This is a genomic window from Erythrobacter rubeus (assembly GCF_014705715.1).
GTDB lineage: Bacteria > Pseudomonadota > Alphaproteobacteria > Sphingomonadales > Sphingomonadaceae > Erythrobacter > Erythrobacter rubeus.
This window is the reverse complement of the sequence record NZ_JACXLC010000001.1, coordinates 1,909,525-1,967,195: the sequence shown is the minus strand read 5'-3', so window position 1 is coordinate 1,967,195 and position 57,671 is coordinate 1,909,525. Positions and strand designations below refer to the sequence as shown.

The 57,671-nt window shown below is 62.2% G+C and carries 51 protein-coding genes and 1 riboswitch (2 of these 52 only partly in view); of the genes, 37 read left to right on the top strand and 14 right to left on the bottom strand.

Annotation, left to right across the window (positions count from 1 at the left end):
* Positions 1-1,481, top strand: the 3' portion of a protein-coding gene (locus IB285_RS09710) for a BamA/TamA family outer membrane protein (protein ID WP_234033112.1). The gene continues 742 nt to the left of window position 1, outside the view; the window shows 1,481 of its 2,223 coding nt (coding positions 743-2,223); the start codon falls outside the window, past its left edge; its stop codon occupies positions 1,479-1,481.
* Positions 1,481-5,692, top strand: a complete 4,212-nt coding sequence (locus IB285_RS09705; RefSeq protein WP_234033111.1) for a translocation/assembly module TamB domain-containing protein — start codon at positions 1,481-1,483, stop codon at positions 5,690-5,692. Before IB285_RS09710 ends, IB285_RS09705 begins: the two co-directional genes overlap by 1 nt.
* 4 nt (positions 5,693-5,696) lie before the next feature.
* On the opposite strand, the gene IB285_RS09700 is transcribed toward IB285_RS09705, so the two are convergent.
* The 3 genes from IB285_RS09700 to IB285_RS09690 all read right to left on the bottom strand — a co-directional run bounded on the left by IB285_RS09700 (position 5,697) and on the right by IB285_RS09690 (position 8,056).
* A complete protein-coding gene (locus IB285_RS09700) occupies positions 5,697-6,284 on the bottom strand; it encodes a fasciclin domain-containing protein (RefSeq protein ID WP_190787982.1) in 588 nt (195 codons plus the stop codon).
* Between the two features lie 13 nt (positions 6,285-6,297).
* The gene (locus IB285_RS09695; RefSeq protein ID WP_190787981.1) at positions 6,298-7,311 is read right to left on the bottom strand and encodes a hypothetical protein; all 1,014 of its coding nucleotides are present in this window, start codon (positions 7,309-7,311) and stop codon (positions 6,298-6,300) included.
* Positions 7,312-7,387: 76 nt separating this feature from the next.
* A complete protein-coding gene (locus IB285_RS09690; RefSeq protein WP_190787980.1) occupies positions 7,388-8,056 on the bottom strand; it encodes a lysozyme in 669 nt (222 codons plus the stop codon).
* A gap of 431 nt (positions 8,057-8,487) precedes the next feature.
* Between IB285_RS09690 and IB285_RS09685 the strand changes: the two genes are divergently transcribed.
* Entirely contained in the window at positions 8,488-10,341 is a 1,854-nt protein-coding gene (locus tag IB285_RS09685; protein ID WP_190787979.1) for a DUF1800 domain-containing protein, read from the top strand.
* Positions 10,342-10,351: 10 nt separating this feature from the next.
* The gene (locus IB285_RS09680; protein ID WP_190787978.1) at positions 10,352-11,788 is read left to right on the top strand and encodes a DUF1501 domain-containing protein; all 1,437 of its coding nucleotides are present in this window, start codon (positions 10,352-10,354) and stop codon (positions 11,786-11,788) included.
* 95 nt (positions 11,789-11,883) lie between these two features.
* Here the strand turns inward: IB285_RS09680 and glnA are convergent, their stop codons facing one another.
* The 5 genes from glnA to IB285_RS09655 all read right to left on the bottom strand — a co-directional run bounded on the left by glnA (position 11,884) and on the right by IB285_RS09655 (position 16,776).
* Entirely contained in the window at positions 11,884-13,293 is a 1,410-nt protein-coding gene (gene glnA, locus IB285_RS09675) for a type I glutamate--ammonia ligase (RefSeq protein ID WP_190787977.1), read from the bottom strand.
* 82 nt (positions 13,294-13,375) lie between these two features.
* Positions 13,376-13,714: a P-II family nitrogen regulator gene (locus IB285_RS09670; protein ID WP_190787976.1), complete on the bottom strand. Its 339-nt coding sequence runs from the start codon at positions 13,712-13,714 to the stop codon at positions 13,376-13,378.
* 214 nt (positions 13,715-13,928) lie between these two features.
* On the bottom strand, positions 13,929-14,864 hold the full coding sequence (argC, locus tag IB285_RS09665) for an N-acetyl-gamma-glutamyl-phosphate reductase (protein WP_190787975.1): 936 nt from the start codon (positions 14,862-14,864) through the stop codon (positions 13,929-13,931).
* Positions 14,865-14,895: 31 nt separating this feature from the next.
* Positions 14,896-15,249 (bottom strand): hypothetical protein, encoded by a 354-nt coding sequence (locus IB285_RS09660; RefSeq protein WP_190787974.1) that lies wholly within the window; start codon positions 15,247-15,249, stop codon positions 14,896-14,898.
* Between the two features lie 129 nt (positions 15,250-15,378).
* A complete protein-coding gene (locus tag IB285_RS09655) occupies positions 15,379-16,776 on the bottom strand; it encodes a leucyl aminopeptidase family protein (protein WP_190787973.1) in 1,398 nt (465 codons plus the stop codon).
* A 62-nt stretch (positions 16,777-16,838) separates the two neighbouring features.
* On the opposite strand from IB285_RS09655, the gene IB285_RS09650 reads away from it, so the two are divergent.
* Genes IB285_RS09650 through IB285_RS09640 form a run of 3 tightly spaced genes read left to right on the top strand, consistent with a single transcriptional unit; the run spans position 16,839 to position 19,100 of the window.
* The gene (locus tag IB285_RS09650; RefSeq protein ID WP_190787972.1) at positions 16,839-17,615 is read left to right on the top strand and encodes a DUF4163 domain-containing protein; all 777 of its coding nucleotides are present in this window, start codon (positions 16,839-16,841) and stop codon (positions 17,613-17,615) included.
* Positions 17,616-17,665: 50 nt separating this feature from the next.
* Positions 17,666-18,496 (top strand): type I methionyl aminopeptidase, encoded by an 831-nt coding sequence (gene map / locus IB285_RS09645; RefSeq protein ID WP_190787971.1) that lies wholly within the window; start codon positions 17,666-17,668, stop codon positions 18,494-18,496.
* A 34-nt stretch (positions 18,497-18,530) separates the two neighbouring features.
* On the top strand, positions 18,531-19,100 hold the full coding sequence (locus IB285_RS09640) for a CDP-alcohol phosphatidyltransferase family protein (protein ID WP_190787970.1): 570 nt from the start codon (positions 18,531-18,533) through the stop codon (positions 19,098-19,100).
* Here IB285_RS09640 and IB285_RS09635 read toward each other — a convergent pair.
* Genes IB285_RS09635 through ccmA form a run of 3 tightly spaced genes read right to left on the bottom strand, consistent with a single transcriptional unit; the run spans position 19,097 to position 21,031 of the window.
* Positions 19,097-19,759 (bottom strand): hypothetical protein, encoded by a 663-nt coding sequence (locus IB285_RS09635; RefSeq protein WP_234033110.1) that lies wholly within the window; start codon positions 19,757-19,759, stop codon positions 19,097-19,099. The two genes, IB285_RS09640 and IB285_RS09635, sit on opposite strands and share 4 nt — an antisense overlap.
* A 13-nt stretch (positions 19,760-19,772) precedes the next feature.
* A complete protein-coding gene (locus tag IB285_RS09630) occupies positions 19,773-20,423 on the bottom strand; it encodes a heme exporter protein CcmB (RefSeq protein WP_190787969.1) in 651 nt (216 codons plus the stop codon).
* Positions 20,420-21,031, bottom strand: coding sequence for a heme ABC exporter ATP-binding protein CcmA (ccmA, locus tag IB285_RS09625; protein WP_190787968.1), 612 nt, complete (start codon positions 21,029-21,031; stop codon positions 20,420-20,422). The genes IB285_RS09630 and ccmA overlap by 4 nt, the downstream gene beginning before the upstream one ends.
* A 60-nt stretch (positions 21,032-21,091) precedes the next feature.
* Between ccmA and IB285_RS09620 the strand changes: the two genes are divergently transcribed.
* Positions 21,092-21,397, top strand: a complete 306-nt coding sequence (locus tag IB285_RS09620; protein WP_190787967.1) for a 4a-hydroxytetrahydrobiopterin dehydratase — start codon at positions 21,092-21,094, stop codon at positions 21,395-21,397.
* Here IB285_RS09620 and IB285_RS09615 read toward each other — a convergent pair whose 3' ends face one another.
* The 3 genes from IB285_RS09615 to IB285_RS09605 form a co-directional block, all read right to left on the bottom strand.
* Positions 21,398-22,213: an SDR family oxidoreductase gene (locus IB285_RS09615; RefSeq protein ID WP_190787966.1), complete on the bottom strand. Its 816-nt coding sequence runs from the start codon at positions 22,211-22,213 to the stop codon at positions 21,398-21,400. It abuts the gene before it with no gap.
* Positions 22,214-22,289: 76 nt separating this feature from the next.
* Positions 22,290-24,251 (bottom strand): S9 family peptidase, encoded by a 1,962-nt coding sequence (locus IB285_RS09610; protein ID WP_190787965.1) that lies wholly within the window; start codon positions 24,249-24,251, stop codon positions 22,290-22,292.
* A gap of 222 nt (positions 24,252-24,473) precedes the next feature.
* Positions 24,474-25,091: a DNA-3-methyladenine glycosylase family protein gene (locus IB285_RS09605; RefSeq protein ID WP_190787964.1), complete on the bottom strand. Its 618-nt coding sequence runs from the start codon at positions 25,089-25,091 to the stop codon at positions 24,474-24,476.
* A gap of 110 nt (positions 25,092-25,201) precedes the next feature.
* Here IB285_RS09605 and IB285_RS09600 point away from each other — a divergent pair, with 110 nt between their 5' ends.
* The 29 genes from IB285_RS09600 to IB285_RS09460 form a co-directional block, all read left to right on the top strand.
* Positions 25,202-25,519, top strand: coding sequence for a 2Fe-2S iron-sulfur cluster-binding protein (locus IB285_RS09600; RefSeq protein WP_190787963.1), 318 nt, complete (start codon positions 25,202-25,204; stop codon positions 25,517-25,519).
* Between the two features lie 41 nt (positions 25,520-25,560).
* Positions 25,561-26,583, top strand: a complete 1,023-nt coding sequence (locus IB285_RS09595; protein WP_190787962.1) for a cysteine synthase A — start codon at positions 25,561-25,563, stop codon at positions 26,581-26,583.
* Between the two features lie 12 nt (positions 26,584-26,595).
* Positions 26,596-26,991 (top strand): hypothetical protein, encoded by a 396-nt coding sequence (locus IB285_RS09590; RefSeq protein ID WP_234033109.1) that lies wholly within the window; start codon positions 26,596-26,598, stop codon positions 26,989-26,991.
* Positions 26,992-27,017: 26 nt separating this feature from the next.
* Positions 27,018-27,836: a hypothetical protein gene (locus IB285_RS09585; RefSeq protein WP_234033108.1), complete on the top strand. Its 819-nt coding sequence runs from the start codon at positions 27,018-27,020 to the stop codon at positions 27,834-27,836.
* A gap of 367 nt (positions 27,837-28,203) precedes the next feature.
* On the top strand, positions 28,204-28,719 hold the full coding sequence (locus IB285_RS09580) for a division/cell wall cluster transcriptional repressor MraZ (RefSeq protein ID WP_190787960.1): 516 nt from the start codon (positions 28,204-28,206) through the stop codon (positions 28,717-28,719).
* On the top strand, positions 28,716-29,654 hold the full coding sequence (gene rsmH, locus IB285_RS09575; protein ID WP_190787959.1) for a 16S rRNA (cytosine(1402)-N(4))-methyltransferase RsmH: 939 nt from the start codon (positions 28,716-28,718) through the stop codon (positions 29,652-29,654). Before IB285_RS09580 ends, rsmH begins: the two co-directional genes overlap by 4 nt.
* The gene (locus IB285_RS09570; RefSeq protein ID WP_190787958.1) at positions 29,651-30,217 is read left to right on the top strand and encodes a hypothetical protein; all 567 of its coding nucleotides are present in this window, start codon (positions 29,651-29,653) and stop codon (positions 30,215-30,217) included. The genes rsmH and IB285_RS09570 overlap by 4 nt, the downstream gene beginning before the upstream one ends.
* Positions 30,214-32,010, top strand: coding sequence for a peptidoglycan D,D-transpeptidase FtsI family protein (locus IB285_RS09565; RefSeq protein ID WP_190787957.1), 1,797 nt, complete (start codon positions 30,214-30,216; stop codon positions 32,008-32,010). Before IB285_RS09570 ends, IB285_RS09565 begins: the two co-directional genes overlap by 4 nt.
* Positions 32,007-33,506 carry a UDP-N-acetylmuramoyl-L-alanyl-D-glutamate--2,6-diaminopimelate ligase gene (locus IB285_RS09560; RefSeq protein WP_190787956.1) on the top strand — a complete coding sequence of 500 codons (1,500 nt, stop codon included), beginning with the start codon at positions 32,007-32,009 and terminating at the stop codon, positions 33,504-33,506. Before IB285_RS09565 ends, IB285_RS09560 begins: the two co-directional genes overlap by 4 nt.
* A complete protein-coding gene (locus tag IB285_RS09555; protein ID WP_190787955.1) occupies positions 33,503-34,963 on the top strand; it encodes a UDP-N-acetylmuramoyl-tripeptide--D-alanyl-D-alanine ligase in 1,461 nt (486 codons plus the stop codon). The genes IB285_RS09560 and IB285_RS09555 overlap by 4 nt, the downstream gene beginning before the upstream one ends.
* An 18-nt stretch (positions 34,964-34,981) precedes the next feature.
* Positions 34,982-36,052, top strand: a complete 1,071-nt coding sequence (gene mraY, locus IB285_RS09550; RefSeq protein WP_190787954.1) for a phospho-N-acetylmuramoyl-pentapeptide-transferase — start codon at positions 34,982-34,984, stop codon at positions 36,050-36,052.
* A 10-nt stretch (positions 36,053-36,062) separates the two neighbouring features.
* Positions 36,063-37,448, top strand: coding sequence for a UDP-N-acetylmuramoyl-L-alanine--D-glutamate ligase (murD, locus tag IB285_RS09545; protein WP_190787953.1), 1,386 nt, complete (start codon positions 36,063-36,065; stop codon positions 37,446-37,448).
* Positions 37,445-38,689, top strand: a complete 1,245-nt coding sequence (locus tag IB285_RS09540) for an FtsW/RodA/SpoVE family cell cycle protein (RefSeq protein WP_190787952.1) — start codon at positions 37,445-37,447, stop codon at positions 38,687-38,689. The genes murD and IB285_RS09540 overlap by 4 nt, the downstream gene beginning before the upstream one ends.
* A complete protein-coding gene (murG, locus tag IB285_RS09535; RefSeq protein ID WP_190787951.1) occupies positions 38,686-39,909 on the top strand; it encodes an undecaprenyldiphospho-muramoylpentapeptide beta-N-acetylglucosaminyltransferase in 1,224 nt (407 codons plus the stop codon). Before IB285_RS09540 ends, murG begins: the two co-directional genes overlap by 4 nt.
* Positions 39,906-41,342 carry a UDP-N-acetylmuramate--L-alanine ligase gene (gene murC, locus IB285_RS09530; RefSeq protein WP_190787950.1) on the top strand — a complete coding sequence of 479 codons (1,437 nt, stop codon included), beginning with the start codon at positions 39,906-39,908 and terminating at the stop codon, positions 41,340-41,342. Before murG ends, murC begins: the two co-directional genes overlap by 4 nt.
* Positions 41,339-42,313, top strand: a complete 975-nt coding sequence (gene murB / locus IB285_RS09525; protein WP_190787949.1) for a UDP-N-acetylmuramate dehydrogenase — start codon at positions 41,339-41,341, stop codon at positions 42,311-42,313. The genes murC and murB overlap by 4 nt, the downstream gene beginning before the upstream one ends.
* Positions 42,310-43,281, top strand: coding sequence for a D-alanine--D-alanine ligase (locus IB285_RS09520; protein WP_407925606.1), 972 nt, complete (start codon positions 42,310-42,312; stop codon positions 43,279-43,281). Before murB ends, IB285_RS09520 begins: the two co-directional genes overlap by 4 nt.
* Positions 43,274-44,185, top strand: coding sequence for a cell division protein FtsQ/DivIB (locus tag IB285_RS09515; RefSeq protein WP_190787947.1), 912 nt, complete (start codon positions 43,274-43,276; stop codon positions 44,183-44,185). Before IB285_RS09520 ends, IB285_RS09515 begins: the two co-directional genes overlap by 8 nt.
* Positions 44,185-45,528, top strand: a complete 1,344-nt coding sequence (ftsA, locus tag IB285_RS09510; protein WP_190787946.1) for a cell division protein FtsA — start codon at positions 44,185-44,187, stop codon at positions 45,526-45,528. Before IB285_RS09515 ends, ftsA begins: the two co-directional genes overlap by 1 nt.
* Before the next feature lie 179 nt (positions 45,529-45,707).
* Positions 45,708-47,459 (top strand): cell division protein FtsZ, encoded by a 1,752-nt coding sequence (gene ftsZ, locus IB285_RS09505; protein ID WP_190787945.1) that lies wholly within the window; start codon positions 45,708-45,710, stop codon positions 47,457-47,459.
* A 190-nt stretch (positions 47,460-47,649) separates the two neighbouring features.
* Positions 47,650-48,918, top strand: a complete 1,269-nt coding sequence (locus tag IB285_RS09500) for an SPOR domain-containing protein (RefSeq protein WP_234033107.1) — start codon at positions 47,650-47,652, stop codon at positions 48,916-48,918.
* A gap of 144 nt (positions 48,919-49,062) precedes the next feature.
* Entirely contained in the window at positions 49,063-49,569 is a 507-nt protein-coding gene (locus IB285_RS09495) for a type III secretion system chaperone family protein (protein ID WP_190787943.1), read from the top strand.
* 32 nt (positions 49,570-49,601) lie between these two features.
* On the top strand, positions 49,602-50,414 hold the full coding sequence (locus tag IB285_RS09490) for a pyrroline-5-carboxylate reductase family protein (protein ID WP_190787942.1): 813 nt from the start codon (positions 49,602-49,604) through the stop codon (positions 50,412-50,414).
* Positions 50,415-50,558: 144 nt separating this feature from the next.
* Positions 50,559-51,308, top strand: a complete 750-nt coding sequence (locus tag IB285_RS09485) for a Bax inhibitor-1/YccA family protein (RefSeq protein ID WP_190787941.1) — start codon at positions 50,559-50,561, stop codon at positions 51,306-51,308.
* 293 nt (positions 51,309-51,601) lie between these two features.
* The gene (locus tag IB285_RS09480; RefSeq protein WP_234033106.1) at positions 51,602-52,480 is read left to right on the top strand and encodes a hypothetical protein; all 879 of its coding nucleotides are present in this window, start codon (positions 51,602-51,604) and stop codon (positions 52,478-52,480) included.
* Between the two features lie 61 nt (positions 52,481-52,541).
* Positions 52,542-52,746: riboswitch (cobalamin riboswitch) on the top strand.
* A gap of 129 nt (positions 52,747-52,875) precedes the next feature.
* Positions 52,876-54,783, top strand: a complete 1,908-nt coding sequence (locus IB285_RS09475) for a TonB-dependent receptor plug domain-containing protein (protein WP_234033105.1) — start codon at positions 52,876-52,878, stop codon at positions 54,781-54,783.
* A 62-nt stretch (positions 54,784-54,845) separates the two neighbouring features.
* On the top strand, positions 54,846-55,904 hold the full coding sequence (obgE, locus tag IB285_RS09470; protein ID WP_190787939.1) for a GTPase ObgE: 1,059 nt from the start codon (positions 54,846-54,848) through the stop codon (positions 55,902-55,904).
* Positions 55,882-57,030: a glutamate 5-kinase gene (proB, locus tag IB285_RS09465; protein WP_407925605.1), complete on the top strand. Its 1,149-nt coding sequence runs from the start codon at positions 55,882-55,884 to the stop codon at positions 57,028-57,030. The genes obgE and proB overlap by 23 nt, the downstream gene beginning before the upstream one ends.
* A protein-coding gene (locus IB285_RS09460; protein WP_190787938.1) for an NAD-dependent epimerase/dehydratase family protein crosses the window boundary here: on the top strand, positions 57,027-57,671 show its 5' portion. 267 nt of this gene lie beyond the right edge of the window; only the first 645 of its 912 coding nucleotides appear in the window; the start codon lies at positions 57,027-57,029; its stop codon lies off the right edge, out of view. Before proB ends, IB285_RS09460 begins: the two co-directional genes overlap by 4 nt.

Genomic DNA, 57,671 nt, shown 5'->3' with positions numbered 1-57,671 from the left:
AGCGGTATTCCTTTGGCGAGATTGATCTCGGCGATCTTTACGATGCGCCTGATAGCGAAGAGCTGCGGGCGAGCTTCGGGATCGAAACGGGCGATCCCCTGCAATCGGACAGGATCATCGAAGAAGAGCAGGATTTGCGTGTCGCTCTTGGTGAAAGCGGATATCCGTTCGCCGAGGTCGATGCCCCGTCGCTGCTGATCGATCATGCGAGGAGCGAAGGCGATCTGTCGCTTCCTGTCGAGCCGGGCGGCAAATACGTCTTCGGCGGCGTGCAGAGCTCCGATCCGGACTTCCTCTCGGGGCGGCATCTATCGCGCATTGCCCGGTTCGAGGACGGCGACGTCTATCAGGCAACCCTTCAGGCCGATTTGCGCCGCGCTGTCATCGCGACCGGCCTTGTGACCAGCGTCGCCGTGACGCCGCGCGAGATCGAGCCGCCGCAGGATGGCGAGCCCGGACAGGTGGCCATGGATGTCGAGTTCGAACGCGCGCCCGCACGGACGATAGCGGGAGCCGTCGGGTTCGGTACGGAAGACGGCGTGAAGGTCGAGGCGAGCTGGGAGCATCGCAATCTGTTTCCGCCCGAAGGTGCGCTGAGACTGCGCGGTATTCTGGGGACGCGGGAACAGCTCGCCAGCGTAACCTACAAGAAGAACAACTTTCGTGATCGCGATCAGGTGCTGACCATCGATACCTATGCGAGCGATATCGAAACCGAAGCGGTCGAGGCGCGCACCATTGCGCTGCGCGGAACCTTCGAGCGGGTTTCCAATCTGCTGTTTCAGAAGCCGCTGAGCTGGCAGGCCGGCGCCGAGATACTCTACACGGATGAGCGCAATAGTGTCGAAGATGGCGAGCCGGGCCCGCGCCAGGTCTACACAATCGGCAGCGTGTTCGGCAGCGCGACCCTAGATGCGAGCGACGATCTGCTCGACCCGACCAGCGGATACCGGATTACCGGCTTTGCAGCGCCTGAGGTTTCGCGGTCTCTTGGAGAAACGACCTATTACGTGCGGACCCAGGCCGACGCGAGCTATTACCAAGAGGTCGGCACAACCGTGCTCGCGGGCAGGGTTCGCGCTGCGGCGATCGTGGGTGCAGAGGCTTTTGAAATCGCGCCATCGCGCAGGCTCTATGCCGGCGGCGGCGGTTCCGTGCGCGGCTATGCCTTTCAGGCTATCGGGCCGAGGGACGAGTTCGGCGAAGCGCTTGGTGGCGGTTCGGTGGTCGAATTGTCGCTTGAGGCGCGCATTCAGACGGGTTTTCTCGACGGCGCGATTGAAGTCGTTCCCTTTATCGATGCCGGTTCTGTTGCGCGCAGCTCCCGGCCGGATTTCAGCGTAATCCAGTACGGCGCAGGTGTCGGCATCCGCTACAAAACCACCTTCGGACCGATCCGGGTCGATGTCGGCGCGCCGCTCAACCCGACCGAATTCGATGCGCCGGTGGTCGTCTATGTCAGTCTGGGGCAGGCGTTTTGATGGCGGAAGATGACGTCATGAGCCCCGAAGAGGCCGACACGCCTGTCCGCAAGCGGAAGCGCCGCTGGGCCAAGCGTGCGGGCTGGGCCATGGCCATTGTGCTGCTGCCGCTGGTGCTCATTGCCCTCTTCCTGAGCTCGCCCATCGGCAAACGCTTCGTGACCGAACAGATAGCTCAGGTCGCGCCGGCATCGGGCCTTCGGTTTCAGGTTGGGCGGATTGAAGGCGACATATACGGACAGGCGGTCCTGCACGATGTCATCTTCAGCGATCCCAATGGAGAATTCCTGACCATCCCGGAAGTGGTTCTCGATTGGCACCCGCTCACATTCCTCTGGAGCGGGATCGATGTGCGCGAACTGACCGCGCGGCGCGGCAGGCTGGAGCGGCTTCCCGAGCTCCTGCCCGGCGATCCGGACGCCCCGTTACTTCCCGATTTCGATATCCGCGTCGATGAGCTTGTCATCGACAACTTCGTGCTCGCGCCGGGCATCGCCGGGGATCAGGCCCATACGGTCGATTTGAGCGGCAGGGTCGACATCCGTTCCGGGCGGGCGCTTGTGCAAGCCGATGGGCGCGTCGGTCCGGAAGATCGCCTCGCGCTGCTGCTCGACGCGGAGCCGGACGGTGACCAGTTCGATATCTCGCTCGATTACCATGCCGCGGCGGACGGACCGATCGCGCTGATCGCCGGTCTCGACGCGGCCTATGACGCGCAGATAGAGGGCGACGGCACCTGGTCGCAGTGGATCGGCTATGCCTTGGTGACCCGTCAGCGCAGGGATGCCGAACAAGAGCGGATTGCGGCGCTCAGGCTGACCAACAATGCTGGCACCTACAGCGCTCTGGGCCAGATCAACGCCCCGGTCGAAGGCGGCAGGATAGTCGATCGCGCGCTCGGCGATGCGGTGTCGCTCGCATTGGTAGGCACTCTGGAAGAGAGTATCTTTGATGGGCGGATTGCAGCGATCACATCGGCTCTGGATGTTCGCGGCAGTGGGGGCGTCGATCTCGCCGGCAATCGCTTCGACGATTTCGAAGCGCGCACTGTGCTACGCGATCCCGAACTGCTTGGCGAAGCATTTGCCCTTCAGGCTGCGCAGCTTTCGGCGACAATCGATGGTCCCTTTCGCGACCTTAGAATCGCGCACGAGCTTTCTGCCGAGCAATTCGCGCTGGGTACAACAGTTATCGATGGGCTTTACCAATCGAGCACAGCAACTTTTGATGGCGAACGGTTCTTGCTGCCGCTCGACGCGCGCGTTGAGCGGATTACGAGCGGCATCGAGCTGGTCGATCCCAGGCTGACGGACGGCACTCTTACCGGCACCCTGACCTTTGCCGGCACCCAGCTGAACGCGGACAACGCGCGTATCACCTTCCCGGGGCTGAACGCTGTTCTCGCGCTGAGGGGCAACACCGCGCAGGGGATCTATGCTGTGGCCGGGCCCGTAAGAGCGAGTGATCTGGTGCTCGACAGCATCGGCACAATCGACGCCACAGCCGATCTTGTGGCGCGTTTCGGCGCTGTCCCTTGGAGTGTGCGCGCAAATCTCAGTGGCGAGCTGGGCAGCGTTTCCAATGCGAGCGTGGCGAGCATCGCAGGGGAGACGCTGTCATTCGACGGTGCATTCGGGGTGGCAGCCGACCAGCCGATAGTCCTGCGCGACGTCTCTCTCGAAAGCGAACGATTGACCGCGCAATTCGACACCCGGGTCGCCAGCGGTTTGACGTCGATCGAGGGTGGCGGAAGCCATGTGCAATACGGCCCCTTTACCGTGGATGCCGAGATCGGCGGAGAGGGTCCGCGCGCGAATCTGGTGCTGGCAGACCCGCTGCCCGCCGCGGGCCTGCGCGATGTGAATCTCGCGATCGCGCCGAGCGAAAACGGTTTCGCCATCGACACATCGGGAGAGTCGCTGCTCGGTCCGTTCGACGGCTCGCTGGGCCTCGTCCTTCCTGCCGATGCGCCCACACGCATCGCGGTCAATCGCATGCGAATTTACCGGACCAATGTGACGGGCGCACTGACGCTGCGCGATGCGGGAATAGCAGGCGAGCTGGCCCTGGCGGGCGGCGGTCTCGATGGCACTTTATCGCTCTCACCTGCTGCCAATGGCGCTCAGAGTTTCGACGTCGATGTGGAAGCGCGGCAGGCGCAGTTCGGCGGAGAGACGCCGATCGGCCTCGCTTTCGCGGATATTGATGCGTCCGGGACCTTCCGCGAAGGCAGCAACCAGATCAGCGCCAATATCGAAGGCTCCGGGCTGGAATACGGCGCGCTGAGTATCGCCAATTTCGCCGCGACCGCCTCGATCGATAACGGGGTCGGCGACGTGGTCGCATCGATCGCCGGACGGCGAAGCGATGGCTTTGCGCTCAAGCTGGACGGCGATATCGCGCCTGAACGCATCGCGCTGTACGCGCGGGGCGAATATGGCGGGCGCGAGATCACCATGCCGAGGCGCGCGGTGCTTACTGCACAGGAAGATGGCGGATGGCGGCTCGCTCCGACCCAGATCGGTTTTGCACGCGGTTTCGCAATTCTCGAAGGGCAGCTTGGCGGGAACGAAACCGAGCTGAGCGCCAAACTGGCGCAAATGCCGCTCCGGCTCGCCGATCTTGCTGGTGCCGACCTGGGGCTCGGCGGACGGCTGTCTGGCATCCTGACATGGAATCAGAGCGCCGGGGCTCCTCCAACGGCAAATGCGCGCGTGCGTATCGATGATTTCACGCGGTCGGGTCTTCTCCTGTCATCGACGCCGATCGACGTTCTCGCCGTCGCCGATCTGACCGCTCAGCGTCTCACTCTGGGAGCGCGTTTGCGTGTGGATGATGATCCGCTGGGAAGGCTGGATGCTCGCATTACGGGCCTCAGCGGCGATAACGGCCTCGCCGACCGGCTGATGCGCGGAAGGCTGAATGCCGATTTCGCCTATGACGGAAGTGCCACCGCGCTTTGGCGCCTCGCTGCGATAGAAACCTTCGACCTGACCGGCCCGATCACCGTTAACGCAAGCGCGACCGGGACGCTCGCAAACCCGCGGATCACCGGAGCACTGGCGAGCGACGACCTGCGCCTGCAGAGCGCGATTTCGGGAACCGATATCGAGGATGTGACGGTGCGGGGACGCTTTGCCGGCTCGCGGCTCGTGCTTTCGCGCTTCGCAGGGACCACACGTGGCGGCGGCACCGTGAGCGGCAGCGGTACCGTTGATCTTGGCTCTATGGGCGCCGGTCGCGGTCCGCAGATCGATTTGCGCGCCGCTGCGAGCGATGCGAGATTGCTGGCGGCGAACGGTCTGGATGCGACGATCACCGGACCGTTGCGGATCGTTTCGAATGGGTCCGGCGGAACCATTGCAGGCCGTGTCTCGATCGACCGGGCGACCTGGAAGCTGGGAATCGCGGCTGAAGACATGTCCCTGCCGCAGATCGAAACGCGGGAGGTCAACCGGCCAGATGGCCTTGGCGCTCAGACCAGAACGGCATCCGCCTCGTGGCGTTACCTCATCAATGCGTCGGCGCCGAGCCGTGTGTCGGTCGACGGCTTGGGTCTGGAAAGCGAATGGGGCGTCGACATTGCCTTGCGGGGAACAGTGGATGACCCGCGCTTGGGCGGCGAGGCGCGGCTTGTGCGCGGCGACTACACCTTTGCCGGGACACGCTTCGACCTGACCGAAGGCCGCATCGCGTTCGATGCCAATGTCCCGATCGATCCGCGGCTGAATATCGAAGCGGAGACCAGCGCCAACGGCACCAATGTCACGGTATCGATCACCGGCAACGCGCAGACGCCCGAAATCGCTTTTTCCTCCGAGCCCTCGCTGCCGGAGGAGGAAATCCTCGCGCAGCTGCTCTTTGGAGGATCGGTCACCTCACTTTCCGCGACCGATGCCGTCCAGCTGGGCGCTGCGCTCGCATCGCTGAGAGGCGGAGGCGGCGGCATCGACCCAATCGGCAATCTGAGGCGTTCAATCGGGCTCGATCAGCTCCGCATCGTCAGCGCCGACCCCGCGCTTGGCCGGCAGACCGGCGTGGCGCTGGGCAAGAACCTGGGTCGCCGTGTCTATGTCGAGATCGTAACCGACGGACGAGGCTACAGCGCAACATCGGTGGAGTACCGTGTAACGCGCTGGTTGGCTCTCCTCGGCACAGTGTCCACGATCGGCCGCGACAGCGTGCTGGCAGAGATCAGCCGGGACTACTGACCGACTAGCCGCCGTCTGCGCCGAGCAACGCTTCAGGGTCAACGAGCACTCCGTCGATCGGAATGACAACGCCGTTCTGTCCGACAACCGGATCGCCTGCGATATTCGCGCTCTGCCCGGCACCGTTGCTGACCACTATCGTCTCACCATCGAGTGAAAGGGTGAGGGCACCCGATCCAAAGGTCGCCATGCTCACCTCGCCGCCATTCTCTTCGATGGCGGTCCGGATCGCGTCAGGGGTTAGCGCACCGGGGACCATGTGGTCGCGCAATACGGCGGCGACGATCGCGCCCCGTTCCTCGTTTTCGAGGGTTTCCTGCGCGTTCTCGCCGAGCCTCTCGAACGCCGCATCGGTCGGTGCCATGATCGTATAGCTTGCTTCGCCTTCGAGCACGCCGCTGAGGCCGGTCCGCTCGAACGCGTCTGCCGCTATCGAAATCGTGCCGACGTCGCCGACGATTTCAGCGAGCGCATCGCCGGAGCGATCAGTCACGCCGTTCGCAGTTTCGATGTCGTCGGTCTCGCTGCCGCACGCTGCTAGCATTAGCGCGATACCGGCAAGCAGAGCAGTTTTCCTTGTCTGTTGAGCCATTTGTATTTTCCCCTCAGATCGCGAGGTCGATTGCCGCGGCGACCAAGGCCGTTTCCGGATCGATTTCGTAGATGTAGCCATCAGCGTATCGGTACCGTGCGCCCGGGCGGTCGTAATAGCGATCGCGATAGGCATAGGGCACGTTGTAAACGTCGTAGCCACGCGGCATGGGCTGACCGACGACGATATCATCGCCTGTGAGCAGCGCCGCTACCGACGTGATTGCCGCCGTTTCCGGATTGACCCGGTAAATGACATTGTCGGCATAGCGATAGCCGCGCGGGTCATCGAAACCGTAGTAATCCTCGTAATAGCGCGGCAGGCGGCGTGCCTCGTAAGTGCTGGGCCAGATGTTGCCGATGCCAAGCGCTCCTGCGAGAAGCGGGACGAACCCGGCGAGCCCATCTGCCCGGTATCTCAGCAGATAGCCGTCGTTGTAGAAGAAACGTCCGCCATCGCCGCCGAACAGGCCGAAGAAGCCCGGATCGTAACGGCGGAAGCGCTGGCGGGCCTGACCAGGCGGAAGGCAGCCATTGCGCTTCTTCGCAAGGCCGGGCGGGCAGCCGCCGATAAGACGCGTCCGGGTGCCGAATGTGTCGCGCGGCAGGGCAGGTGCGAACCCGATATCGATGTCGATCCCGTTGCCGCCACCGCGACCTTGATTGCCGCGATTTCCGTTGCCGCGTACGACAGCGGAACCAATGCCATTCCCGTTACCGCGCACGATTCCGGGGCCGCCGCCGCGATTCCCGCCGCCCCGATTGACCTGACGCGGGGGACCTCCGCGATTTCCTGCATTGCGGTTGCCATTTCCCCCGCCGCCTTGCGCCTGGATCGGCGGGCCACCGCGATTCCCGGCATTGCCGCGACCGCGACCATTGCCGCCGCCGTTGCCGGGATTGCCTCTCTCGGCAGCCGATGGCGGCCCGCCATTGCCCTTACCCTTGCCGTTTCCCTGTCCCTGCGCAAGTGCTGCAGGACTGGCGATAAGCGCGATTGCTGCTGCGCTCGCGAGCCATCTCATCATGCAAATTTCTCCTTGGAAGAGACAACTACGGCGGCGAAGGCAGGTTCCGTCCCGACGACACCTCAGCGTCGCGAGCTCAGTCAGCCCGCCTATACAGCGCCGCCTCTTCTGAGCGGCGCCTGACGAGCCCTTTCAGAACGCGGCCCCCGGCCATGTTCCAGCGAGCGAACTCCGCTGCTGCCCCTTCGTAGTCGCTGGCCACGTGCCGCCGCGTGAGCGTGGCGCGGGCAATTGCGCCTGTATTGTAGTGGAAGCTGACCATGGCGTCGAACTGGTTCTGCGTCGTCGGAGCATCGCCTATCGCGCGCGCCACACCCTGGGCGTAGCGTTTCAGGTCGTTCTCAAGCCGCGTGTCGCATTGGTCCTGTGACCAGACGGTTCCCGCGGCGATGCGGCCTCCGGTGCCGTCCGGCCCTGTTGCTCCCCATCCGATGGTCCATGGGTCGCCGCCTGTTCCAGGGTCCGGATAGGCTTCGATCAGGCCGTCCGGGCGCAACCGCGCGCACCCCTCGAACCGCTTTATGAGCGCAGTGCCCCTTGGCCCGATTGCGGGGGGGCTTTCATCGAGACATGGACCGCATGTTACACGGTCCTGGACCGAACTATCGCGCTCGGTATCCGGTTCGCTTCCATGGAGCGCATCCAAGGCACCGTCGATTGCCTTCACTTCGGATTGACGGAAACCGCGCCGCAATATCGCGCGAATGGTGTCGAACAGGATTTTTCGGGAATTGGTTGCAGGCATAAACTGGCCTCCTTGAATTCATGGGAGACCGGGCAATTAGACATAAAATGTCTGAGTAGGAAAATAGTCTTCCAACCAACCGCACTGCCGATTTGGCACATACGCCGCATTGCTCCAGGCGATCTCGTCTCAGGGTGCAGCGCGCATGATAAATCTGAGTATGTTTACCGTTATCTTACGCTTCTATCGAAACGAATTGTTCCTGTTAGCTACCGTGCAAACCCCCGACTCAGGTCACCTTTTTCACGATGCAGTCTGCCGCCGAGCGGGTGCATATCTCAACCTGCGTGATACCCCACGCAAGTCGGTGAGCGGGGTGATCCATTCGAATTAACTACGGTTCGAAGGGCCAGCTTAAGCATTGTCGGCGAGTTTGGAGGGCGGCGGATATCTAATCCGTCGTCGGGGTCACTTGGCGGGAAAAATTAGCTTTGAGCACAACTATCGATCGTGCGTCTGAGGACGCCTGCGTTGCTGATCGACAGGCCGAAAAGGCCGCCGACAGCGGGGATGCGTCGGCATCGGTTCCTTTCCAGAAAAGCGCTGCGGTAGCAGGGCTCGCAATCGCCACCGCTGCGTGCGGCGGTGGTGGTAGCGGCGGCGGATCGAGCGGCAGTCCCACGGTCACGAGCGGCACGCCCCCACCATCCCCCCCACCGCCCGTGATACGGCGCCCTGAAAACGACACGCAGGCCGCTCGCTTCCTCCTGCAATCCTCATTTGCGGTAAGCCCGGGCGCGATCGATCAGGTGACCAGTGAAGGCTATGAGCCATGGCTGGATCGGCAGATGGCGAGTTCGAATTCACAAAGCGCGCAGGAATTCTTTTCCAGCCGCAGTTTCGATCAGGTGAATGACGAACGCCATTACAACTCGGCCCAGACCGGCGACGGGATGATCTGGTCGCAGCTCATGATCGGGGGCAGCAGCGTGCGGAAACGGGCGGCGCTGGCCCTTTCCGAGTTCTTCGTGGTCTCCTTGAATTCGGTCAATATGACATGGCGGTCGCCTGCCATTGGGGAATACTGGGATATTTTGAATCGGCACGCCTTCGGTAATTACCGGGACCTGATCGAAGACATCTCTTTGAACCCGGCCATGGGCGTATTTCTCAACACGCGCGGGAACCGAAAGGCGGATCCACGCACCGGCCGAGTCCCGGACGAAAACTACGGCCGCGAAATCATGCAGTTGTTTTCGATCGGCCTTTACGAACTCAACCCGGATGGAACGCAGCGCCTGTCTGGCGGTGAACCGATTGAGACTTACGATAACGAAGACGTGACCGGCATTGCCAAGGTCTTCACCGGATACGATTACGATTTTACCGACATCGGATTTACGGTGGAGGTGGGTGGTACCCGCGAAATCCCGGACGCTCGATATACGCGTCAGCCGATGACAGCGGATTCGACCCGTTGGCGATATCCGCGGGACGAATCATTTCACTCGGACGAAGAGAAACAGTTTCTGGGCCTGACGATCCCCGCCGGGACGAGTGCGTCGGAAAGCCTGGCAATGGCTCTCGATCATCTTTTCGAACATCCAAACGTTGGACCATTCTTCGGAAAGCAAATGATCCAGAGGCTGGTTACCAGCAACCCCAGTCCGGGTTATGTCGAGCGCGTCGCGGCGGCGTTCGACGATAATGGCAGCGGGACGCGAGGCGATCTGCAAGCAGTGTTCAAAGCCGTCTTGCTGGATGACGAAGCGCTCGATCCGGCCAACGTGTCGGCAGCCGGTTTCGGTAAATTGCGGGAGCCGATGCTCCGCTTCGTCCAGCTGGGCCGGACTTTCGGCGTCCGCTCAATCACGGGCGACTGGGAAGTCGGCAATTTCTCGGACGCCTCGAACCAGCTTGGGCAATCGCCCCTGCGATCACCGTCGGTGTTCAATTTCTTCAGACCGACCTATTTCCCGACCGGTTCTCAGGCGGCGGACAATGGGCTTCTCGCGCCCGAATTTCAGCTCGTCAACGAGACCTCCGTCGCCGGCTACGTGAATTTCATGGAGCGCGCGATCGAGATGCGCGGTTATCGTTTTCGCGACCTCGAGCTCGATTACTCGGAAGAGGTCGCCATTGCCGATGACAGCCTGCAATTGCTGGACCGGCTCGATCTGCTGCTTACGGCGAACCAGCTGTCGCAGGAGGTCCGCGATGTCATCCAGGCGGCGATGGACGATGTGGTTCTCGATGAAACCAGCACGGACGAAGACAGACTTCGCAGGGTCCATATCGGCGTATTGCTGACAATGGCCTCCACCGATTACCTCATTCAGAAATAAGGGCGCAAAAATGTATATCGGCAAAGATATCGAATTGTCTCGCCGTGCGTTCATGCGCCGGTCCAGTCAGCTGGCAGCCATGGGCGGCGCCTCGGCTTACGCACTGGGTCTCGCAGGGATCGGTGAGGCTGCGGCTTTTTCTACGGACGGCGACTACAAGGCGCTGGTTTGCGTGTTCCTTTATGGCGGCAACGATCATGGGAACACGCTGATCCCATTCGACCCCGTAAACTACGCGCTCTATTCGAACATCCGCGGCGGTGGCGGTTCGGAAGCGGGTGGCGGTATTGCGCTGGCACGCGACAGCTTGGCCTCGACCATGTTGATGACCCCGGACGATCAGACGCTGACGGACGATATCACCTACTCGCTTGCTCCCACGATGCCGCTGCTGAAGTCGCGCTACGACGAAGGGGTGATGGCGCCGCTGCTCAATGTCGGCCCGCTGGAGGCCCCACTGACACGGGCGCAGTATGATGATCGCAGTGTGCCGCGGCCGGCGAAGCTGTTTTCGCATAACGACCAGCAATCGACGTGGCAAAGCTCTCAGCCGGAAGGGTCGCGTACCGGATGGGGCGGGCGCATGGGTGATCTCGCCCAATCTTCGAACACCAATATGATGTTCACAGCGATTAACGCGACGGGGAACGCGGTTTTTCTGAGCGGTGAGCAAGCAGTTCCCTATCAGGTCTCGGCCAACGGGGCGACGCTGTTCCGACCACTGCGGAATGGGCGTCTGTTTCGCTCCGAGGCGGCTGCCGGAGCGCTTGAGACGGTCCTGCGGACCGGAACCGGCAACGTGCTCGCCGCCGATCATGCCTTGGTCAACGATCGCTCGATCCAGTACGGCACCTTCGTCAACGACGCAATTTCGTCGACAACGCTCACGACCGATTTCGGCGAGGACAACTCGCTTGCCGGGCAGTTGCGCGCTGTCGCTTCCTTGATCGCGGCGCGCGGATCGCTGGGCGTGACGCGCCAAGTCTTCATGGTATCGATCGGCGGTTTCGATAACCACGATGGGCTGATTGGACAGCATGAGGGACGGCTGGCGCAGGTGGATTTCGCGCTCGATGCCTTTTACCGGGCCACAATCGAACTGGGCGTCGCCGACAAGGTCACGACCTTCACCGCATCCGATTTCGGCCGGACGCTCGCTTCGAATGGCGATGGCTCCGATCACGGCTGGGGAAGCTTTCACTTCATCATGGGCGGGGACGTCAATGGCGGACGGTTCTATGGCCGCGCGCCGCAAATCTCGGTGGAGACGGACGACCAGGTCGGGCGGGGGCGCCTGCTTCCCACGACCTCGGTCGACGAATACTCCGCGACCTTGGCGCGCTGGTTCGGCGTCTCGGATTCGGAATTGCCGATCATCTCGCCCAATATTGGCCGCTTCGCCGCGCCGAACCTCGGCTTTATGAAAGAGAGAACCCCCGCGCCGTGATGCCGACGTAGCGGGAGGGAAAATCGATCATGCCATATGAAAAGGGCCGCCCGGATTGCTCCGGACGGCCCTTTTTTTGTGCGTAAGCGTAGCGATCAGGCGCTGTAATACATGTCGAACTCGACCGGGCTCGGCGTGGTTTCGAGGCGCATGACCTCTTCCCACTTGAGCTCGGAATAAGCGACGATCTGATCCTGCGAGAAGACATCGCCTTTGAGCAGGAATTCGTGATCGTCCTCGAGCGCTTCAAGTGCTTCGCGCAAGCTGCCGCACACGGTCGGCACATCGGCAAGCTCGGCCGGAGGCAGATCGTAGAGGTTCTTGTCCATCGCATCGCCCGGGTGGATCTTGTTCTCGATCCCGTCGAGGCCCGCCATCAGCAGCGCCGAGAAAGCGAGGTATGGGTTGGCCAGAGCATCGGGGAAGCGGAATTCGACGCGCTTCGCCTTTTCGCCCGCGCCATATGGAATACGGCAAGATGCCGACCGGTTGCGCGCCGAATAGGCGAGCAGCACGGGCGCTTCGAAGCCGGGAACCAGACGCTTGTAGCTGTTGGTCGTGGCGTTGGTGAAGGCATTGACCGCTTTCGCGTGCTTGATGACACCGCCGATGTAGTGGAGGCAGGTTTCCGACAGGCCGGCGTATTCATTGCCGGCGAAGGTCGGCTTGCCGTCCTTCCAGATCGACATGTGGCTGTGCATGCCGCTGCCGTTATCGTCCTTGATCGGCTTGGGCATGAAGGTTGCCGTCTTGCCATATGCATGGGCTACCTGCTGCACGACATACTTGTAGATCTGCACCTGGTCGGCTGCTGTCGTCAGCGAGGAGAAGGTGATGCCAAGCTCGTGCTGCGCAGCGGCCACTTCGTGGTGGTGCTTGTCCATGTTGAGGCCCATTTCGAGCATCGTCGCGACCATTTCGCCGCGGATGTCCATGGCGCTGTCAACCGGCGCGACGGGGAAATAGCCGCCCTTGGCGCGCGGTCGGTGCCCCATATTGCCCATCTCGTATTCCTTGCCTGTGTTGGTCGGCAACTCGATGTCGTCGATCGCATATCCCGAACCGGCATAGCCATCTTCGAAACGGACATCGTCGAACATGAAGAATTCAGGCTCCGGCCCGACATAAACGGTATCGCCAATTCCGGTGGAGGCGAGATAAGCTTCTGCGCGCGTCGCGGTCGAGCGCGGGTCGCGCGAATAAAGCTGGCCGTCCGATGGCTCGACGATGTTGCAGAACAGGCTGAGCATCGGCGTTGCGCTGAATGGATCGATGTATGCCGCGTCCATATCCGGTTTGAGGATCATGTCGCTTTCATTGATCGTCTTCCAGCCCTCGATCGAGGAGCCGTCGAACATCAGGCCGTCTTCCAGCGCGTCTTCATCCATGACCCCGGCGGCCATGGTCAGGTGCTGCCATTTGCCCTTGGGGTCGGTGAAACGCAGATCGACCCATTCGATCTCTTCATCCTTGATCTTCTTGAGGACATCTTTGGTGCTAGCCATGGTGGTATTCTCCAGCTGGTAGTTCGAGAGGAAAGCTCGTCTCTATGACGAGCGAGAGCGGGTTTCGTTCAAAAGGTGCGCGTCAAATCGCGTCATCGTTGGTTTCGCCGGTGCGGATGCGCAATGCGGCCTCGATCGGGCTTACGAAAATCTTGCCGTCGCCGATCCGCCCGGTCTGGGCTGCGGCAGCGACGGCTTCGACCACGCGTTCAGCCTGGTCGTCCGCGACCACGACCTCGAGTTTCACCTTGGGAAGAAAATCCACGACATATTCAGCGCCGCGGTAAAGTTCCGTGTGCCCTTTTTGTCGGCCAAACCCTCGCGCCTCGGTGACGGTGATACCGGACACGCCGATTTCGTGCAGCGCCTCCTTCACCTCGTCGAGCTTGAACGGTTTGATAATCGCCTCGATCTTCTTCACGTGTGCGGCTTCCCCCGGATCGGTCTGATCATGGCATTAATGTACCAAGAATCGTGCCAAGTGATGAGCAACACCGAGTTACTTGATACTCGCGCGGGCGCAAGGGTCTTGCTGCGCCTGAGCGAGATTGAGCAAGAAAATGCTGCTGCTTCGTGCGCTGCCCAGTTTCCGCACTGTGCCTGCCTAAAAATTGGGCAGGCCGCCTGCGGAGGCGTTAGCGCGCCAGGGCCAATCCGGTCGTTTCGGGAAGGCCGCACATGATGTTGAGATTCTGGATCGCAGCGCCCGATGCGCCTTTGCCAAGATTGTCGAGCACGGCGACAAGCCGCGCCTGAGAACCGTCACCGGAATCGTACACATAGAGGTCCATCCCGTCCCAGGCCGTTGCCCCTTCGCGCAGGAGCAATTCGGATGGCAGATCGGAAGCTTTCCGCACCGTCACGATTTCGCTGTCTTCGTAGAAGCCGGTTAGCTCCCCTTCAAGGAATGCCGCAGAGGTCGCGCCGGTCATCGCCGATAGCGGAAGCGGGACGTCGACCACCATGCCCCGGTGCGCGTGGACCACGCTGGGCGAGAAAACCGGCGGATGCGCGAGCCCGATCGTTTGCTGCATCTCGGGCAAATGCTTGTGTCCTAGACTGAGCCCATAGGCGCGAAATGCGATGTCGCTTTCCTCAGCGAACCTGCCGATGAGCGCATTCCCGCCGCCCGAATATCCGCTGACGGCGTTGACGGTGTAGGGCCAGTCTGCCGGCAATAGACCGGCCTTCACCAATGGCCCGACCAGCGCGAGAAAGCCGGTGGGATAACAGCCGGGATTGGCGACATATTGTGCCGATGCGATCGCGTCCCGGCCGGTTAACTCCGGGAAGCCGTAGGCCCAGCCTTGCGCCACGCGGTGAGCGGACGAGGCGTCGATAATGCGGGTGTCGCTGCCGCTCGCGAGCGCCACCGCCTCTCGCGCGGCATCGTCAGGGAGGCAGAGAATTGCCACCTCCGCTTCCGTTAGAGCCTGCTTTCGAGCATCCACGTCCTTGCGCTGCGCATCATCCAGCACGATCAGTTCGAATTCGCTGCGCCCGGCCAGCCGCTCGCGGATTTCCAGACCGGTCGTACCAGCCGCTCCGTCGATGAAGATACGTGTCGTCATGGGAAGCGTTCTACCTGCTTCACACCGGCGTTCAATCGGTAAGGCAACTCGCCTTGCAATAGCCGCTCGGCCCCTCGGGACCAACGCAGCCCCAGGCCCACTCGCCGGCGAAGTCGAGCAGTTCGAAACGCGTGCCCGCAGCCAGATGATGCATGACCTCGCTGTCGTCGCGCGCCGCAAGGTATAGGTCCGCGCCCTGATCGCCGATCGTGCGCAGATGCGGGACTACGTAATGTGCGGCCAAATGGGTTCCGGCGAGTGCGATATGGGCGAGATCACCGCGTAGCGGCAGGCTGCCGGGCCTGGGCTTGGCGACAGGGCCGGTCAGGCCGAGAATGCCCTCCGGTATGCCGTAATCGCCTGATTGCACCTCTGTGCCGCTCATTCAGGAAGAACCTTCCGCCCCGTTCAATTTGCCATGCCAAAGAGGCAGCCGCAGTGAACCTGCGCGCTTAGCGGCAAGCGGATGCACGGGCAAGTCGCCGTTTTGTAACGTCCCGGCGCAAGACGTTCGTCAGTTGCCGAAACGATTTTTCAGCATGTGCCACGCCGCCCGCAGACCATACGCCGTCCCGCCTTTGCTGCGACCGGGTTTCGCAAAAGGGCGCCATGCGAAGGTATCGAAGTGCACCCAGTCGATGTCTTCACCGACGAAGCGGTCGAGGAACAGGCCAGCTACACTTGCCCCAGCATAAGGATTGGTGTGGGCGTTGGCGATGTCGGCAATATCGGATTTGAGGTATTCGCGGTACGCCTCTGGCAGGGGCAGACGCCACGGCTCATCGTCGTTCGCCTTGCCCGCTTTGACCAGCGCCTGTGCAGTGTCATCCTTACGCGCCATCATCGCGGCGTAATCTGGGCCGAGCGCCACTCGGGCCGCTCCGGTCAGGGTTGCGAAATCGATGATCAACTCTGGATTTTCCTCGCTCGCCCGCGTCAGGGCATCGCCGAGGATCAGCCGCCCTTCCGCATCGGTGTTGTGGATCTCGACGGTCAACCCCTTGCGGCTGTTAAGCACGTCACCGGGGCGGAATGCGTTTCCGGAAATCGCATTTTCAACCGCCGGCACGAGCAGATGCAGGCGCACTTTCAATCTGCCGCCCATGATCAGGCCCGCAAGGGCGATGGCATGCGCTGCGCCGCCCATATCCTTTTTCATCAGGCGCATTCCCGATCCCGGTTTGATGTCGAGACCGCCAGAATCGAACGCCACGCCTTTGCCGACAATCGCGAGCACCGGATCGCTCTCCGAGCCCCAGGTCAGATGCATTATGCGCGGTGCATGCTTGCGATCGGCGGCGCGGCCCACGGCGTGCACCATTGGGTATCCCTGCTCCAGCGCATCGCCCTTGGTCACGTTGAGCTCGCCGCCATGCACTTTGACCAGTTTCTCGCATTCAGCCTCCAGTGCGGCCGGTCCCATGTCCTCGGCGGGCGTGTTGACGAGATCGCGGACAAGCATTTCCGCCTGCGCCTCGGCCATGACCGCGTCGATCCGGCCCGGCTGGTCGGTGAGCAGGATGCGCGGCCCTGCGGCATTCTCATCCTCGGTGTAGCGAGTGAAGCGATATTGTGCGGTAAGCCATCCGAACATGGCCGGACCCGCGCCCGTTTCCGCAGCCTTGCCGACAAGGCGGTATGTCCCTTCGGGCAGCTCGTCAGCGAGTTTGGCGAGGCACCAGCTGGAAAGCTCGCCCGGATCGGCAACCCCGCCGACAGCGAAAAAGCCATCGCCGTCAGGGACAATCCCGACCTGATAGCCGCGCCCTTCGAATTTCTGGCCGGTCAGGCTGGCGCGCTGAGCGGCGCTCAATGTCTTGGCGAATTCGTCGAAGCCGTCGGCGTTGACGAGATGGATGGCAATGGCGTCTTGCCCGCGGTCGGGCTGGATCAGGTCTTTAATATCGGTCATGCCCTTCCAATTAGTGAGCGCACGCGGCATGTCACGCAAAGTTTCGCGGCGGGGAGGGCTGCATGAAAGCCACGGGAGTATGCGCGGCACTGGCTGCGATGGCGTTGACCGCGTGTTCGTCGCCCGCCGAGGTTGGCGAGGATGTGGGCGTCAAGCTGGCAAACGGTGTCGAAGCCGAGGGTTTGCGCAGTCTTACCGGCGAATATGAATTCGAATATTCCTGGCCGCGTGAGGCTGCCGCTGTCCCGGCTTTGCGAGAATTGATGCGGACGCTGGCCGAGGAAGATCAAGCGGCGCTGAACGAGGCTGCCCGCGAGGCGAAGTCTGACGCTGACGAATTCGGCTATCCCTTCCGCAGCTACACGCGCGAAACGAAGTGGGCGGTTGCCGCCGATACGCCGCGCCTGCTCTGGCTCTCGGCAAGCACCTATTTCTACACCGGCGGTGCCCACGGCAATACCGACTTCGGTGCAATCGTGTGGGACCGCGAGGCGGAGCTGGCGCTGGCTCCGCTCGCGCTGTTCAATGCATCCGAAGCGATCGAAAACGCTCTTCGCGAACCCTATTGCGCAGGACTGCTCGCGGCGCAGGAGAAACGCCTGGGCGAGGGCTTCGTCAATGAGGGAGATTTGTTCGCAGGCTGTCCTGCGCTGTCCGAACTGACGCTGTCGGCCAGCTCTGCAGAAGGTGCCGCGATCGACGGCCTGATCCTGATAGCGGCGCCCTATGTTGCGGGGTCCTTCGCCGAAGGTCCGTACGAGATCGCGCTTCCGGTGACGCCCCAAATACTCGAGGCTGTGAAGCCGGAATACCGCGGTGCGTTCGCAGTGCCGGAGTAGAATTTCCCGCGAAGTGGAAATCTTCCGCCAGCTTCGCTACATGGGCTGACATGACAGAATACCAACTCGTAGAGAGCAGCGACACCGTCTATCGCGACGGCACGATCAAGCTGCACACTGAAGAAGGCTTTGAGGGGATGCGCAAGGCAGGACGCCTTGCCGCCACGATCCTGGACGAAGTGGCGGACCTGGTCTTACCGGGCGTTACGACCGCGCAAATCGATGATCGCATTCGCGAAATGATGCTCGATGCGGGCGCGGTTCCGGCGACGTTGGGATACCGCGGATACACCCATTCGAGCTGTATCTCGATCAACCATGTGATCTGCCACGGTATCCCGAGCGAGAAAGTGCTGAAGGAAGGGGATATCCTCAACGTGGATGTCACGCCCCTGCTGGACGGGTGGCACGGCGATACTAGCCGTATGTTCTTTGCCGGCGAACCTTCGATCAAGGCAAAGCGGCTGGTCGATGTGACCTATGACTGCCTGATGCTCGGTATCGAGGCTGCCAGCAAACCGGGCGCGAGGCTCGGCGATATCGGTGCTGCGATCGAGGCGCATGCGAAGCAGTTCCGCTACGGGGTTGTGCGCGAGTTTTGCGGCCACGGGCTCGGGCGGTTGTTCCACGACGCGCCCGAAGTGGTCCATGCTGGCAAAGCGGGCACCGGGCCGGAATTGAAGCCGGGCATGTTCTTCACAATCGAACCGATGATTAATCTCGGTAAGCCGTGGGCCAAGGTCCTGGGCGATGGCTGGACCGCGGTGACCCGCGACAAATCGCTCTCCGCGCAGTTCGAACACAGCCTTGCGATTACCGATGATGGGGTGGAGATATTCACCAAGAGTCCTACGGGGCGCGACAAGCCGCCTTATTCGTGATCCGCTGATCCGATAGAGGCGCGGGCAGGATCATATGCGGTCGTTTGCAGACTTGCTCACTATCTATCGCATAGTCGCCGCGCCCGTCGTTGCGGCCATGGCAATTGCCGGACAGCGCGATGCGTTTTTTATCCTGCTCATCATCAGCCTTGCAACAGATGCGGCTGACGGCCCCATTTCGCGGTGGACGGGCACTGCATCCCGGCGGGGTGCGCGGCTTGACACTATCGCCGATGCGCTGACCACCATTGCCGCCCTGTTGGGCCTCTATATTTTCGAGCGTACGACGATCGAGCCCGATATTGTGTGGCTCTACGCTTTTCTAGCGAGCTATGCTGCGGCAGCATTGGTCTGCCTCGCAAAATTTCGAGTGTTGCCCGCCTATCATCTTTATTTGTCGAAGCTTGGAGCTGTTCTGGCCGGGCTGTTTATCGTCGCGCTTTACGTGCTTGGATATTCGCGCGGCTTCCTGATTGCGGTGTTTGCCGTCGGCATTGCCGCCAATCTTGAATCCATCATCACGACGCTGCGCCTCCAGCGATTTCGCGCCGACATCGGCAGTGTCTTCCGTCTCGGCGGGGACGGGCGCGGTGCGGGCGCCTAAACGAAAAACACCGCCAGCACCGCAACCATGACGACGATGACAGCGACCGAGTAGATCAGCATGTCGCGCACTTCGCGCGTAAGGCGGCGCATCGTCAGCCATTCATAGCTCAGCGTCATCAAAACCGTGATCGGCAGCTGCACCGCAATCGCGACTGGGTCGGGGAGGCCAATCACCTGAATGACGCGGGCATAGGCAGGTGTCATCAGCGCCAGCGTGCCGATCAGCATAGCCTGCCGGTGCGGATGGATTCGCCGCTGCCTGGCGAAATGGATGCCTGCAACATACAGCGGGACGAAGGTGACGAACGCCGCGACGTTGACGATGGTGACTTCGAACCGGCCAAGCTCCTGCCCGATATTCCAGGAGATGATAACGCCCGACACCACCATGGCAGCCACGAGGATGATCGATGCGCGGCCCAGAGCCTTGTGCACGCTGAACCGTTTCCAAGCGGCCAGCGAAGCCTGATTGGCGAACAGGGCGAGCCACGCCAGCATGACTGCCGCATGAAAGATGACGATCGGGGTGTAGCGCGCCTGCACCTCGGTGTGGATCAGCGCCTTTGCGCCAAAAGCGAGCACCGTGAACAGCAGCAGCCCGTTGCCGATCCGCCGCAGTCTTATATTGGCGGCGATCTGGTCCCTTGGTTCAAGCAATGTCGCGTCACCCCTAGATATCTCTGGCAGCCCTGATGGCGGCGCCGGCCGCAAATGGCGCGATTGCCACCAGCAGAAGGCTTGTAGCTGCAACGAAGCCGAGGCTCGCTTGATCCTGACGGGCCAGCGCGCCCGCGCCGAATATGAGGATCGGCAAGGCGAGAGGGATGAGCAAAAGACCGGAAAGCGCCGCGCCTGCGCGCAGGGATGCGGTGAGCGCAGCGATCATCAATCCGATTGCGGCAAGGCCAGGAGTGCCCGCAAGCAGACCGAGCAGCAGCAGGTGCAGCGTCGGACCGTCGAGAGCAAGCAAGGCCGCGGCGGGGAAAGCAGCGAGGATCAGCGGCGGGCCGAAACTGAGCCAATGCGCGAGAAGGCGCACCGCCATTATCGCTTCCTCGGTCAGGCCACGCAGTTTGAGCTGATCGAACACGCCAAGCTCGATATCCTGCGCGACCAGTTTTTCGAGCGGCAGGATCGCGGCGAGCAGCGCTGCGATCCAGACGACGCCGCCGCCGGTTCGGGCGAGCATTTGCGGGTCCGGTCCAACGGCGAAGGGATACAGCATTGCCACCGCGACGAAGAACACGACCGGCAGCGCGGCTCCTCCTCCGGCGAAAGGGAAGAACTTTCCCAGGTCGCGTTTGAGGAGAGTGCCGATCATGGCAGTCGCTCCGCAGCAGGCGCATAATCCTCGATTGCGAGAGTGGTTAGCCCTTCGATCGCGAGCGGCTGGTGCGAGGCGATCAGCGCTATTCCTCCGCCCGTCACGTGCTCGCTGATCAGCGCAGTGACCTGCTCCATGGCGCGCGCGTCCAGCCCGCTGAGTGGCTCATCAAGCAGCCAGATCGGCACGTTGCGACCAAGCAGAGCGGCCAGCCCCGCGCGTTTCCTCTGGCCCGTCGAAAGGTACCGGACCGGCACATCGAGCAGCGGGCCCAGGACCAAAAGAGTGACGGTCTCGGCAGGATCGCCGCATCCATCCACGCTCTGCCAGAATTGCAGCGCCCGTCCCAGCGGCTGGTCCGGATCGAGCCCGGTGCGCTCGTCGAGCAAGCCTATCGCCCCGCTGGAGAGCACCTGGCCGATAAAGGGCGTTTTCAGCCCCGCTAGCGCGCGGATCAGCGTGGTCTTGCCCGTCCCGTTCGCGCCGGTGACATGCATCGCGGCGCCTGGGCCGAGTTCGAACGACAGGCCGCGAAACAGCACCCTGTCGCCGCGGCGACAGGCGAGGTCTCTAGCGGAAAGTGAAGGAGCGGCAGAACCTTGCATCGAGATGTGCGTTAGGCAAAAGCAACCCTGCTAACAACACTCTCCCCTAGGAGTTTCCCAATGGCCAATGTTCCCGAGCTTGACGATAAAGAACGCGAAACCCTGTTGTCGGACCGTACGGATTGGGAACTGGCCCGTGAAGGCAAGGCGATCACGCGCACATTCCAGTTCGGCGATTTTTCCGAGGCGTGGGGTTTTATGAGCCGCGTTGCGCTGCTGGCGGACGCACAGGATCATCATCCGGAATGGTTCAATGTCTACGCCAAGGTGGAGATCACGCTGACCACCCACGATGCCGGAACCAACGGTGGATTGTCGCACCGTGACACCAAACTTGCACGCGCCATCGATAATTTGCTCGGCTAATTACTTGCCCAGCAGCGAGGCGGCCTTGCGTTGCTGCTTGCGGATCTTGCCCGGCATCCAGCGCTTGGCAAAATTGAGCTGACGAGCGGTCTTGCCGACAATGTAGTGCATTTCGTGCCCATGGACGGCGCGCCAGATCGTCTCGGCAACCTCCTCCACCGGCGTAATCTCCAGGCCTGCTGCCCGCACCCGGTCGCGCACGGCCTCGTTCGAATGGCGGTTGCCGGTCCCGTCCAGCAGCGGCGTCTCGATGAAGCTGGGGCAGATCGAACACACCGTGATCTCGTCGGGCGCCCATTCGGCATCGAGGCTTTCCGCAATCCCGCGCACGGCGAACTTGGTGGCGCTGTAGACGCTCATTCCGCTGCCGCCGGTAATGCCGGCAGCACTGGCGATATTGACCAGGCATGATCCCGGCGCGATGTTCTTCAGGTGCGGATAAGCCGCCTGCGCGCCCCAGAGCACGCCCTTGAGGTTGATGTCGAGGCAGCGCTCTATCTCGTCCTGCTCGAGCTCCGCCAGCGGTCCGCCAGTGCCGATGCCGGCATTGTTGACCACCGCGTCAATCCGTCCGCCCGCAGCCGTACTGAACGCCTCGAGCGCAACGTCCCACGCCTCGCGGTCTCGCACATCGAGTTTGTGCATGTATTTGTAGCCGCCAGGGATCAGGCCGAGCGTGTCTTCCATACCGCTTTCATTGACGTCGGCGATTCCGACAAACCAGCCGCGCTCACCAAAATAGCGCGCCGTGGCCCGGCCGATACCTGACGCCCCGCCGGTGATGAAAATGCTGCGACGCTGTTCTGCTGCGCTCATGAGATCCCTCTTCCTCAAAACAAATCGCTCGGAGCCTTAGCCCCGGGCGATCCGTTTGTCAGCGTAGGACCGGCGATTATTCGCCGAGCGCTTCCGTAAGGCCTCTCACGTGCTCGGCGCCTTCGACGATCTGTGTTGTCGATGGTTCGAGCACATCGCCGAGAGGCTCGGCCCGGCCGCCAAGGCATTCGGACAGGAAGTTTTCAGCGATGCCGAAGAACGCGATGTTGTTCGCCGGCTTGGCAAAACCATGTCCTTCATCGGGATAGAGGACGTAGGTAACGGGAATGCCTGCTTCCTTCATCGCGCCGACGATCTGGTCGCTTTCGGCCTGCTTCACGCGCGGATCGTTGGCGCCCTGAGCGATCAGCAGCGGCTTGGTGATCTGATCCGCCTTGTAGAGCGGGCTTGCGGCTTTGAGCAGCGCGAGGCCTTCCTCCGTGTTGGGATCGCCCATCCGCTCGTGGAAGAGCTTCACCAAGGGCGCCCAGTAAGGCGGGATGGTTTCGAGCAGCGTTTCCAGATTGGACGGCCCGACGATGTCGACGCCGCAAGCGAACTTGTCCGGCGTAAAGGTGAGGCCTGCGAGCGTTGCATAGCCGCCATAGGAACCGCCCATGATCGCGACCTGATCCGCGCCCGTAATACCTTCGGAAATGGCCCAATCGGTCGCATCGATCAGGTCATCGTGCATCTTCAGGCCCCATTGCTTGTTTCCGGCATTGAGGAAGTCCTTGCCGAAGCCTGTCGAGCCGCGGAAATTGGTGCTCAGCACTGCATAGCCGCGATTGGCGAGCATCTGGTGCGCCGAGTTGAACCCGTAATCGTCACGCGCCCATGGACCGCCATGTACGAGCAGCACCATCGGAACCGCCTCGTCGGGCCGGCCATCGCCATCGGAATCCGAGCCAGGCGGAAGGGTGAGGTAGGATGGCAATGTCAGTCCATCCCTGCTGGTGATCTCGACCGGATGCATCGGTTGAAGCGGTGCGCCTTCAAGCTCCGGACGGCTTGTATAGAACGGCGTCAGCGTGCTTGCCGCGCGATCATAGATATAGGTCGCGCTCGGCGCGGTCAGCGGGTCGTTCCAGACGATCCAGGTCTGGTCGTCATCAGTGCGGCTGGAAATGCCGAACTCACCGTCCAGCCGTTCATCGAGCCAGTCCATCGAAGCCTTGAGTTCGGGATCGATCGCTACCCATTCGTTCTGAAGATAATTGACCGAATATGCTTCGACCTCGCCGGTTTTCGGATCGCGGATCGTGCCGCCCAGATCGGCCTTGTCATCCTCGGCGATCATTGTCTTTTCACCCGTCGCAGTGTCCTGTGCATAGAGCGCTGCGGTGTTCCGCCCGCGGCTGTCGATCCAGTAAAGGGTCGAGCCATCGGTGGTGTAGCCAGCGGGGCTGGTGGTTAGCGAATCCTCCATGGCGGTCGCTTCGGACGGGGTTTGGGCAACCACATTGTCGGTCACTTCGAAATAGTCGGTGCCGCCTTCCGCGTTCTGGCGGAACGCCATGCGTACGGTCAGCGTGTCGTCGGCCATGAACCCGGCATAGCCATTGTTTTCGAGCAGCAGCTCGGTCTCACCCGTTTCGAGGTTCAGCAGGTGGACATCGTGGAATTGCGGATTGCGGTTGTTGAGACCGATGAGGATCCGGTCCTTGATCGTTTCGGACGAGCCGACGATCTGCACGCGCGTATTTTCGAAGGGCGTAAGGGTCGTTTCCTCACCGCTTTCGACGTCGATCTTGTAGAGCAGGAAGTTCTCGTCGCCGCCCTTGTCCTGAATGTACATCACCGCGCTGGAATCGGGTGACCAGAAATGCTGCCGGATCGGGCGGTCGGTGGAGTTGGTAACGGCTTTTGCTGCGTCGGGATTGTCTGCGGGAGCGATGTAGATGTTGAGCACATCGTCCTTCGGCGCGAGCCAGCTCAGCCACTCGCCGTCCGGGCTCAAACGGCCCTGTGCTTTGGTTGGATTTCCAAACAGCGCTTCACGCGGGATGAGCGGGGCGGCTTCGGCGGTGGATGTCATTGAGGCTCCGTCTTGGGCAGATGAATTCGAACTGTTGTCAGCCGACAAAATGGCCGGGACAGTCAGTGCGCTCGCCGCGACAGATGCGGCGAGTATGCGGGAAGCTTTCGAAAGTTTCGGCATTGCTGTGATACACTCCAAACAGGCCTGCGAATTCAGGGTGAACTGCTGGAGGTATACCTACATGTCCGTTCCGGCGCTGCAAGTGTTGAAGGCAATTCGTTAAAGCGCAGGGTTGGCGTAGTAATGCCAGGTGAAGATAGCCATCGCGCCCCTGTGCGGGGACCACCTTTCACCGATTTCGCGCGCTTCCTTTTCCTTGGGCCGTTCTTGGAGTTCCAGCAGTCTTTTCACGCCCTCCTGAACCGCCAGGTCACCGGCGGGCCAGATGTCGCCGCGGCCTTCTGCAAACAGCAGGTAGATCTCCGCCGACCAGCGGCCGATCCCCTTGATCCTGGTCAGTTCCTCGATCGCGGCTTCGTCGCCCGCAGGGAGAGAGTGAAAGTCGATTTCACCAGCATCCACCAGCTCGCAAAGGCTCCGGGCGTAGCCCTGTTTCTGGCGCGACAGGCCGCATGCACGCAGCGTGTCGAAATCGCGCTTGAGGAGATCGGCTGGCGCAAATCCTTCGCCCAGCTCAGCCTCCAGCTTGTTCCACATCGAGCTTGCAGCGGCGACCGAAACCTGCTGGCCGACAATCGTGCGCAGCAAAGTCATGTGCCCGCGATCCCTCACCCGCGGTTCGGGATAGCCAACGCGCTGCAGCGCTGCGGCGATCTTTGCATCGTCGCTCGCCAGTTCGTCCAGCCCGTGTTTGATCTGCTCCGCTGTCAGCCCCACTCATAATTTCCTTAGCTTGCGTTGGAATTCGGAACGTCCTAGCAGCGCGGCTGTTTTATCGATAGCGCGCTGTCTTGCGCTCAACCCGTGTCAAAGAGGAATTCGGATCCATGCCAAAGCTGGTCGTCACCAATCGCGAAGGCGAAACGAGCGAGATCGAAGTCGAAGACGGCCTGACGGTGATGGAAGCCATTCGCGACAACGGGTTCGATGAGCTTCTGGCGCTGTGCGGTGGATGCTGCTCCTGTGCGACATGCCACATCCACATCGATGACGGCGCGACCGACAAGCTGCCGCCGATGAGTGAAGACGAAGACGACCTGCTCGAATCGTCCGAGCATCGCAAAGAGAATTCGCGCCTGTCCTGCCAGATCCCGTTCACGCCTGAGCTTGACGGGCTGAAGGTAACTATCGCCGAAGAAGATTAATGTTGTTTGCGGGGGCGGGGCGAAGGCTCTAAATCCCGGCCATGAACATTACCCAACCTTTCGGCGATCCGCTCGCCCTTATTGGAAATACCCCGCTGGTGCGCCTTGCCGGGCCGAGCGAGGCGGCTGGCTGCGACATCTGGGGAAAGTGCGAGTTTGCCAATCCGGGTTCATCGGTGAAGGATCGCGCTGCGCTTTACATGATCCGCGATGCGGAAGAACGCGGCGAGCTCAAACCCGGCGGGACCGTGATCGAAGGAACCGCAGGCAATACCGGCATCGGCATAGCTCTGGTTGCCAACGCGCTCGGGTACAAGACCATCATCGTCATGCCCGACAACCAGTCCAAGGAAAAGATGGACACGCTGCGGGCACTCGGCGCGCAGCTCGTGCTCGTGCCGCCCACAAAATATGCCGATCCTGCGCATTTCCAGCATGTCTCGCGCCGGATGGCGGAAGAGACCGAAGGCGCGATCTGGGCGGGTCAATTCGACAACGTCGCCAATCGCAAGGCGCATATCGAGGGGACCGCACAGGAATTGTGGGAGCAGACCGGCGGCAGGATAGACGGCTTCACTTGCGCTGCGGGAACGGGCGGCACGATCGCCGGGGTCGGCATGGGGCTCAAGGAGAAGAACGAGAACGTCCGCATCGCTCTCACCGATCCGCACGGTGCGGCGCTCTACAACTATTACGCGCACGGCGAACTCAAGGGCGAGGGATCGTCGGTCGCCGAAGGGATCGGGCAGGGCCGGATAACCGCCAACCTCGAAGGCGCACCGATCGATACGCAGTTCCGCATTTCCGACGAGGATGGTCTCGTCTGGGTCGAGCATCTCCTCCGCAAGGAAGGGCTGTGCCTGGGACTGTCATCGGGCATCAACGTTGCCGGAGCGATCGCGCTGGGCAAGCAATTGGTCGCGGAAGGTCGGGAAAAGCCGCAGGTCGCGACCATCCTTTGCGACACCGGCTTCCGCTATCTTTCGACGCTGTACAACGCCGAATGGTTGGCCTCGAAAGACCTGCCGGTTTTCGACTGGCTGGTACAGGACGCGGCCGCCTGATAGTCTGCGGCCATGGCAGACAAGAACTTACTTGGACGCGCGAACGGTGAAAAATCGGCGCAAGGCTTTCCGCCCGAAGGCGCTCCGCTCGGGGGAACGCGCGCCGAGGCGATCCAGCGTCTGCAAATCGGCTTTTTCGGACTTTTTGCGATGGTTCTGCTGGTCGGGCTGGCGAGCATCATTGGCGGGCAGGCCGAACTGAACGACCAGACCGCCGTGCCCGAGGCCGCGCCGACCACCGAGCCGACCGAGGCGGCCCCGCAGCGCGATCCGCTTGTCGATGCGGGGGTCGTCCCCGATATCCCGGCCGAGCCTTCTCCGGATACAGAGGAGAGCGGCGAGGGCGGCGCTGGCTCGGGAGCTCAGCCGGAAAGCTCCGCTCCGCCGGGCGATGTGGAATTCCCCTAGTGCGCTCTCGGTGCAGAATGTCAGCGATGGCGATCCTCATCGCCGTGCAGTGCAGCCTTTCGGGATGTGAAGCGCGAACTGCCGAGGCCGAACCAGTTGAGCAGCCGGGTTCCCTCGACTTCGCGGACAAACCTCGCCTCGGATTGATGACGAGCTTGCCGCTCTACTGGCCACTTGGGGCCGGTCTAGGCGAAATCCTCAAGGCGGAAGCGCCGGTGTCGCATCAGCGTGAGGTGATCGAGGCGCAGTTCGAGCTGCTTCCGCTGGATACCCTTTCGCCTATTGCCGGCCTTACCGAAAGCGATCCCGAGATCGATCCGCTGGAGGGGCTTGAGAAGCTTGCGATCGTTCAGCCGCGCGGCTTGTCCCCGGCGGACAATGTCGCTTTGGATGAATGGGTGACGGCGGGCGGCAAGTTGCTGCTTGTGCTCGATCCCATGTTGACCGCGCATCACGATCTGCCGCTCGGCGATCCTCGGCGCCCGGTCGATATTGCATTGATCCCTCCGGTGGTCGCCCGGTGGGGCCTCGAGATCACTTTCGACGACAATCAGCCCACGGCGCCGCGCACCGTTGCCATGGACGACACGCAGTTTTCCGTCGCTCTCGCAGGCAAGGTCGGCCTGCGGGAAGAGGGCGCAAATGAATGCGAGATATTGGCCGACGCTGTCGTCGCGCGGTGCCGGATCGGTGAAGGGCAAGTCGTCCTGATCGCAGATGCCCTCATCTTCGAAGGCCATGCGGATCACGAGCATGCGCAAAAGGAACCGAACGGATTGGGCGATGTCATGGACTTCACCTTCGGACAGATCTCATCGGGGAAAAGTGGGGACGGCCTTTCCTGATAGCGACTCCGGCAAGGGACTCGGGCGGGATATTTGGGGAAACGGCACGATTTCAGCGCGTTCCTGCGGGAAATTACGGATTGAGAGAGGCCTTTAAGGTCATAGGAGCAGCGGTATCCAATCGTAAAAAATGCTATAAATCAGTATTTTAACGTTTAATCCCTAGATCTCCCGTAAAAATCCCTTTCATCCCGCTCGTATCCCCGATATTACCGGGTTCCATCAAACATATCTGTTTGCCCCGCGTCACCTTGGTCGGTTGGCGCGTCGTGACCGCTCGCGCGGTGGCGGCGACGGGGAAGGTGTGTCTGGTGCGGCGGCTATTTCAAGGAGGAGTGGCCGGTCAGGGATAAGGGGATTGGGAAGCGTGTCTGCGCTTGGGACATACAGTGGTAAAGCCTATTCGCCCGCTGGCGATAAGGGCCGCTTTGTTCTGCCCCCTGCGTTTCGCAAAGCGGTCAAGGAAGGCTCCGGCGGCAGCAAGACGCTGTGCCTGGCCGCACACGAGAAATTCGATTGCCTGATCGGTTTCGGCCTTTCGCGGATCGATGAGCTCCACAAACAGCTCGACCGCGAAGAAGAGCGCGCGATCCGGATGAACCTCGCCGAATTCGACCGCGATATCCGCGCCCAGCAGCTCTTCGGCTTCGAACAGCTTCCCTTCGACGATAGCGGCCGCTTCGTGATGCCCGATCACCTGCGCGATCTCGGCAAGGTGGGCGACGGTCTTTACTACCACGGGGCGGGCGAGTTTTTCTTCGTCTGGAACCCCGAAGAACTGGCGCGCATGGATAAGAGTTTCCGCGGAGCGCAGGTCACCTGCGCCAGCATGGTCAAGGAAGCCGCGGCAAAAGCCGCCAAGAAAGGGGGCGGCAAATCATGAGCGCGCCTCACGTGCCTGTCCTGCTTGACGAAGTAATCGCCGCTATCGATCCGCGAGCCGGCATGGAAATCATCGACGCGACCTTTGGCGCGGGCGGTTACACGGCCGCGCTGCTCGAAGGCGGCGCGCGCGTGTATGCGTTCGATCGCGATCCGAATGCGATCCGCGACGGTGCGGCCATGGCCGAGAAGAGCGACGGTCGGCTCTCGCTCCACGCAGAACGTTTCTCGCGCATGCGCGAAGAAATGGAGCGCATCGGAGTGCCGCAGGTCGATGCCGTGGTGATGGATATCGGCGTATCGTCGATGCAGCTCGATCAGGAAGAGCGCGGGTTCGCGTTTTCCAGCGACGGGCCGCTCGACATGCGGATGAGCCAGGAAGGCGAGAGCGCGGCGGACTTCCTCAACACCGCCGACGAAGCGGCGATCGCGGACGTGCTTTACCAATACGGAGAGGAGCGGCAGTCGCGCCGCGTTGCTCGTGCAATCGTCGCTGCGCGTCCGCTGGAAACGACCGGCGAACTAGCCCGCGTCGTGCGCAAGGCTCTCGGTCACAAGCCCCACGACAAGAAAGACCCTGCAACTCGGACATTCCAGGCGGTTCGCATCCACGTGAATGATGAACTGGGCGAGCTGAAAGCAGGATTGCTCGCGGCAGAGGCGCTCCTGAAAGAAGGCGGTGTGCTCGCGGTGGTGAGTTTTCACAGCCTCGAGGATCGCATCGTCAAACGCTTCCTTAAAGAAGCATCCGGTGCGGGCCGTGCTGTGTCGCGGCATCTCCCCGGCGAGGTGCCTGGGCCTGCCCCGGTATTTACGAAGGTTTCCAAGGCGATCCGCCCGTCCGAGGCGGAGATCGACCGCAATCCGCGCGCGCGCTCATCCACGCTGCGCCACGCCATCCGCACCGCCGCACCAGCAAGGGACTTGGCAGCATGATCGTTACCCGCACTCAGATTCGCTCGCTCGGTTGGGCTGCTGTTCTCGCGGTGTGCCTCGGGCTGTTCGTGCTTCTCAGCCTGCGCGTTCACGCGGTGAAGAGCGAGGTGCTGCTCGCCGAACGCCAGATCGTCTCGCTCGAACGCCAGACCAAATTGCTTGAAACGGAATTCGAAACCCGCGCGAGCCAGCGGCAGCTTGCCAACTGGAATTCGGTCGAATTCGGTTTCGAAGCGCCGCGGGCGGATCAATATCTCGAAGGCGAACGCCAGCTTGCCAGTCTTGGCGAACCCCTCGGGCCAGACGCACCGCGTCAGATCCGCGTTGCGCGCGCCGATGTATCGGATGCCCCGGGAGCCGAACCGCAGGTTCGTGAAATGGTGTCCCCAATTACCGGCGCGCCGATTACCCTCGCCGCCGCTTCGAGCGATGAAGACGCCAGCACTGTTTTCGCCAGCGCCTTTGGCGATTTCCTGATTGAAGCTTCTCCGATCCGCGCCGCGAATGCGCGCACGGCGGCGAGCTCCGGACTTGTCGGTGATGCGGCAAGAGTCCGCGAATGAATGCTCTCAGTCCGCAATTTGGATTAGCTTTCGCAGAACAACCGCAGACCGCGCCGGGCGCTTCGACGCGTCCTCCGCTGAAGGCTGTGCAAGGACCGGCGATCCCGGTCGGACGCATTCAGCTGGTGCAGCTGCGCTTTCAATCGCTGCTCACCGCGCGGATGCGAATACTCTTCATCGCTGCGATCTTCACCGCTGTCGCGGCTGCGGCCTTGCTGAGGATCACGTGGCTTGGTTTTGCAGGCTCTGCGCCGACGCATTCGAGCCTTGCCGACCGGCTGCTGCCACCGCGCGGGGAGATAACCGATCGAAACGGCGCGCCGCTCGCCAGAGCTTTCCCCGCCTATGCGCTGTGGTTCGATCCCAAGGCGATGGGCGATGGCGGTGATCCGCTGGTGGCGGAGCCTGCGGAAGTGGCAGCAGAGCTCGCCGCGATCTTTCCCGACATGGACGAGACGGAAACGGCAGAGCGGCTCACTAGCGGGCGCGCGGGCTATCTGCGCCGCCGGGTGCTGCCCGAAGACGCCAACCGCGTGTTCGAGCTGGGAGAGATTGCGTTGCAGTTCCCGCAGGAGGCGGACCGCCATTATCCGCAGGGCTCGCTCGCCGCGCATGTGCTCGGCTATGTTGTCGAACAGCAGGGCGGCAAGATCGGGATGGAAGAAGTGCTCGAAGAGCGGCTGTCCGATCCGGAACTGCGCGGCGATCCGGTGGCGCTGTCGATCGATGTCCGCGTGCAGGGCGCGCTCGAAGATGAGCTGCGGCGCGGGATGCTCGCCACCGACGCGCTGGGCGCGGCAGGCATCGTGCTCGACGTCGACACCGGCGAGATCATGGCGATGGCCTCGCTCCCCGAATTCGATCCCAACGTGGTCGGTGCGGATGGCGCGCCCAACGTCTTCAACCGCGCAACCAACGGGCTTTATGAACTTGGTTCGACCTTCAAGCCGCTGACGGTGGCTGCTGCGATCGATGCCGGCGTGGTGCGCAATCTCGGGCGCGATTGGGATGCGACCACGGTCGAGGTCGGCAACCGGCGTATTCGCGATCTCAAGCCCAAGGGTGATCTTCTCAACGTGCCGCAGGCGCTGATCTATTCGTCGAACACGGTCACCGCGCGGGTCGCCGACAAGCTCGGTACGGAACGGCTCCAGCAAATGCTGGTTGATCTCAACATGAATCAAAGGCCGTTTATCGAGCTGCCCGCACGCGGCAAACCGCTATGGCCTCAGAACCCCGATAACCGGCACACGAACATGGTGATCGGTTATGGTCACTCGCTCGCGGTCACGCCGCTGCATCTGGCGAACGCCTATGCGGCGATGGTCAATGGCGGCATCTGGCGCCCGGCGACATTGCACAAGCTTGATGCAAGCGATGTTCCGCGCGGCAAGCGGGTGTTCAAGGCATCGACCTCGGCGCGCATGCGGCAGATGCTGCGCATGATCTCGATCTACGGTACGGGCCGCAGCGCCGATGCGCCGGGCTTCCGGGTTGGCGGCAAGACCGGCTCGGCTGAGAAGCCGGGCAAGGGCGGGTACAGCCGCCGGAAGATCATTTCCACCTTCGCCGCCGCTTTCCCGATGGATCGCCCGCGCTTCGTGGTCGTGGCCATGATCGATGAGCCGCGCGGTACGGTTGCGAGCTCGTTCCAGCGCACCGCGGCCTTCAACGCCGCGCCGGTGGTTGGGCGCTTGGTGCCGCGTATCGGCCCGATGCTGGGGGTCCGCCCCGATGCAAACCGCGATGTCGATATTTCGGACCTTCGCTATCTGGTCGAGAAGGACCAATGAAGCTCGCGCAGCTCATCAAGGGTGCGGGTCTGGCGTCGCAGGGATCGGCGGAGGACATCCGCGTGACGGGCTTCGCTATCGACCATCGCAAAGTCGCGCCCGGCACCGTGTTCGGCGCATTCCAAGGCACGAACTTCAATGCTGAGGACTTCATCCCCGCCGCTATCGAAGCCGGTGCGGTCGCCGTGGTTGCGCGGCCTGAAGCGCAGGTTTCCGGCGCCATCCACATCGCAGCGAGCGAGCCGCGGCGCGCGTTTGCCAACCTTGCCGCGGGTTTCTTCACTCCCGTGCCCGAAACCATCGTTGCGGTCACCGGTACCAACGGGAAGACATCGACCGCTGAAATGACCCGCCAGATCTGGCGCATGTGCGGAGAACGCGCGGCGAGTATCGGCACGCTTGGCGTTACGACGCCCGATGGCAGCGTATCGACCGGGCTGACAACGCCTGACATCGTGACGTTTCTGTCGAATATGAGCGGGCTGGCGCGCGAAGGTGTGACCCATGTCGCTTACGAAGCGTCAAGCCACGGCCTCTCGCAATTCCGCAATGAGGGTTTGCCGGTCACCGCCTGCGCCTTTACCAATTTCAGCCGCGACCACCTCGATTATCATGGCACGATGGAAGAGTATTTCGCCGCCAAGATGCGCTTGTTCGGAGAGGTGGTGAACGACGGTGCGCCGGCGATCATATGGACCGGCGACGATGCTAATGAATGGACTGACAAGGCGCTGAGCCATGCCAAAGAGCGCGGTCTCGATGTGTTGACGGTCGGTGCGAAAGGCGATTTCCTGCGCCTCACCGCGCGCGAGGCGACGCAGCTCGGGCAGACGCTGACCATCGAGCATGGCGGCGAAAGCCAGACAATCAAGCTGCCCCTGATCGGAGCATACCAGGCTGCGAATGCGCTGGTTTCCGCAGGGCTCGCTCTCGCCACCGGTTCCGACCCCGCGCAGGTTTTCGATGCGGTGGGCCGCTTGCAGCCGGTTCGCGGACGCTTGGAACGCGCGGTCATCAGCGCGAGCGGTGCGCCGGTCTATGTCGATTATGCGCACACTCCGGATGCGCTGGAAGCGGCGATCGTCGCACTGCGCCCGCATGTCAACGCCGATAAGGGCGGCAGACTTATCACGGTCTTCGGCGCGGGCGGGGATCGCGACCAGGGCAAGCGCGCGCCGATGGGGGGCGCAGCCTCTCGCAACGCAGATGTGGTGATCGTGACAGACGATAATCCGCGCGGCGAAGACCCCGCAGCTATTCGCAAGGCGGTGCTCTCAGGTGCGGACGGGAACGCTTCGGAAATCGGCGGGCGGCGCGATGCCATTGCCGCCGCGATCGAGCAGGCAGGGGAGCACGACATCATACTCATCGCAGGTAAGGGCCACGAAGAGGGTCAGATAATCGGTTCGGGAGACGATATGCGGGTCTTGCCCTTCAACGACGTGCAAGTCGCACGTGAATGCTCGGCTGAAATCGCCGCAGGCGGCGCTGCATGAGCGCGGCGCAGGCGCTGTTGCGGGCATGGCCTGCTGATCCGCGCGACCAGCTGCCTTTGGCGCTATGGAGCGCCGCGGAAGTCGAAGCGGCGACGGACGGGAGAGCGAGCCACGCTTTCCGTGCATCCGGCGTCGAAATGGACTCTCGTGATGTGCGGCCTGGCGACATTTTCGTCGCGCTGAAAGGCGAGGCCATGGACGGGCATAAGTTCGTCGACGCTGCCTTTGCGAAAGGCGCGGTTGCGGCGATTGTCGATCGCCCCATCGATTATCCGCATGTGCTCGTTAAAGATACGACAAAGGCGCTGCACGATCTCGCGCACGCCGCGCGAGAGCGCTCGTCTGCCGTTCGGATCGCCATCACCGGATCGGTCGGCAAAACCGGGGTGAAGGAAGCGATCTTCACCAGCCTCGACCGGTCGAGCCGCGGCGCCGCGCATCGCAGCGTTCGCAGCTACAACAACCATGTCGGTGTCCCGCTGAGCCTCGCACGGCTTCCCTCGCGCGCCAAATTCGGCGTGTTCGAAATGGGCATGAACCACGCGGGCGAGATCGCTCCGCTGGCGGATCATGTGCGGCCCAATGTCGCACTTATCACCACGATTGCGCCGGTTCATATCGAGCATCTCGGTAGTGAAGAGGCGATCGCCGATGAGAAGGCGCAGATTTTCACGGGCCTTGTTGAGGGCGGCACCGCCATCATCCCAGCCGACAATGCGCATACGCCGCGGCTGATCGATCATGCCAAGGCGCTCGGCTTCAATTTCGTGACTTTCGGCCGCAGCGCCGATGCCGATGTGCGGCTGCTCGATGCTATCCCGAGCGCGCATGGCGGGTCGTTAGTGACTGCCGAGCTCGGCGACCGCCGCGTCTGCTACACCGTGGCCGAGCCGGGCGAGCACTGGATCGACAATTCGCTCGGCGTGATGGCGGCGGTCCGCGCTGCCGGCGGCGATCTCGCTGCGGCGGGACTGGCGCTCGCGGAGATGGGCGGCCTGAAAGGACGCGGGGCGCGCTTCGATATCGCGGTGCCCGGCGGGAAGGCGCTGATGCTCGATGAAAGCTACAACGCAAACCCCGCATCCATGCGCGCGACACTCAGGCAGCTGGGTCAGACGCCCGCGCATCGCAGGGTGGCAGTGCTCGGCACGATGGGGGAACTCGGAGACTTTTCGGCCCGGTTCCACCGGCAGCTCGCCGAACCGCTCGCCGACGCAAAGATCGACCATGCGATCCTGGTCGGCGACGAGATGCGTCACCTCGCTGCGGAATTGGGGAAAGCAGCCGCCGACCCGCTTGGCTTTGCACCGAGCTTCGCGCATTGCGAAGACAGCGCTCAGGCCATCGCGCAGCTCGAGCAATTCGGCTTGACCCATGGTGATGCGGTACTCGTCAAGGGCTCGAACTTCCTTGGTCTCGGCAAATTGGTGACACACTTTACGAACGCCTCGGGCTAAGCGGGGCGAAGGACCTGGATGCTCTATCTACTCGCTGAATGGCTGGGCTTCGAAGGGGCACTCAACCTCGTGCGCTATCAGACGTTCCGCTTCGGCGCGACGTTGATGACGGCGCTGATCTTCGGGCTCATCATCGGGCCGCGCTTCATCAACATGCTGCGCGTGCGTCAGGGCAAGGGGCAGCCAATTCGCGAAGACGGGCCGCAGAGCCACCTCGCCAAACGCGGCACGCCGACCATGGGCGGGCTGATGATATTGATCGCTCTCACATTTGCGCTGCTGCTGTGGATGGATTTGCGCAGCCCGTTTGTATGGGCATGTCTCGCGGTCACGATCGGTTTCGGGTTCATCGGATTTCTCGACGATTACGACAAGGTTTCGAAGAACAGCCATGCAGGGCTTTCCGGCAAGGTGCGCCTGCTGTTCGAATTCATCGTGGCAGGCATCGCTTCGTACCTGATCGTCAGCCAGATCAGCACGAACCTTTACGTACCGTTTTTCTCCGACGTCGAAATCCCGCTGGGGCCCTTCTATTATGTGTTTGCCGCCTTTGTAATCGTCGGCGCGGGCAATGCGGTGAATCTGACTGACGGGCTGGATGGCCTTGCGATCATGCCGGTGATCATCGCGGCAGGCACCTTCGCGCTGATCGCTTATCTGGTTGGCCGGGTCGACTATTCCGAATATCTCGGCATTCCGCATGTCGAAGGGGCAGGCGAACTGGCAGTGTTTGCCGCCGCGATCATGGGGGCGGGCCTCGCCTTCCTCTGGTTCAATGCGCCGCCGGCGGCGGTGTTCATGGGCGATACCGGCAGTCTCGCGCTCGGCGGAGCGCTTGGAGCTATCGCGGTTGCCAGTCATCACGAGGTGGTGCTCGCGATTGTCGGCGGTCTGTTCGTGCTCGAAGCGGTCTCGGTGATCGTGCAGGTGTTCTGGTTCAAGCGAACGGGGCGGCGCGTGTTCCGCATGGCGCCGATCCATCACCATTTCGAACAGCTCGGCTGGAGCGAAAGCAAGGTCGTCATCCGGTTCTGGATCATCGCCATCATCCTCGCGATGATCGGCCTCTCTACCTTGAAGCTGAGGTGAAGCGGCGACCGTGATCACCTCCTCCGCCTTTGCCGACAAACGCTACGCCGTGCTCGGCCTGGCGCGATCGGGTGCGGCAGCGGTCGAGGCACTGCTGGCAAGCGGAGCCGAGGTCACCGCCTGGGACCGTCAAGACGTAGCGCGCGAACCATTCGAGGGGCGCTGCACGCTTGCCGACCCGCTCGGGCTCGACCTCACCGGATATGACGGGATCGTCGTCTCCCCTGGTGTCCCGCTCAATACCCATCCAATCAAACCGCATGCCGGGAGATATGGCGTTCCCGTGATCGGTGACGTCGAACTGTTTGCCATGGCGCGCGGTGACCTGACCGAGCACAAGGTCGTCGGCGTGACAGGCACCAATGGCAAATCGACGACTGTCGCGCTGCTGCATCATATCCTCGAAATGGCAGGCATCCCCACAGTGCTGGGCGGCAATATAGGCGAGCCGATCCTTGCGCAGGAACCGCTTCAACCGAATGAGCAGGGCGTCGGCGTCTATGTTCTCGAACTGTCGAGCTATCAGATCGACCTGACGCGCTCGCTGGCGTGCGAGGCGGCGGCGCTCACCAACATCACGCCCGATCATCTCGACCGCTATGATGGCTTTGAGGATTACGCCTTTGCCAAGGGCCGTCTGTTCGCGATGCAGGGGTCGGGGCAATTTGCGGTGTTCGGCTCCACGGCGGAACCTGCTGGCGCGATCATGCGGGCCGAGCAGTCGCGCAGGCCGACGGGCCGCGCTGTCGCTGCAAATCTTGAACGCTTCGCCGAGATGCAGGCCGAGTGGCCGGGTCTGCAGGGGCCGCACAATCTCGAGAATGTGGCCGTCGCGGTTGCGCTCGCCGAAGAACTTGGCGTTACCGAAACGCAATGGCGCCACGCACTGCCCCGTTTCCGAAATCTTCCGCACCGGATGGAGATCGTGTGCGAAGAAGGCGGGGTGCTCTACATCAACGATAGCAAGGCGACGAATCCGGCATCGGCTGCGCCTGCGCTCGCCGCTTTTCCGCCAAAGCCGGACATTCGCGGCGGCGAGCGGCGGATTCACTGGATCGTGGGCGGGCTGGCCAAGGAGGAGGGGCTCGGTGAAACCGCCGATCATCTCCGCAATATCGCCGCCGCTTACACCGTCGGTGAAGCCGGGCCGATGTTCGCCGACCTTCTGTCTGACAAGATCCCCAATGTCGAACGCTGCGAGCTTGTGAGTGAAGCGGTCAGCCGTAGCCGCGCCGCCGCGCAGCCCGGCGACATCGTGCTGTTTTCGCCGGCCTGCGCCAGCTTCGACCAGTTCCGTGACTACGAAAAGCGCGGCGAGCACTTTCGACAGCTTGTCGGCGTGATGGCGGAAAACGTTGAATGCTCAGTCGACCCTGATGCGGTGAACGGGTCATGAGCGGCGCGGGCACTTTCGCCCCGACGCGCCCAGATAGCGCGGGCCGCGCAGGAATGGTGTCGCGGCGCGCGTGGAGCGAACATGCGCGCATTTGGTGGCGCGAAGTGGACAAGGGGCTGCTGCTGCTGGTCCTGCTTCTCATGGCGCTCGGCACGGTTGCGGTTGCTGCGGCAGCGCCCGCTGCGGCAGAACAGCTAGGCCGGCGCGGTGTCACGGTGAGCGAGTTCTACTACTTGCGCCAGCACGTGATGTGGCAGGCACTGGGCATTGTCGGGATGATCGGCGTGTCCTTCCTCGATCGGGACTCCGCGCGGAGGTTAGGCATTCTCGCTTTCGGTGGTTTCTTGTTCTTGCTGTTCCTAGTGCCGTTCATTGGCGTTGAAAAGAACGGCGCGCGGCGCTGGCTTGAATTCGGCATGTCCCTGCAGCCATCGGAGTTCCTGAAACCAGGCTTTGCGATCATGCTCGCGTGGATATTGTCGTGGCGTCTGCGGGATCAGAACCTTCCCGTGCTGACTTTCGTCACCGCGATCATGGCGCTGGTCGCTGGCCTGCTGATGATGCAGCCGAACCTGGGCGCGACGATCCTGTTTGGCGGAATCTGGTTCGTGCTGGTGCTGCTTGCTGGCGTTTCGATCCAGCGTATCGGCGCGCTGATCGGCCTCGGCCTCGTGTCGATTACGGCGGCCTATTTCTTCTATGACAATGCGCGCTACCGGATCGATTCATTCCTAGGCGGCGGGACCGCGTTCGACCAGGTGGACCTCGCACAGCGGACATTGTTGGCAGGCGGCTGGACAGGAAGCGGATTGTGGTTGGGCATCCGAAAAATGAACCTGCCGGAGGCGCACACCGATTATATCTTCTCGGTCGTCGGCGAGGAATTCGGGCTGTTAATGTGCGGGCTCATCGTGCTGGTGTATCTCGCGATCATCGGCAAGGCGCTCATGCGGCTGGTCGATGAAGACAATCTGTTCGCGCTGCTCGCGGGCGCGGGGCTGGTCACGCAAATCGGTGGTCAGGCGTTCATCAACATCCTGGTGAACCTGCAACTGTTCCCATCGAAGGGCATGACCTTGCCGCTAATCAGTTATGGCGGATCGTCTACGCTTGCCGTGTGTTTCACCATCGGGCTGCTTTTGGCGATCACTCGGCGAAACCCGTTTCTTGAACGGGAAAGCAGCGGATTGAAAGACTTGTTCGAGCGCCCGAAATCGGGCGCGAGGGAGGACCGAGCATGAGCGGTGAAACGAAACAGCATGTGCCCACCGGCGCAAGCCGCCATTTCGTGCTCGCAGCGGGCGGGACCGGCGGACACCTGATACCCGCTTTCGCGCTTGCCACCGAATTGCAGGCCCGCGGGCATCATGTCGCTCTTATAACCGATGCGCGCGGGGCTAACATTCCCGGCAAGCCCTCCGGACTCACAGCGCATGTCCTTCCCGCAGGCCGGTTCGGCAAGAACCCGCTGCAATGGTTCCGAGGCGCCAAGCTGGTCTGGGAAGGGCGCAATATGGCGCTCCGCCTGTTCGAAAGTTTCGAGCCTGCCGCCGTGATCGGTTTCGGTGGCTATCCGGCGCTGCCTGCGCTGCTCGCGGCGACCTCCGCCAACATCCCCACCGTGATCCATGAGCAGAACGCGGTGCTGGGCCGGGTCAACCGGTTGTTTGCAAGCCGGGTGGACGCGATCGCCACGTCCTATCCCGAAGTCGAACGCCTCGATGCCAAGCATCTCGATAAGGCTCACCTAGTCGGCAATCCGGTGCGCGAGGCGCTGCTTTCCCTGCGCGATGAGGAATTCCCGCCCTTTACAGAGGATGGTCTGCTGAGGGTACTTGTGACGGGCGGAAGCCAGGGGGCGAGCGTCCTTTCCGATGTGGTGCCCGATGGGTTGGCCATGCTGCCTCCCGCGATCCGCCAACGCCTGCAGGTCACGCAGCAATGCCGCAGCGAAGATGTCGACCGCGTGCGCGAACGTTACGCCAATCATGACATCCCCGCCGAGCTTGGCACCTATTTCGAAGATATGGACGATCGGCTGGCCGACACCCATTTATTCATCGGGCGAGCTGGCGCTTCGACCATCGCGGAACTCACCGCCGTCGGCCGACCGGGCATACTGGTTCCGCTGCCTATCGCGACCGACGACCACCAGGCGGTCAATACCCGCGAAATCACCAAGGCGGGCGGCGCGCGCATGATCCGGCAGGCGAAATTCACGCCGAAAGAACTGGCAAAGCAAATCCAAGCCATGGCGCAGAACCCGGCAAGCCTCGCAAACGCCGCCCACGGCGCGTGGAATTGCGGCCGCCCGCATGCAGCGCGCGACCTTGCCGATCTCGTCGAAAGCATGAGCGGCATCGATCTGATGGACGTCATCCGCGTCGGCGGAAACAATGCGCGCGGAGCGACACAGGGCGCTCCTGCTGGTCAGGGAACCACGAAAGACCGCGCAGCATGAAGGGTGTTCCCACCGATATTGGTGTCGTCCACTTCGTCGGCATCGGCGGGATCGGCATGTCCGGCATCGCCGAGGTCATGAACAACCTTGGCTACACGGTCCAGGGCAGCGACATTAAGGAGGGCCCGACCGTCGATCGGCTGCGAGAGCAGGGCATTTCGGTCAAGATCGGCCACGATGAGAAGAACGTCGAAGGGGCAGGCGTGGTCGTTACCTCAAGCGCCGTGCGCCGGACCAATCCCGAAGTTGCGCACGCGCTTGAGACCCGTACGCCGGTGGTGCGGCGGGCGGAGATGCTCGCCGAATTGATGCGGCTGAAATCGACGGTTGCGGTCGCGGGGACGCATGGGAAGACCACCACGACGAGCATGATCGCCAGCCTTCTTGATTGCGGAGGTATCGATCCGACGGTGATCAATGGCGGCATCATTGAGCAATACGGATCCAACGCGCGGCTTGGCGACAGCGACTGGATGGTGGTCGAGGCGGATGAAAGCGACGGCAGTTTTCTGAGGCTCGACGGGACCATCGCGGTCGTCACCAATATCGATCCCGAGCACCTGGATCACTACGGTGATTTCGACGGTGTGAAGAAGGCCTTCGTCGAATTCATTCACAATGTGCCGTTTTACGGCGCAGCGATCCTCTGTATCGACCACCCTGAAGTGCAGGCCGTGATCAGCCAGGTTCGCGACCGCAAGGTGCTGACCTACGGCTTTTCGCTGCAAGCGGACATTTGCGGGGTCAACATTCGCCCAAAGGATGGCGGCAACACGTTCGACGTCATCGTTCGCCAGCGCGGCGAAGAGGATCGCCGGATCGAAGGCGTCCACCTGCCGATGCCGGGCAAGCACAATGTCCAGAATGCGCTGGCGGCAATCGCGGTTTCGGTCGAGATGGGTTGCCCCGACGATGTGATCTGCAACGGCTTTGCGAGCTTCGGCGGGGTGCGCCGCCGGTTTACCAAGGTCGGTACAGTGCCATTCGACACGGGCGCTGCCACGATTATCGACGATTACGCGCACCACCCGGTCGAAATCAGCGCGGTGCTCGGCGCAGCGCGCGAACAGGTTGATGCCGCCGGCGCAGGAGGGCGGGTGATCGCTGTCGCGCAGCCGCACCGCTACACCCGGCTGAACGATCTGATGGACGACTTCCAGACCTGCTTCAATGACGCCGACATCGTCTACGTGACGCCGGTTTACGAAGCGGGAGAGGACCCGATCGAAGGCGCGGACGCAGCCGGGCTGGTATCCGGTCTCAAGTCGCGCGGGCACCGATCCGCGGCGACGATCGAGGATGAGAGTGACCTTGCGCGCACGCTCGCAGGCGAAATCGGCGCAGGTGACATGATTGTATGCCTCGGCGCGGGGGATATCACCCGGTGGGCCGCTGGCCTTGCGAGCGCAATCGACTCAGAACGGGGTGCATGAGCGATATGGTTCAACCCGGCGACTGGTTCGACAGAGACGATGGATCTGCACCGACCTGCGCGGTCGAGGGCGGAGTGGACGCGCCCGTGCCAATCGAGGGCATTCGCGGCGATCTGACCCGCGAAGCGCCGCTGAAAAAGCTGGTCTGGTTCAAAAGCGGAGGGGCGGCAGACTGGCTGTTCGAGCCCGCCGATCTCGGCGATCTGAGACTTTTCATGGAGCGGCTTGGCGGCTCGATGCCGGTCATGGCGCTTGGCCTCGGGTCCAATCTGATTATCCGCGACGGCGGCGTGCCGGGCATCGTGATCCGGTTGGGAAAACCGTTCTCCGAATGCGAGGTGACGGGCGAAAACACGCTTACCTGCGGGGCAGGGACACCCGGCATCCTCGCTGCATCGACTGCCCGCGATGCCGGAATTGCGGGTCTGGAATTCCTGCGCGGCATTCCGGGCACTGTCGGCGGGTTCGTGCGGATGAACGGCGGCGCCTATGGCCGCGAGGTTTCCGACATTCTGATCGACTGCGATGTCATCATGCCCGATGGTGAGCTGGTCACGCTCCCCAATGCCGATCTCCATTACACCTACCGCCACTCTGCTTTGCCCGATGGTGCGGTCGTCGTGTCCGCTCGGTTCGAAGGAACGCCGGGCAATCCCGACGAGATCGGCGCGGAAATGGACCGTATTGCCGAAGCCCGCGAAAACTCGCAGCCGCTGCGCACAAAGACGGGCGGATCGACCTTCAAGAACCCGGAAGGACAAAAAGCGTGGCAGCTGGTCGATGAGGCCGGGTGCCGCGGCATGACAAAGGGCGGCGCACAGGTGAGCGAGAAGCATACCAACTTCCTCATAAACACAGGCGAAGCAACCAGCGCCGATATCGAAGGGCTGGGCGAGGAAGTGCGCGAGCGCGTGTTCAAGAATTCCGGCATCGCGCTGGAATGGGAAATCCAACGGGTTGGCCGACCGTGAGCACCGACAACCCCCTCCACATCGCAGTCCTGTTGGGCGGCTGGGCGAATGAGCGCGAGGTATCGCTCATGTCCGGACATGGCGTTGCCGATGCGCTTGAAAGCCGGGGTCACCGCGTAACCCAGATTGATATGGACCGCGATGTTGCTGCGCGGATTGCGGAGGCTGCGCCCGATGTCGTCTTCAACGCGCTGCACGGCGTGCCGGGGGAAGATGGTACCGTGCAAGGCATGCTCGATCTCATGGGCATTCCTTACACCCATTCCGGGGTCGCGACTTCGGTGATTGCGATTGATAAGCAGCTCACCAAACAGGCGCTCGTCCCGCATGGCATCCCCATGCCCGGCGGGCGGATCGTACGCTCGGAGGACCTCTTCGAACGCGATCCAATGCCGCGTCCATATGTGCTTAAGCCGGTCAATGAAGGCTCATCGGTAGGTGTCGCCATCGTCACGGAAGAGAGCAATGCCGGCAACCCGATTGCCCGCGATGCGGCGGGTCCGTGGCAGGACTTCTCCGAGCTGCTCGCCGAGCCCTTCATCCGGGGGCGCGAACTGACGACCGCCGTGATCGACAGTGCGGACGGTCCGCGCGCGCTCGGTGTGACCGAGCTCATCATCGACAACGGCTTCTACGATTTCGAGCACAAATATACCGAAGGACGCACGCAGCACGTCTGCCCCGCAAACATCCCGGCGGAGATCGCGCGGCTGTGCGAACAATATGCTATCAAGGCCCACCAAGTCCTTGGCTGTCACGGCACGAGCCGGACCGATTACCGATGGGATGACGAGGCGGGTGAGGATGGGCTGTTCGTGCTCGAGACGAATACCCAGCCGGGCATGACCCCGCTAAGCCTCGTGCCGGAGCAGGCCAAGCATACGGGGATCGACTATCCGCAGCTATGCGAGATGATCGTACTCGAGGCACTACGGGTGCACGCCGCGAAAGGAGGGCATAATGGCTAGGATCAAGCGTTCCGGAAGCAAAGGCGTCCGCCGCGCAGCCAAATCGCAGGGTCGCGCCGCTGGAGCGCGCCGGGCCAAGGCCAAGACGACCGGGTTCGTTGACAGCGCGATGGGCATCTTGCCCTTTACCGAGGATCAGTGGAGCCGCATCTGGCTCGCCATCATCATCGGCGGCGCGGTTGCGCTCGCATGGGTGATCGCTAATCTCGCCGGGGTGCCCGCTATGGCGCAGGCACAGGTTGCACACATGGCCTCCGACGCCGGTTTCGAAGTGCGCCATGTGCGCGTGACCGGGACCGACCGGATGGACGAGCGCGAGGTTTACGCCCGCGCACTTGCACGGCGCGACCAGCCAATGCCGCAAGTCGATATCGAGCAGCTGCGCGCCGACCTGCTTGAACTGCCATGGGTTGCCGATGCGAGAGTTTCGGTGCAGCTGCCCGAAACGCTCGCCATCGACATCGTCGAGCGGGAACCGCACGCCGTGCTCGAACAGCCCGACAAGCTGATGCTGATCGATGCAGGCGGGCACGAGCTTGCGCCTATCTCGCGTGAGGCCGCTGCGGGCATGCTCAAGATTTCCGGGCCGGGTTCGGCCAAACAGGTTGGCAGTCTCGACCGTTTGCTCGCGGCAGCGCCCGCGCTTCAGCCGCAGGTCGTGTCCGCCGAGTGGATCGGCAATCGCCGCTGGAACGTGACGTTCAAGAGCGACCAAGTGCTTGCGCTTCCCGAAGGCGACGATGAAGCCGCCTCCGCGCTGGTCAAGTTCGCGCGGATGGACGGGCAGAACCGCCTGATCGGAGGCAAGGTCGCCAGTTTCGACATGCGCGATCCGCCGCGCATCTATATGCGCATTCCGGGGCGCGCAGATGCTGTGCAAACGCTTGCCGAGAACGCGCCCTGATGCCGAATTCCAGAACCGGCCCCCGCACCAAGACGCCGCCATCAAAAGCGCGGCTCGCCAAGGTTTTCGGTGCCGTCAATATTGGCAGCTTCCGCATCTCCGCCATGATCATGGGTGAGACCGAAACCGGAGACCTGCTCGTGCTCGGCTCCGGCCACCGGGCTAGTGCAGGGGTCAAGCGCGGATATGTCACCGACATGCGCGCGGCCACCTATGCCATTCGCGATGCGGTGGAGAGGGCGGAGAAAAGCGCAGGGCAAAGCGTGCAGAGCGTCTGGATCGCATGTTCGGGTGCGGGCCTCGAAAGCACGGTGTCCAAGGTCGAAATTGAAATCGGCGGGAGACGGATCGAAGAGGAAGATGTCGAGCACCTGCTGATCGCGGCTCGGGACACCATCCAACCCGACGGACGCACAGTATTGCACGCGCAGCCTGCCCATTACACGCTGGACGGCGCGCATGGTGTCGCCAATCCGCGCGGTCTCCATTCCGAACGGCTGGGAGTGGACGTGCACGTCATGCTTGCGGACGGCGCGCCTGTTCGCAATTTGATGGAAGCCGTTCAAAGCGCACACCTCGAAGTGGAGGGCGTTGTCGCAGCGCCGCTTGCCGCGGGATATGCGTGCCTCTCTGAAGAGGAGCGCGATTTGGGCGTTGCGCTTGTCGAGATCGGATCGGACGTGACCAATGTGTCTGTCTTTGCAGGCGGAATGCTGCTGGGCCTGCGCGCAGCCGCAATTGGCTCGGGCGACATCACTGATGCGGTCGCCAGCGCGTTCGGCATCCGCCGGTTCCAGGCCGAACGGCTGAAATGCGTCTCAGGCTCGGCAATCGCGAGTCCGAGCGATCACCGCGAGATGATCCCGGTCAACGGCCCCAACGACGGCTGGGAAGAGGGCAAGTCCGGCCCGGTCGCGCGCGGCGCCGACGACAAGAACCGTATCGCCCGCGCCGAACTTGTCTCCGTCGTGACTCAGCAGCTTTCCGAGCTCACGCGCGAAATCGGCAAATCGCTCAAGGAAATGGGTTTTTCAGGTTCGCGAGCCGGGCAGGTCGTACTGACAGGCGGCGGCGCGGAGCTGGCAGGTCTCGCCGAATTCACTCAGAGTGCGCTCGGCATGCCGGTGCGGATCGGGCGCGCGCCTTCCTTGACCGGTTTGCCAGAGGCTCATGCCACGCCGGGCTTCGCTACGCTGGCTGGCCTGTGCCTTTACGCCGCGGACGATCCTGTCGACATCCGCGCTATCGGGGGGCGGTACAACGAAGCGCACGGCTTCAGCCCATCTGCTCCCGGCACTTTCGCGGTGGGACGCCTGTTCCGCGCGCTCAAGGAATACTTTTGACGCGCGCTTACGTTCTACTGCGTGGGCAGAGCGGTGCCGGAGTGTTATAAACCACTGTGGATAAGGATTTCTGCGGTATACGGGCTTGATGACGTATGTGTCACAAGCGAACTGAATAAATGGCAAGGCCAGGTGGTAAATAAAACAGGGACGCCCCGCCTGCTTAAAGGAAGAACCAGATGAGCATCAATATCGGACCAGCAGCCAGCGACGACATGCGCCCCCGGATTACCGTGATCGGTATCGGTGGAGCGGGCGGTAATGCAATCGCCAACATGATCGCTTCGGATATCGAGGGTGTCGATTTCCTGGTGGCAAACACCGATGCTCAGGCGCTTAGCAGCAGCCCGGCGGAGAAGCGCATTCAGCTCGGCCCGGATATCACCGGCGGCCTGGGCGCAGGGGCGCGGCCCGAAGTGGGCAAGGCCGCAGCCGAAGAAACAGTAGCCGAACTCGAAGAAGCGCTAGACGGCGTGAACATGGTTTTCATTGCCGCCGGCATGGGCGGCGGGACCGGCACTGGCGCTGCGCCGGTTATTGCCGAGGCCGCGCGTCGTAAGGGCGTGCTGACGGTGGGTGTCGTGACCAAACCGTTCCTGTTCGAAGGTACACGCCGGATGCGCGCTGCAGAAGCAGGCATCGAGGAACTGCAGAATCACGTCGACACGCTGATCGTGATCCCGAACCAGAACCTGTTCCTGATCGCCAGCCCCGAGACGACTTTCAAGGAGGCTTTCGGCCTCGCGGACGAAGTGCTGCAACAAGGCGTTCGCTCGATCACCGATCTGATGGTGATGCCGGGCCTTATCAACCTCGACTTTGCCGATGTCCGATCAGTCATGAGCGAAATGGGCAAGGCGATGATGGGCACGGGCGAGGGCGAAGGCGAAAACCGTGCGCTCGATGCTGCCGAACAGGCGATCGCCAACCCGCTGCTCGATGGTGTCAGCATGCAGGGCGCGAAAGGCGTCATCATCTCGATCCTCGGCGGTGAAGACATGAAGCTGCTCGAAGTGGACGAAGCTGCTAACCACATTCGCGAGCTGGTCGATGAAGATGCGAACATCATCTGGGGCAGCGCGTTCAATCCTGACTTGGAAGGCAAGATCCGGGTATCGGTCGTCGCCACAGGTATCGAGCAAAGCGCTGCGGCAAAGGCGGAGCGGTCTCAGCCGGTATCGCTTTCCAATGCCCGCGCGCCCAAACGCCCGATCCTCGATTTGGGCGCGAGCAGCGAAGAGCCGGCTACCAAAGCGCCGCTCGATCTGGACGAGCCAGCGCCTGAGCCGGAACCAGCCGCCGAAACCATGCCCGAGCCAGCCAACGAGGCGGAGCCGTTCGACCTCACGGGAATGCAGGCGGGCGACGACATGGGGGAAGATGGAGACGACGTCGATGACATCGTCGATCCGCTTGCCGGTCTGCGCGATGCGGAGGAAGACGAGTACGAACTCGGCGGTGAGCTTGCCGAACCTGCCGAAGACGGCAATTTCGGTTCCGCGGGCGAGAGTGGTTTTTCCGGCGCGTCGGGAAATGCTGACGGAGAGGAAGAGCCGCTCGAACTCGGCGGTGAGTATGCGGAGACTTCCGAAGCTGGCGTGGACGATGATCTGCTCGGTAATGCCGACCGCCTCGCAGCCGAGGACAAACCGGTCGAAGCGCGCTCGGGCGGAGAAGGCAAGACCGGCTTGTTCGGAGGCGGTTCTGCGGGCGGAGCAGGTGATGGCCCAGCAGGAGGCGGCGGCAGTTCCGGTGATGGTTCATCGGAAAAAGCCGGAGGCGCAGCCGCCGGGGGCAGCACCCTGTTCGAACGTATGGCCAACCTCTCTCGCAGCGGTTCGGATGACAAGGGCGATGATGACGAGGACGGAGATGATGATGGCCCCGCTCTCAGCATCCCGCGTTTCCTCGGCCGCCAAAACAACCAGTGATCGGCATTTCCGCGCCTGCGTAGAGGGTGCGGAATTGTCATCGGTTTGGCGGACGTTCAGTGCTATTCGCCTCGCATTCAGGCAGGTCGTCCTAGCGCAGCGTGAAATTTCGACTAGCTGATCGATTGATATGATATATCCGGCACCCAAGGCCTTGAGTAATTTGTCGCTTCTTTTCGCGACAGCGTTGATGAGCGCGGTTGCCGGAGCTGCTCCTGTCGCTGCGCAGGATTCCACAGCGCGCGCGGTGGTCCAGCCGCTGCCGACACAGGAGATGCAGGACCTTAACCGCGCGCTCATGAGGCTCGCCAAGCGCCCGAAGAGCGTCGACGCCTTGATCGATGCCGGCGAAGCTTCGGTCAAAGTCGGCGATCTGGACGCGGCGATCGGGTTCTATGGCCGGGCGGAGGATCTTTCCCCTAACAATCCACGCATCAAACTGGGTATGGCGAGTGTCTACCTGCGCTCGGGCAGGCCAGTTGATGCGCTACCGCTTTTCGCAGCGGCGCAGAGCGCGGGCGCGCAGGCCCGCGACCTGTTGAGCGACAGGGGGTTGGCTTTCGATCTGGTCGGCGATTCCGAGAGCGCGCAGGCCGCCTACAAACGTGCGATCACGCTCAATCCCGATGATGTCGAAGTGCGCCGCCGCCTTGCGCTCAGCTATGCAATCACCGGTAACCGTACCGGGTTTGAAGACATGCTGCGCCCGATGCTCGACCGGCGCGACCTGGCATCCTTCCGCACCAGAGCCTTTGGTCTCGCAATCATGGGCGAGCAAGACAGAGCAGCCGCGATCGTCGATGCAGTCATGCCGCGCGATCTCGCCGGGCGAATAACTCCCTATCTTGCCTATATGCCGCGATTGACCCGTGCGCAGCAGGCCGCGGCCGCCAATCTCGGCATTTTTCCGCGAGCTGCCGATATTGGCCGCGAAGATCCGCGGATCAGGGAATTCGTGAGCGCCGCCGGAGCGCAAGAAGGCGGTCCGCGCTCCGATGCGTCGAGCAGACTTGAGCCGGCAGGCGAGCCGCTCGGTGCACAGTCGCAATCCGCAAGTGTCGCGGATGCCTTTGCCGATATGGGCGGCGGGTCGCTCCCCGATGCCGCAGCAGGGAGCAATGCCGTCGATCTCGCCGCGCTCGAAATCCCGCGTGAGGTCGAACAGGCACAGGAGCCTGCAAAGCCGTCACATCCCAGCCGCATCTGGGTGCAGGTCGCCACGGGCCGCGACGTCGCCGCGCTGAAATTCGATTGGCGTCGCCTGACCGAGCAGGCACCCGATTTGCTCGGAAATCTCGATCCGCACGTGACGCCGTGGGGACAAGCCAATCGCTTGCTCGCGGGCCCGGTCGCCGATCGCAATGCCGCGCGCGACCTGATCAATGCGCTGAAGGAAAAGGGTATCGACACTTTTCGCTTCGAGAGCATTGAAGGCCTTGAAATCAAAGAGTTAAAATAGAGCCGGTGGGTCATCCCCCGCTTTCTGTGCACAAGCTTTGAACAGGCGAAGAGCGTTCTCCCCAGCCGCGCAGTGTGGCCGGATTGCCAAGAGACAGGTTGTGCGGGCATCCCTGCAATCGATGACGAACGAGCCCCCAATCCGATGAGACCGCGCGAACAGGAATTCTCAGCGCAGGACGACGCAGCACCTGTCGACATGCTGGCCGCGCTGTTCGAAGCGCGTAACTGGACGTGCGAGGTCGTCTCCGATGACGAGATGGTTGGCGAAGTCCAAGGGAGCTGGGCCAAGTATCAATTGCGCGCCATCTGGCGGGCGCAGGACAACGTTCTGCAGTTCCTTTGCCTGCCCGATATCAGGGTGCAGGATGACAAGAAGCAGCGAGCTTATGAGCTTCTGAGTCTCGTCAACGAACAGATGTGGCTCGGCCATTTCGATATCTGGTCGAACGGGGAGGTCCTGCTGTACCGTCACGGGGCCCTGCTGGGCGATGACGGAATGCTGAGCCTCACGCAGGCGCAATCTCTGGTGGAGAATGCGATCGATGAATGCGACCGTTTCTACCCGGCTTTTCAATTCGTGCTGTGGGGCGACAAGGACCCACGCGATGCGCTCGACGCGGCAATGGTTGACGCAGCCGGCGAAGCATAGGCAAAGGCCGTCACCGAAAGGTGGTTTCCTGCATGGCCGGTATTAACAAGCTTCTCATCATCGGATGCGGCAATATGGGCGGCGCGATGCTGGCCGGATGGCTTGCCTTGGGATTCGACCCTCAGCGATTTGCGGTGCTGGATCCGGCGCTGGAGGACGCACCGGAGGGCGTTGCGCTCTATCGGTCGCCGGACGAAGCCGAGGTCGCTGGCGATCATGACGCGGTGCTGCTCGGTTTCAAACCGCAACAACTCGGCAAGCTCGCGCCGGGATTGCAAAGTGTCGCGTCCCATGGTGTGACGGTTTACTCGCTGCTCGCGGGGCTGACGCTCGCACAGCTTCAAGCCGCTTTTCCAAATGCGGACGCGCATGTGCGAGTGATGCCGAACCTCGCCTCTCGCATAAACAAATCGCCGGTGATCCTGCTGGAAAAGGGCCTCTCGAGCGGCGAACGCGGCGGCGCTTTCGAACTTTTCAACGCCCTAGGGACGGCGTTGTGGCTTCAGGAGGAGGATCAGTTCGATCTAGTCACTGCCTTGGCGGGCTCGGGACCGGGTTTCGTCTACCGCTTCATCGATGCGCTCGCCGGGGCTGCAGCCCAGCTGGGTTTGCAGCGCGACCAAGCCGAAGCACTGGCACTCACCATGGTGGACGGCGCGTCTTCGCTTGCATCCGGAGAAACTCTCTCTCCCGGGGAACTGGCGGACCGGGTCGCAAGCCCCGGCGGTATGACGCGCGAAGGGCTCAATGTGCTCGACCGGGACGACGCACTGCACAAGTTGCTCGTCGAAACCCTTAGGGCGACTGCAGAGCGCGGTGCGCAACTTTCAGCCGGAAGTGATTGAATCTTAGGCATAAGAGCGGACCGGTCAGGGTTAACCTTCGTCAATACCTTCAGACCGGTTTCACTTGAAATTTCGATGCAAAACACCGATATTCTTCGGGAAGGGCGCGGTATGTCGCGCCGGTAATGGAGTTAGGGATCCAATATGGCTGATTGGAAGAACACACAGCGCACCGGATTTGGTTCGGTGCCGCGCGCCGGCGGCGATGTCGCTGGTGTCACCTATGACGAGGGCCTGCGCAAGCACATGCTCTCGATCTACAATTACATGGCCTCGGGCGTGCTGTGGACCGGCATAGTTGCCATCCTGTTCTCTTGGGGCGGAATGGAGTCTCCCGCGGCTTGGCTCGCCATCAATGGCGGCATCCTGCTGTGGGTGGTGAAGCTTTCGCCGCTCGCATTCGTGCTTGCCATGAGCTTTGGCCTGCACAAGATGAGCCAGTCCACGCTTCAGATCGTGTTCTGGTCTTTCGCGACCGTCATGGGACTTTCGCTGTCGACGATCTTCCTTGTCTACACCGGTGAATCCATCGCGGTCACGTTCTTCGCAACGGCGGGTGCGTTCGCTGGCCTTTCGCTGTTTGGCTACACCACGAAGAAGGACATGTCCGGTTTCGGCAGCTTCCTGATCATGGGTGTTATCGGGCTCATCATCGCGATGGTGATCAACTTTTTCCTGCAGTCCGAAACCTTTGCGTTCGTGATCAGCGGCATCGGCGTGCTCGTTTTCGCAGCGCTGACCGCCTACGACACGCAGCGACTGAAGAACGAATATCAGTACGTTCGCGGAACGGAATTTGCGGGCAAGGCCGTGATCATGGGCGCGACGAGCCTGTATCTCGACTTCGTCAACATGTTCATGTTCCTGCTTCAATTCCTCGGCAACCGCGATTGATATCGGTTAACCGAGTGGCACTGATCTGATCAGAGGCACGGTTCCTCGATCAAACTGGTGACATCTCGAATGCCCGGGCCCTTAGCGGGGTACCGGGCATTTTCTTTGCCCGCGATTGGGACTATCAAAAACAGCCCTAATATCATGGTAATGCGGCGTCGGGCATGATCCGGCATCGACAATGAGAGAGTAAGAACATGACAGGTGCAGACGGTCGCTCAGCAAGTGCCTTCCAACAAGACGGAAAATCACCTTCGGGACTTCGAATTACGACGGTCGCAATTGCGACAGCCATGCTGGGCGCGTGCGCAACGCCGCCGCCTCCACCACCACCTCCGCCGCCCCCTCCGCCGCCGCAGGCAGAGGCAGTGCCCTATCGCCCGCTTCCCCCGGGTGGCGCAGCCTATGTGATGAACATTCCGCAGCGCGGGGCGGACGGGATGCACATGACCGTGCACCGCAATGTGTCCGATGACGAGAAGGTCTGGCATTTCCGTTCCGCCTGGAATGTCGCAGCACTCAATTGCACCGCGCCGCAATATCAACCGATCCTCGACGGCTACAGCGCCTTCATCAAGGATCACGCCAGGACGCTTAAAAGGATCAACGACCGCATCGACCGAGGCTATCGTCAGCAAGCCTCATCGCGGCGTCAGGCCGTTCGCGCACGTGAGGCGCAGATGACCAGCGTATACAATTACTGGGCGCTTCCGCCTGCGCGTGCCGGCTTCTGCCGCGCCGCGCTGGACATGTCGAACCAGGCGATGGCCGCGCCGCCGAGCGATCCGGTGGCTTTCGCGATGGCCAATTTCGACACGCTTGAGGCTCCGTTCGAAAAGTTCTTTGCGGACTATCAGGAGTATCGCCGTCTTTCAGCGGACTGGGATGCGAAATACGGCCAGCAATACGGTCCTTCGCAGCCGGGCTGGGTCGCCGTACAGAAGGCTCGCGCCAACGGCGTTGTTATTCCTACAGTGGGTGCGAGTGCACCGGCCCAAACGCTGGCATCGCCCTCCACAGTGAGCGGTACGGTGGTGCAGAACGAAACTGGCGCGGAGGTGCCAGTCGTGCCGGTTCAGGAAGGCGTTGTTTCTCAGCCAGTGGTGGAACCTGTCCCAAGCGGCGAGACGCAGGCGGCAGCTCCCACTCGCACCCCTCAGGGTCTTCGCTGAGGCACGCTCTAGCAGATCGATAGCAATGCAATGGGCAAGCGGTCTGTCGCCGCTTGCCCATTTGTTTTCGCCACGCTAACGCTGCCCAATCACTTCGGTAACGGGAACGCGGTGCAAATCCGCGGCTGTCCCTGCAACTGTAAGCGGTGAGTGTTTGGTTCGCGCGGCTCGCTCCGGGCTGCAGCCACTGAGGGAAACCTTGGGAAGGTGAGGACCAGACATGTTGAACCGTAAGCCAGGAGACCGACCGAGGCGTGTCGCTTGTTGCCAGGTTCAGGGATTGATCCGGCGCGAAATACCTTTCGTTTCGAGCGACGACTAGCTGGCCGTGCAGGGGGCATCCCGCGCGGTCTTTGGTTTTGCTCGAGTGGGAGGGATCCTCCGTGAGAAAAAATTTGTATTTGTACGGCGTCGCGGTTGCGGCGCTTGGTTGGTGCACGCCGATATTGGCGCAGGATGCGGGTGGAAACCCGTCTGATGAAAACGAGGTTCTGGTGACGGCGAGCCGCACCGACACCTCGGTCGCACTGGAAAACTACACCGGCTCTGCCTCAGTCATCTCTGCCCAGGATCTGATCGACCGGCAGGTGCGCGATATCGCGGATGTCTTGCGCGACGTGCCCGGCGTGGCCGTAAGCTCGGTCGCAGGGCAAACGCAGATCCGCTTGCGCGGCTCGGAAGCCAATCACGTGCTGGTGCTGGTCGACGGCATCGAGGTATCCGATCCGTTCGCCGGAGAATTCGATATCGGGACATTGCAGGCGGAAATCGGCAGCCGGTTGGAGGTCCTGCGCGGTCCGCAATCGGCGCTCTACGGCAATGATGCAATTGGCGGCGTGGTCGCCTATGAAAGCGCGAGCGGACGCGATCTTGAAGGCTTCGCCGCGAGGATCGAGGGCGGCACCGAGGACACGATCAACGGTTCGGCTAGGATTGGCCTGGCAGGCTCCGCATGGGACGCAGCGCTCTCTGCAACTGTGGTCAGCACCGATGGCGAGCCGAATGCGAGAGGCGGCACTAGGGACATCGGCCGCGATAGCTACACCGTGTCAGGGAAGGGGGCAGTCGAAGTCGCGCCCGGTTTCGAACTGCGTGCAACCGGTCGGTACATCCGCACCGAGGGCGATTTCAACGATAGCAATTTCGATCCCACATCGCCGACATTCGGACTGATCATCGACAGCCCGGACACCCGTTTCGAAAACGATGCGATCTATGCGTTGATCGGCGCGCGGTTTTCGGTCCTGGATGACCGCTGGACGCATGATCTCTCAGGCCAGATCGCCGATATAGACCGAGACACCTTCGGCCCGTTCGGACGCACCAGCGGTAGCGAGGGCGACAGGTTGAAGGCGTCCTATGTCAGCGCTTTCGCGATCGACGACCGCCACAGCCTGACCTTTGCCGCCGATTGGGAACGCGAGAGGTTCCGCAACGATGATCCGTTCGGCTTCGCATCGGACATGCGCCAGGAAATCGAGAATGTCGGCCTTGTCGGGGAGTACCGTTTCAGCGGAGACCGTTTCGATCTCGCTGCTGCGGTGCGTCACGACATCAACGATCGTTTCGCCGATGAGACCACCTTTCGCGTCGGTGCGGGGTTCGATGTCACGGCGAGCACGCGGATCAGGGCAAGCGCCGGATCGGGGATCAAGAACCCGGGCTTTTTCGAACTGTTCGGATTTTTCGACGGACAATTCATCGGCAATGAAGACCTTGCGCCCGAAAAATCGAACAGCTGGGAAGTCGGCATCGACCAGCGGCTTGCAAACGGAGCGATCCTTTTGTCCGCGACCTATTTCGACAGTGAGCTGGAAAACGAAATTTTCACTACCTTCCCTCCGCCAGACTTCATCGCGACGCCGGCAAACCGGGAGACGGAAAGCACCCAGCGCGGTGTCGAGGTCTCGGCCAGCGCACAGCTGGGCGGCGGGTTCAGCGTGGATGCGGCGTACAGCTTCCTCGACGCGGAAGAGGACGGGATTGAGGAAGTCCGCAGGCCGGATGACATCGCCAGCGCGGCGCTCAACTGGACGCACCCAAGGGACATCGCGTCGGCGACTCTGGTCGTGCGCCATAATGGCGAAGCGGAGGATTTGGCGTTCACCGATCCGAGCTTCATCCCCGTGCGCGTGACGCTGGACGATTACACGCTCGTCAACTTTAACGCGCGGGTTCAGCTGACGGACCAGGTCGAGGCGTTCGGACGGGTCGAGAACATCTTCGACGAAACCTTCGAGCAGGTGTTCAGCTTCGTCTCACCCGGGCGCACCGCAGTCGTCGGCCTGAGCGCACGGTTCTGACAAACTCCGTGCGGTAGTCCAAGAACTCTCGCTTTTTTCAGGAAAATGCATAGGTGGAAGCCATGCATTTTCTCGATCAGGCCAAAATCTATCTCAAATCGGGTGCGGGCGGGCCGGGCGCGGTTAGCTTTCGCCGTGAAAAGTACGTCGAGTTTGGCGGCCCGGATGGCGGCAATGGCGGGAAAGGCGGCGATATCATCTTTGAAGCGGTGCAGGGCCTGAACACCCTCATCGACTTTCGCTACGCCCAGCATTTCAAGGCGAAACGCGGCAATCACGGGCAGGGCCGCAACCAGACTGGTGCGGGCGCACCCGATCTCGTCATCGAGGTTCCGGTTGGCACGCAGGTATTGTCCGAGGACAAGGAAGAGGTGCTCGCCGATTTCACCGAAGTCGGCCAGCAAGTGACCTTCCTCGAAGGCGGCATGGGCGGGCGCGGCAACGCGTCCTACAAAAGCTCGACAAATCGCGCGCCGCGCCAGCATCAGCCGGGCGAACCGGGTGAGGAAATGTGGGTCTGGCTGCGGCTGAAATTGCTTGCCGATGTCGGGCTGCTCGGGCTGCCCAATGCCGGCAAGTCGACCTTCATCAACGCGGTTTCGAATGCCGGTGCGAAGGTCGGGCACTATGCCTTCACCACGCTCATTCCCAAGCTTGGCGTGGTGCGGCACAAGGGCCGCGAATTCGTGCTGGCCGATATTCCCGGCCTGATCGAAGGGGCGGCTGACGGCGCGGGGATCGGCGACCGTTTCCTTGGTCATATCGAGCGTTGCCGCGTGCTGATCCATCTGATCGATATCGCCGGCGAGGATCCGGCAGAAGCAATGCGCACGGTGCTCGCGGAGCTGGAGGCGTACGGCGAAGGGCTGGCTGACAAACCTCAGCTGGTCGCGCTCAACAAGATGGACCTCGCCGACAAGGAATTGGGGCAGGCCTTCGCTGACGAACTCATCGCAGCTGGCGCGGACAAGGTGTTCAACGTGTCGGGCGCCACTGGCGAAGGGATCGAGGATTTGCTCGACGCGGTGCTCGGCTATCTGCCCGACCAAACGTCGACCGAAACGAACGCCGCCGAACTCGAAAGCGAAGATGAGGCCGATGGCGAGTGGTCGCCCATCTGACGCGATGCGCATTCAGGCTATCAGTGACTTGGGCTCGGCACGCCGGCTGGTCGTCAAGATCGGCAGCGCGCTGCTGGTGGAAGACGGCAAGCCCGCTTCGGATCGGCTGAAGTCGCTCGCCCGCGATCTGGCAGAACTGCGAGAGCGGGGCACAGAGATTATCGTTGTCAGCTCAGGGGCGATCGCGCTGGGCGCTGCACGGCTGGACTTGCCGAAAGGCGGGCGCGCAAGCCTTGCCGATGCGCAGGCCGCCGCTTCGGTGGGACAGGTCGCTCTGGCGCAGCTTTGGGCAGAGGCGCTGGGCGAGCACGATCTCTTGGCGGCCCAAATGCTCGTGACGCTTGGCGATCTCGAAGATCGGCGGCGGTATCTCAATGCGGCCGCCACGATCGAGCGCTTGCTCGAAACCGGTGCGGTTCCGGTCGTGAACGAGAATGACAGCGTGGCAACAGAGGAAATCCGCTTCGGCGATAATGACCGGCTCGCGGCGCGGGTGGCGCAGGCAGCGCGGGCCGATGCGGTATTGCTGCTATCCGATGTCGACGGACTGTTTGATCGGCCCCCGGATCAGGAAGGCGCGGTTTTGATCGAGCGGGTCGAGGGCGTGACGCCCGAAATACTGGCGATGGCAGATACCGGCTCGTCTTCGGGTATCGGGTCGGGCGGGATGGCCTCGAAGCTCGAGGCAGCGAAGATTGCCGGGCGCGCAGGGATCATGCTCGCAATCGTCAACGGCACTCGCCTGCCGCCGATCGCGAGCGCAGTCGCGGCCAATCGCGGCACGGTGTTCTTGCCGGTCCGCTCGGACAGCGCACGCAAGGCATGGCTGGGAGGGCGTTTGGCGTGCGAGGGGGCTTTGACCGTAGATGCCGGTTGCGTATCTGCGCTTGCGCGCGGGGCAAGCCTGCTTGCAGCGGGAGTGACGCGGGTCGAGGGTGATTTTCAGCGCGGCGACCTCGTACAGATCGATGGTCCTGATGGGGAAAGATTGGGGCAGGGTTTGGTCGAGTATAACGCGGAGGAATGCCGAGCCATAATGGGTATGCGCGAAGGTGAACAGGAAGCGCAGCTGGGATACGTCCCGCGCGCCGCAGTGGTGCACCGCGATCATATGGTGCGGTCATGAGCATCGCGGTTACCGGGGCGACGGGTTTCGTTGGCGGTGCAGTCATGGATGCCGCGCGGCAGAAGCGGCTGGACGCGCGCGCTCTGACGCGTTCACCAAAGGCGGAGCGCGCGGGGGTGATGTGGATCAAGGGCACTCTCGACCAGGAGAGCACCCTTCGAGACCTCATCCGGGGCACCGATGCTGTGATCCACATTGCAGGTCTGACCAACACGCCCAATCCGGTGCGGTTCGAAGCAGCAAATGTTACCGGCACCGCCAACATGATCGCCGCTGCGAAGGCGGAAGGCGTGCAGCGATTTGTGTTCGTCTCTTCGCTTTCTGCCCGCGAACCCGATCTCTCCGCCTATGGCGGATCGAAGGCGCGCGCGGAGGAGCTGGTCAAGGCGAGCGAGCTCGACTGGACCATCGTGCGTCCGCCTGCTGTTTACGGGCCCCGCGACACGGACATGTTCGAGCTGTTTCGCACGGCAAAGTACGGGATCGTGCCGGTCCCGCCGGAAGGCCGCACTTCGATCATCCATGTCGAGGATCTGGCGCGGCTGCTGATCGCGCTTGTTCCGTCCAGCCACAAGGTCACCGGAAAGATCTTCGAACCGTGGGACGACAATGCATTCGGCTACGAGCATTCCGAACTCGGC

Bases quoted from the DNA above. Each gene is read 5' to 3' on its own strand.
- proB (WP_407925605.1), top strand. From the start codon at position 55,882: ATGGCGAGTGGTCGCCCATCTGACGCGATGCGCATTCAGGCTATCAGT.
- IB285_RS09700 (WP_190787982.1), bottom strand. From the start codon at position 6,284: ATGGCTCAACAGACAAGGAAAACTGCTCTGCTTGCCGGTATCGCGCTA.
- murC (WP_190787950.1), top strand. From the start codon at position 39,906: ATGAAGGGTGTTCCCACCGATATTGGTGTCGTCCACTTCGTCGGCATC.
- IB285_RS09600 (WP_190787963.1), top strand. From the start codon at position 25,202: ATGCCAAAGCTGGTCGTCACCAATCGCGAAGGCGAAACGAGCGAGATC.
- murG (WP_190787951.1), top strand. From the start codon at position 38,686: ATGAGCGGTGAAACGAAACAGCATGTGCCCACCGGCGCAAGCCGCCAT.
- IB285_RS09515 (WP_190787947.1), top strand. From the start codon at position 43,274: ATGGCTAGGATCAAGCGTTCCGGAAGCAAAGGCGTCCGCCGCGCAGCC.
- IB285_RS09695 (WP_190787981.1), bottom strand. From the start codon at position 7,311: ATGATGAGATGGCTCGCGAGCGCAGCAGCAATCGCGCTTATCGCCAGT.
- argC (WP_190787975.1), bottom strand. From the start codon at position 14,864: ATGACGACACGTATCTTCATCGACGGAGCGGCTGGTACGACCGGTCTG.
- IB285_RS09590 (WP_234033109.1), top strand. From the start codon at position 26,596: ATGGCAGACAAGAACTTACTTGGACGCGCGAACGGTGAAAAATCGGCG.
- IB285_RS09655 (WP_190787973.1), bottom strand. From the start codon at position 16,776: ATGACCGATATTAAAGACCTGATCCAGCCCGACCGCGGGCAAGACGCC.
- IB285_RS09705 (WP_234033111.1), top strand. From the start codon at position 1,481: ATGGCGGAAGATGACGTCATGAGCCCCGAAGAGGCCGACACGCCTGTC.
- IB285_RS09540 (WP_190787952.1), top strand. From the start codon at position 37,445: ATGAGCGGCGCGGGCACTTTCGCCCCGACGCGCCCAGATAGCGCGGGC.
- IB285_RS09485 (WP_190787941.1), top strand. From the start codon at position 50,559: ATGGCTGATTGGAAGAACACACAGCGCACCGGATTTGGTTCGGTGCCG.
- IB285_RS09680 (WP_190787978.1), top strand. From the start codon at position 10,352: ATGTATATCGGCAAAGATATCGAATTGTCTCGCCGTGCGTTCATGCGC.
- IB285_RS09495 (WP_190787943.1), top strand. From the start codon at position 49,063: ATGAGACCGCGCGAACAGGAATTCTCAGCGCAGGACGACGCAGCACCT.
- glnA (WP_190787977.1), bottom strand. From the start codon at position 13,293: ATGGCTAGCACCAAAGATGTCCTCAAGAAGATCAAGGATGAAGAGATC.
- IB285_RS09610 (WP_190787965.1), bottom strand. From the start codon at position 24,251: ATGACATCCACCGCCGAAGCCGCCCCGCTCATCCCGCGTGAAGCGCTG.
- murB (WP_190787949.1), top strand. From the start codon at position 41,339: ATGAGCGATATGGTTCAACCCGGCGACTGGTTCGACAGAGACGATGGA.
- IB285_RS09500 (WP_234033107.1), top strand. From the start codon at position 47,650: ATGAGCGCGGTTGCCGGAGCTGCTCCTGTCGCTGCGCAGGATTCCACA.
- IB285_RS09560 (WP_190787956.1), top strand. From the start codon at position 32,007: ATGAAGCTCGCGCAGCTCATCAAGGGTGCGGGTCTGGCGTCGCAGGGA.
- ftsZ (WP_190787945.1), top strand. From the start codon at position 45,708: ATGAGCATCAATATCGGACCAGCAGCCAGCGACGACATGCGCCCCCGG.
- ccmA (WP_190787968.1), bottom strand. From the start codon at position 21,031: ATGCAAGGTTCTGCCGCTCCTTCACTTTCCGCTAGAGACCTCGCCTGT.
- mraY (WP_190787954.1), top strand. From the start codon at position 34,982: ATGCTCTATCTACTCGCTGAATGGCTGGGCTTCGAAGGGGCACTCAAC.
- IB285_RS09565 (WP_190787957.1), top strand. From the start codon at position 30,214: ATGAATGCTCTCAGTCCGCAATTTGGATTAGCTTTCGCAGAACAACCG.
- IB285_RS09595 (WP_190787962.1), top strand. From the start codon at position 25,561: ATGAACATTACCCAACCTTTCGGCGATCCGCTCGCCCTTATTGGAAAT.
- IB285_RS09555 (WP_190787955.1), top strand. From the start codon at position 33,503: ATGAGCGCGGCGCAGGCGCTGTTGCGGGCATGGCCTGCTGATCCGCGC.
- IB285_RS09620 (WP_190787967.1), top strand. From the start codon at position 21,092: ATGGCCAATGTTCCCGAGCTTGACGATAAAGAACGCGAAACCCTGTTG.
- obgE (WP_190787939.1), top strand. From the start codon at position 54,846: ATGCATTTTCTCGATCAGGCCAAAATCTATCTCAAATCGGGTGCGGGC.
- IB285_RS09650 (WP_190787972.1), top strand. From the start codon at position 16,839: ATGAAAGCCACGGGAGTATGCGCGGCACTGGCTGCGATGGCGTTGACC.
- IB285_RS09660 (WP_190787974.1), bottom strand. From the start codon at position 15,249: ATGAGCGGCACAGAGGTGCAATCAGGCGATTACGGCATACCGGAGGGC.
- IB285_RS09490 (WP_190787942.1), top strand. From the start codon at position 49,602: ATGGCCGGTATTAACAAGCTTCTCATCATCGGATGCGGCAATATGGGC.
- IB285_RS09630 (WP_190787969.1), bottom strand. From the start codon at position 20,423: ATGATCGGCACTCTCCTCAAACGCGACCTGGGAAAGTTCTTCCCTTTC.
- IB285_RS09480 (WP_234033106.1), top strand. From the start codon at position 51,602: ATGCTGGGCGCGTGCGCAACGCCGCCGCCTCCACCACCACCTCCGCCG.
- map (WP_190787971.1), top strand. From the start codon at position 17,666: ATGACAGAATACCAACTCGTAGAGAGCAGCGACACCGTCTATCGCGAC.
- ftsA (WP_190787946.1), top strand. From the start codon at position 44,185: ATGCCGAATTCCAGAACCGGCCCCCGCACCAAGACGCCGCCATCAAAA.
- IB285_RS09640 (WP_190787970.1), top strand. From the start codon at position 18,531: ATGCGGTCGTTTGCAGACTTGCTCACTATCTATCGCATAGTCGCCGCG.
- rsmH (WP_190787959.1), top strand. From the start codon at position 28,716: ATGAGCGCGCCTCACGTGCCTGTCCTGCTTGACGAAGTAATCGCCGCT.
- IB285_RS09570 (WP_190787958.1), top strand. From the start codon at position 29,651: ATGATCGTTACCCGCACTCAGATTCGCTCGCTCGGTTGGGCTGCTGTT.
- IB285_RS09690 (WP_190787980.1), bottom strand. From the start codon at position 8,056: ATGCCTGCAACCAATTCCCGAAAAATCCTGTTCGACACCATTCGCGCG.
- IB285_RS09615 (WP_190787966.1), bottom strand. From the start codon at position 22,213: ATGAGCGCAGCAGAACAGCGTCGCAGCATTTTCATCACCGGCGGGGCG.
- IB285_RS09585 (WP_234033108.1), top strand. From the start codon at position 27,018: ATGGCGATCCTCATCGCCGTGCAGTGCAGCCTTTCGGGATGTGAAGCG.